This window comes from Vibrio sp. UCD-FRSSP16_30, assembly GCF_001676025.1.
Lineage (GTDB): Bacteria > Pseudomonadota > Gammaproteobacteria > Enterobacterales > Vibrionaceae > Vibrio.
Window position 1 is genome coordinate 1 of the sequence record NZ_LZFW01000018.1, and the last position, 44,185, is coordinate 44,185.

Sequence of the window (44,185 nt, forward strand, 5' to 3'; positions counted from 1 at the left end):
CAAAAGTCTGCGTTATGCTATTTTTTCCATCGATAAAGCAATGTATATGACTGCATAGATCTTCGTGATCGAGTCGCTCATCGCCATGAGTCACTGCTAGCTTAATCGGGTGCTCGGGTAATACACGAGCTAGGAAACCTTTTAACAGTTTGTAGTTGTGTTCAGAGGTGAATGTTTCATTGTTGACTTGCCATTGATTCGGTATTTTAAAAATCACCTCTTGATAGCGCGTGTGCTGACCTGCTCGTTCCGTATCAGTAAGCGCATTGTGAGCGTGGATGTATTTCTTAAGCATATTTAAACGTTGTTTTGCCCGTGTTTTTAAAAACGGCTGTATCACTTCAAGAATACTTTCATCAATTATGTCTTGTTGGGTATAAGTAAGTAGCGACTCTAAGTGTGTCACAAGGCGTAGATTCTGTTGTTTTTGTTCAGAGACTATCGTCTTTTTTATTTTGGCGCGATAGTTGCCAAGTTGAGTTTGTTTTTGTTTTTTATTGATGACGGTGGGGCTAGTAAAGCGCTCGATGAGAGATTCTTTCTGCTCATTGGAAAGGCTTTCTAAAGGTATCATTTTATCATCAATATAAAGGGTATTTTGGTCGAGTAAGTTTTCATTCCACTCAATCGATTTCATCTCATGTTCTTGCAGTCCAGGCAAATGACGCAGAGTATGAGCTAATGAACGCTTTAATGTTGCTTTAGACTTAGCAGTAATGGTGTAGTTCTTTTGCCCAGCAAATATTGGAATTTCTTTTCGCATTATGTGCACCTAAGTGACAAGCGATTAAACTGCTAAGTTTGCCAAGGYTGATATGCATTTTTTCGAAGAAAAAGTGTAATATCAGCATACTTGGTTACGAGAGAGCGTCCTTTTCTACCAAAGTGACATCTTGGCAACTCTCTATAATGGTAAACACTTTTAAGTGATGTTTACTCTCTCGCATCATAGACCTCCATATCTTCARACGACTAGCATTAGAAATCGCTTTGTATCATTTTTGAGTCACGGAGATACCGCAACTCTCATCGGGCGCAAAGCATATTAAATAGACGATACTTTAGTTTACTGAGCCCTTATAAATACATTACGGAGGATTTTCAGAAATCTTTCATTTTTTGTTATCCGCCGTACTGACTACGCTAAACAGCTCGCCCCAATAAACTCGAAATAGAATTTCCTAGTTTTTTAAACCATTGAGGCTTTTGTGTTGAGGCTATATCTAATGTATTTGGCGGTGAAAATTTATGGCTGATTGTGGCCGTAAAACATTGACGAAGCTTGTCTTCTGGTGATATTTCGCTTGTAGGTACCCATTTAGCGTAGTGTCGCTCAATGATCTGTGTCGTACTGTGCCCCAACTCATTGGCTACCCACTTTAGCGATAAGCCGTTTGATATCGCCATAGATGCGAATGTTTTACGACATTGCACAACACCTCGCTTTGCAATGTCATTCTGCTTTAAGAACGGACTAAAAAATGATTGGTCAAAATCTTTTGTGTGCTTATAGTGCTTCCCTGTTTTTTCATTTATGAAAATAGGCGTAAACATACGCTTGATCTTCGTACGATTATCCGCGAGAACCACTTCAATTTCATATGTCTCTAGATCACCAAGGGTCTTAATATAAGCTTGAATCTCAGCGCAAAGTTCTTTGTTGAGCGTCACAACACGTCTAGACATTTCAGTTTTTGGGYATTTGTATTCAAGTAATGGTTTAGACAAGTCAACCAAATAAGTACTCGCTTCAAAATCAAATGACTCAAGGTTAACAACCACACCTTCACACGGACGTAACCCGTTTTGGATCATAAATTTGGTCAACATCTTTCCTCCGATACAATCGGTCTCAGCCAATTCGATTTTTTGAATTTCTGGGAGTGTGAAAGGGACTATTTCTTTAGTCGCTTTTGCCTGAATGACACTTTTAGGGGTGACTGGGTTATTAATCTCATCCATAGGATTAACATTAAAAAGCCCATCAGAGGTTGCTAGCCKAAAAATTTTACGCATAACGGTAAGATAGTTACAGACTGTCTTGTTACTTTTGCCACTTTGTTGCCATAGGGTAATGATAGTTTTGATATCACTGTGTGTGACTTCTTCAAAAATGAATGATGCTAGTGCTTCGTTGATGGTTCTCAAAAAAGACATGTTTGATTTATACGTTGATTCAGCTCCATTTTGCTTATATTCAGCTTCAATAATGTTGGAGTATTTAGTAAGTAGAGTTGTATTCATGATGGCCTTATTATTATTTTTATTGGGTCTCACTTTTTGATTACGGAGGATTTTTGAAAATCTTTCGCATTAATTTCCAACTCTGCATAGAAGTGTTACTGGCTTCACAAAAAAGAAAAGCCCCTTAAAGGGGCTTTGAGCATTAAAGAGGGAGGATGATAAGCCCTTTCATCTGCCTATCTTCAGCAYTTTGAATGGTAAGTTGGTAGCTCACCCCACTTTTTCGTACGTTCAAACATGCCTGATGGCTATCGATACCTTCAATTATGTATCCGTGCTCTGCTAAAGCTTTCATCGCGTACCCCATTGCTTTCTTTGAAAGCTTTTCCTCCGTTTTAGGCTCTGCAATTTCAAGTACCTTGAATATGTCCTGCMGCCAACGTGAAGGGAAAATATCAAGCTGTCTTGGTTCAAGACTCGACTCATTTATTAGGAGCCTTAGTARCTTAACGAGTCGTCTYAGTTCCTGCTCAGACCATCCACAGGCTAAATAATGACTCAGATCTAATTGATGATTACAGGGCTCATCTTGAAGGTAGAGATATAAAGMCCGCACAGCTTCYTGAGTTCGATGTTTCATAACGACACCTCCTGTGGAKAGAGGGAGAATAGAGACACAATACGCAGTCGTTCATTAAGATTCAGGCGCTTACCATAGCGTCCGTAGGTCATGTTGTGATTGGTGTGCCCTACAAGTTCAGCCACTTGCACCTCTTCGATGCTTTGTTGTTTCAGCGTATCAATGAAAGTATGACGTAATCCATATGCYGTGGGTCGAGATCCTGGAAGCATTCCCATAGTGCATTGAATACGTCCAAACTGAGTGCGGTACTGTTTAGACCAATCTTGATTCTTGCCTTTSGCACGAYACTCAAACAACTGAACGGTTTTGCAATCTTTGACATACGCAATAAAGCCCATCTCGATTAAGTCAGGGTGGACGGGGACTTTTCGAATTGCGTGTTTATTTTTAACGTGTTGGTGCTCTCCTGCATCGGTGATGCTGATACAAGGGATAGGCTCGTTATGTCGGRCATCAATAGTTCGTAGTTGGCACGCCTCTGATGGTCTAAGCCCCATATACAATTGAAGAAGTGTTATCCAAAACAAACTCTTTGAGGCATTGTTGAAAGCAGGGTGATGGATCAATGTATGAAGTTCACTCTCTGACCAACGAGAACGTTGATCCGAAGCGTGCTGATTAGATTTGAAAGTATAAAGTAGATTTTGAGTCGGATTGGACGGGATTTTTTCCATCGCAGTTAACCATTTAAAGAATTGCTTAACGGAGGCAAGAAACCCTTTATTTGTTTTAGTACTACGCCCTTCTAAATTTAAACGCTCAATGTATGACATAAATAGAGCGGTATTTAGCGATTGACTTTTTAACTCTAAATAGAATGTAATGAAGTGATGAATGCGTTGTTTTAGTTGATGAATGGACAGTGGAGTAATGTTTTCACTTTCTTTGTAGCTAATGAATTCATCTAACCATTGATTTAAGGGAGGAGCCCCATTGCTTTTTTCTTTTGGGGGCGCTGTTGCCTTGGGTGTTGTAGCCGATAGTGAGCTTGAGTTGAAATCAAGATGATTAGAGAGTGACGACCATGATTCTTCAATGTGCTTTTTAAGCTCAGATTTGAATTGACCAAGATACTCACTACTGAACTCCCTATCTAATGGCATTTTATCTAGGGATTGAACCACAATTGGTGCAGTAGCCAGGTTTCGTCTCAGTGCTGTAGGACGAGATTTAGTACGAAGACTTATCTTAAAGTCGAATGGGAAGCCCAGTTTTACTAGCTTCTTAGGGGTGCAGATTCGGGTGTAATAGACCGAATTGGGATGTTTATAAAGATACAATTGACTCACCTCATTGGATTTGAAGTGACTCCCTAGTTCCTAAACGTAAAAAGCCCCTGATAAATCAGGGGCTTAGATATGGCGGAGAGATAGGGATTTGAACCCTAGAACCGCTATTAACGGTTGCCGGTTTTCAAGACCGGTGCTTTCGACCACTCAGCCATCTCTCCATGGGCGCTATATTATAAAGCTTCAGGTGGCTTGTAAAGCCCTAAGTGGTTCGTTTGATTGGTTTTTAGGCAAAATGACTTATTTTATTGGTATTTGTTCTTTTCTATAGAAAGTCGTTCCGGTTTTATTGTGAAATGGATGTTTTCTATGAGGTTTTTTGTTCGGTCATATAAAAGCTTTAGGTTCATATTCGTTCTGATAAACACAAGATGGTTGAAGCGAAGCTATGATGTTTTTTAAGACAGACAAAAGGGTACTACTCAAACTTAAGTTTTCGGTCATGGCGGTACGACTTGGTTGAGTAGCTACTTTTTAGCGATCTTGATACGTGCTTTTCTATCGAATCCTTTAATCCATCAAAGATCTTAATCTCCGCAGATAGTGTGAGAAAATCAGAGATTAAGTCCCCTAATTCTTCAATGATATCTTTGCGATTCCTGATGTTAAATGTTTTGCTCTCTCCAAGTTTTAACAGGTGATCTCGGTCAGGAAATACTTTGCTGTTGGCCATTTTGAGAGCCATTTTGTTATCAATGGAGTCATAAATGAGTGTATGGGTAATGTCGAATGGGGGAGTAACTCGAATATTCTTCATATTCTTATCGTATTGCAGGGCAAAATTCTTGAGATGCGCATCACCGTTGCCAATTAAGCAATTGAACACAATGTACCGATACATTTTCTCAACTTCGGACATATCATTGGTGTAAAGATGTGTTGCCCTCAATAATGTCTCATAGCTTCCCGTATATTTGGCATCCGGATCATTGGGTTTCTTGAGAAGTGTTGTGAAGTCTTCATACCCTAATTTATTACCGAGTTCATCTGAGTCGAACCGTTCAACAACAAAGGTTTCTAGAGACTCGGAGAGGTAGGTTTTAGGTGGTTCCAGACCGCAAAACTTTGCGGCTTCCATGCAAACGTATTCATTAACTGTGAGTAAGGGAAACTCACTATCGAAGGATTTTACAATTAAATCTTTTTGTTCGAGGGTCCGGTCTATTTTAGCTGGAACGCTTACTTTAGGCTGTACGCCGGCTAATGAATTGCGTAGGTAATATTTTTCTAAGAGCTGAGGGAAAAGTGGTTCTTTGCCCTTGTAGTTCAGGATATCTTGCAGGCCAACTGTTTCGATATTAGGTAATTCAAAATCACCTTTGTAAGACAGCCTCCCAATCCCGTTGTCACCTTGTAGTGCCAGCAGGTACATATCATTAACCTTCGCATACCTTGCTAGTTTTTCTGCAATGAATCGACGGTTAAATCCCTCTGGGAGGTTTTGTGCAAAAATGGGGTGAATTGAACCGGATGAATAACTGTCCAATTCCTTTTTAGTCATGGTCAGTGAGACGTATTGTCCCTCTTGAGTTGGGGTGTATACATGGGTAGAGCCATGTATCAGTAGGCCAAGTTCATCACCTTGTGCTAATACAGACAATTTAGATACTTTTTTGGGTAATTGAATGCTCACTAATCTTAATCCTCTAAGAATAAATCATCTATCTCATTCCAATTGGGCAACGTGTGCTCTTTAGCTACAACATCAAATCGTAAGTCAACGGCATCCAGTAACCTTTCGAAAATATCAAACGAACCAGTGAATCGTCCGTTCTCAATCTCAGATATGGTTGTTTTGTTAATACGAGTTAGCTTAGAGAGTTGAGACTGGGTTAGGTGCCTATCTTTCCGTTGTTGTTTTATCTTTAGTCCTATTTGCTCACGGTTTGCCATAACTTATCCATTCATCTGTTAGCTATATAGCTAACATTGTAGGGTAAAAAGCAAAACATAGCCATATAGCTAACTTTTTATACCAATTACTACAATTGTATAAAAAGTGATGAATAAATTTGAAAGTATAACAGGGGTATTCGTCAGTTTATTAATTCAGTGGATCTGAAGGGCGGGGTTTAATTATGAGTGAAACAGATGGTTATTGCTTAGGAAGAAAAAGAATCTGCTGAGCTCAAGGGTTACGGTTTTGACTAAATCAATATTTAAGCGATTAGATGTAAAAGGCTAGAACGTATTTTTGTTCTAGCCTTTTTGGTCTGATCAGATGTAATGGTTAAGCTAAGCGGTTAGTCGACACTAATAAAGAGCAATACCTTTCGCCGAAGCTCTCTTTTATCAAGATGCTGCAATCAAGGTAGAGACCTACGCAAAACTCTACCTAGTTTTGGTCATAGAAACGTTTAGTTTCTGATAACCCTTGCATAATAATGGATAGCTTTGGTTTTGCTTCACGCTGTCTACGGTAATTTTGGTCATAGACTTTGTAGTTGCCATAGCGATCTAATACGGTCACACCATTGGTAGAGATCAGCGCAAATTCACGAGCATCACCTGCCATTGTCCAGCGACGTTTTTTGGTATCAAATAAGTTTTTACCACTGCTAAAGTCAACTGGGTTTGATGTGACACCTAATAGGTTTTGCATCAAAGTGACGGATAGGTCGAAGTGACTGGTTACATGAGTATATTCATGAGCCGGCTTATTTGGCCAATGAACGACCATTGGAACTTGCAGTTGATAGTTACTGTAATTGCTATTTGCGCCCCAGCTATTGGTTTTGGTTTCGTTAAATTCCCAACCGTGATCAGAGGTGATAACGACAATGGTTTTATCGAGTAGTTGCTGTTGTTTGAGTGTATCGAGTATTTGCTCGATATTACCGTCAACTTTACTACTTGATGTGTTGTAGGCTTTTTTCAGTACCGATTTCGCATTTTTACCGGATATGTCATCAACATGGTCCTCAAAGTATTGCATTTGAGTAAGATGAAGCACGCTAAACCAGTTTTTATTCGCTTCGTTGCTAAGCCACTGCTGCCAGCTTTTAACTGCGCCCCTATCGGATTTGCTGCGAACTTCTATGATGTCATCTTCATGGCCATTAAAGATGATGTCGTCATAGATATTGGCAGAGGCATCGTCGCCACTAAATAGCCCTAAATCGTAGTTACGATATTTTAGTTGCTGAATAAATAGCGGTTCGGTTTCAAAGTGACGAGCACTGGCCGAATAGGTTGCAGGAATACCATAAAATAGGCCAAAGGCTGCGGAATTATCATTTCCAGAGCTAAGATGGTGGCTAAAGTTTTGGTTATCGCTAGCAAACTGAGTCAGCGTTGGCATCGTTTCTGAGTTCATGCTATCGGCACGAAGGTTCTCTGCCATGATGATCAACAAGTTATAGTTTTGGCTTCTGTCATTGTTGATCTTCAGTGTTTCTAGAGGGTAGGTCAGCACATCACTATTGGCATCACCACGCTCTATGCGCTCTTGGTATTCTTCTTTATCAAACCAACCTTGACGCTCTAAGAAGGTCTTAGCAGTCATTGGATAAGAAAGCGGGAAGTTTGCTCTTTGGTTTGTGATTGGATTATAGAAAGTCGCATCTGCCCAAATATAGATCAGATGACTAAAGATAAAGCCGACAAAGAATACCGCCGCAATTGGGCGACCAATGCGTTTGTGAGACAGTTTTCGTTGTTTGCGCCAAACCCACTCAGCTAGAGCAAGTTGCACAAAGAAAATAATAGGAACAAGAACGAATAAGGTTTGCCATTTTGCGTTAATGGCATTTTTATCGTTACTTAACAGCAACTCCCAAACAATAGGGTTAAGGTGCAAATTAAGCTCTTGATAAGCTTGTGTATCCAGTAGTAAAACGGTTAGGCCAATGGTACTTGCTAACACACCAACAATTCTAAACAGTTTAAAGTTTGGAACGATAAAAGTGAGAGGGAATAAGCAAAGTACATATAAACCAAAGACTAAAAAGCCGAAGTGGCCTACCCAAGATGATGCTAGGTACAGTTGACCAAGAAAAGTCTCTGGCCAGGGAGATTCGGCGATGTAACGGGTACCAATCAGCATAGAGATGATGACATTGAAAAAACTGAACCAATGTCCCCAACTAACTAGCCTTGATACTCGTTCTGCGTAGGAGTTGCCGCTATTTACCATGAATAATCGTTCTTGTTATTAAGTGTTAGTCATTAACTGATGCAATTAATGCATCGGCAAAAGTTTTCGCAATGACTTTTCTTTGTCCTTTAGCGACGTTCTGATTAAGAACGTTTGTTGCGATATTGCCAACCAACATCAAGCTGAGTTCTGGAGTAGATTCGTGTCTCTCTAAAACGGTAGCAATTTCAGCTAACATGGTTTCAACTTTTTCGTCACTGTATTTTGATGTAATAGGCATAGTTACTCTGCTAATGATAGTGTAAACGGCTTATGATAACCTACTTAGAATCACAACTGAAATCACAAGAGATAGAAATCTCCTATGAGTTTACAATTATCCAATGTCATTTTGCATCAATTAGTTAAAGATTCCGAACAAGAGTTAGCAATTAACTATCGAGAATCGGCTTTAAATAACGATGCGTCCACTGAAAGTTTAGTCGCGGAATTGCACAGAGTCTTTAATGCCAAGGCAGGTAAAGGGTTTGGGACCTTCTCTGAAGAGAGTGAGTTCAAGCTTTGGTTAGACGAGTCGCTTTCGCAAGATTTAGACTTTTACACTTTCTCACAAAATAGCGCTAAGCGCTTGCTCTCTGAAATCAGTAAATATTCATTTGCTGAGGAAGGTTTTCTGGTACTTGCTCATTATCAGTCTCTGGCAACAGATTACTTATTTATTGCGCTTGTGCCATCTAATGAAAGTTTAAAGGTAACGGAAGGGCTAGAAATTAGTGCGACCGATTACTTAGATATTTCTAAAATGGACATTGCTGCTCGCATCGATTTGTCTACTTACCAAACGGATAGTGAATCAAATCGCTATCTAACGTTTGTTAAAGGACGAGTAGGGCGCAAAGTAGCGGATTTCTTTTTAGACTTTCTTCAAGCAGAAACCGGCCTTGATACTAAGCAGCAAAATTTAGTATTGATGCAAGCGGTCGATGATTTTGTCGCCGATGCTAAGTTTGAAAAAGAAGAAGCCAATACTTATCGCAAACAAGTTGCCGATTACTGTAACGACCAGATAAAAAGTGGCGACGATGTAGAAGTGCGCGAGCTTTCTCAAGAGTTGCCAAAAAGCGATGATGGCACCAGCTTTGTTGAGTTTACTCAAGAGCAAGGCTATCAGCTTGAAGAAAGCTTCCCTGGCGACAAAACTACAGTGCGTAAATTAACTAAGTTTGTCGGTGCTGGTGGCGGCCTCAATATCAGCTTTGATGCGATGTTAATGCAAGAACGAATCTTCTATGATGCGGAAACGGATACCTTAACAATTAAAGGTACTCCGCCTAATCTTCGTGACCAGTTGGTGCGAAAAGGTTAAGTTGCTATTGAATGTATTAAAGACGTAACCCGCAAAGGTTACGTTTTTTTTACACTTAACACATAAAACTCTTGTCATTCGCGTCAACTTTTTTAACTATGACAGAGAACAATAAATTTTGATTAAGCATTAATAATGATTTTTAGATGCTTAATCCTCTCAAATTACATGGAGTGATAGATGATGCGAGTAGGTTTAGTCGGCTGGCGCGGTATGGTTGGCTCAGTTTTAATGCAACGCATGGTAGAAGAACGCGATTTTGATTTGATCGAGCCAGTATTTTACAGCACCTCTCAAGTAGGTATTCCTGCCCCTGTTTATGCAGGTAAAGAAGCAGGTATGTTGCAGGATGCTTTTGATATTGAAAGCTTAAAACAGCTTGATGCGATTGTAACTTGTCAAGGTGGTAGCTACACCGAGAAAGTTTACCCAGCATTAAAACAAGCAGGTTGGAAAGGGTACTGGATTGATGCAGCGTCTACGCTACGCATGGATAAAGACTCTATCATTACTCTTGATCCTGTAAACTTATCGCAAATTCAGCAAGGCATTCATTCTGGTACATCTACTTTTGTTGGCGGTAACTGCACAGTTAGCTTGATGCTTATGGCGCTTGGTGGTCTTTATGAAAAAGGGCTGGTTGAGTGGATGAGTGCAATGACTTATCAGGCAGCATCGGGTGCGGGCGCTAAAAACATGCGTGAACTTATTTCGCAAATGGGTGTTGTGCAGCAGTCTGTTGCGACAGAGCTTGCCGACCCTGCATCATCTATTTTAGATATTGATCGTAAAGTGGCTGAAACGATTCGCTCTGATGCATTCCCGACCGATCAGTTTGGCGCGCCACTGGCAGGCTCTTTGATTCCTTGGATTGATGTCAAACGTGATAACGGCCAAAGCAAAGAAGAGTGGAAAGCCGGCGTAGAAGCGAACAAGATCTTAGGTCTGGATGGCAACCCGATTGCTATTGATGGCACTTGTGTGCGTATTGGCGCGATGCGCTGTCACGCGCAAGCGTTAACCATCAAGCTAAAACAGAATGTCCCTATGGATGAGATTGAAGAGATTATCGGTACACATAATGATTGGGTGAAAGTGATTCCAAACGAGCGTGATATTACCGCTCAAGAACTGACTCCTGCAAAAGTCACTGGCACCATGTCTGTACCAGTAGGACGCTTGCGTAAAATGGCAATGGGCGATGACTTCCTCAATGCCTTTACGGTTGGTGATCAGCTATTGTGGGGCGCAGCAGAGCCGCTACGTCGTACATTAAGAATCATCCTAGAATCAAAGTAATTCATTTAACTTAAAGCGTTGAATGAATAGATCTTAAAAAGCGCCGATTGGCGCTTTTTTTATGTCTGTTGTATAGCAAGTTATTCAGCCCAAGATAAAAGTTTAATCATAATCGCTGGTGGCATTGGTAATTTTTACTACACGCTCTTCATGTGCCGGAAGCTCACTACCACAATGCTTGCAATGAAAAGCATCGGGTTCATGGTCGTTTTTCATGCAATTTGGGCACATTACTAAATTACGATGGTCTTGGTAGACTTTCTTTTGTTGCTTTACCTCTTGGCTGATTTCTGCGGTGATGATTCCGGTAGGCACAGCAAGAATGGAATAACCCAGAAGCATGGTTAAAGAGGCTATGGCGCGACCTAAGGTGGTGACAGGGGAAATATCACCATAGCCTACGGTTGTAATGGTGACTATCGCCCAGTAAATACTGGTTGGAATGCTAGTAAACCCATTTTCTGGGCCTTCAATGATATACAGTAAAGCACCAAAGATGGTGACTAAGATGGCAACCATACTAAAGAATATGAAAATCTTACGGCGAGAGTTCCATAGCGAGCGCATGATGACATTAGAATCTTGGATATATTGCACAAGCTTGAGTATTCGAAAGATTCGCATAATGCGTAACAGACGTACTACGCCTAAAAAGTGGGCGTTCGGAATCAGCAGTGCAAGATAAAACGGCAAGATAGCCACTAAATCAACAAAGCCGTAGAAGCTTTTTGCGTAGGCCCAAGGTTTAGGGGAGCAATAGAGGCGTAGCAGATATTCAATCGTGAATAATGCAGTAAAAAACACCTCTAGATAGTTGAGATGCATTGACCATTTATCACTCACTGACTCAACAGAGCCCATAATTAGAACCAATAGCGAGCTGAGAATCGACAGAATTAAAGCGATATCAAATCCGCGCCCTAAAGGGGTGTCTGTCCTAAATATGATGACATAAAGTTTGTGCTTTAATCTTTGCTCGCTAGGTTGCATATCCGTTCAACTTAAATCAGTAATAACAATAGGATAGCACGTAGTTTTCAATTGATTTGGAAAATGAAAAACAAGATATTAGAAAGCTTAAACAAAAAAAGCACCGTTTAGCTTGATGGCTACGGTGCTTTTTTGTTTGATAAATTTGTATGAAATTGTAACGGCTTAGACCATTAACCCTGGAAATAATGCACCAATTCCACCGGCAATAAATTCGATTCCAAGTGAGCCAAGAACCAAACCCATAATACGAGTAATCACGTTAATTCCGGTTTGCCCTAGAAAACGTACGATGAAGGGAGCAGAACGAAATAATACCCAACAACAAAAAGCGAACACTAAAACAGTAATCGTAACCGCCAGATAATCCATTGGACCGGTATGGTTTGAACCAAATACGATGGTTGAACTGATTGCACCAGGTCCAGCCATTAGAGGCATTGCTAACGGCACAACACCGACTTGTTGCTTACTGACACTCTCTGCTTTTTCTTGCTTATTTTGTTTTTGTTCACCTAGTTGCCCATTCATCATTGAAAACGCAATACTGACCAAAAGTAACCCGCCCGCAATACGAAATGAATCCAAAGAAATACTGAAGGCATCAAGCAGTATCTGACCTGCAAATAAAGACACTATTAATATTACTGCGACGGCAATATTGGCTGTAGAGGCTGTTTTTATGCGTTCTTCAGGCGATAAGTGACTGGTTAAGGTAACAAAAACCGGCATGATACCGACCGGGTTTACGATGGCGAATAAGCCTACAAAGAACTGTAAATAAACAGTGATATCGATACTTTGCATTGAGTGCCTTTAATAAAAAAATAGGTGTAAAAAAATGTGTCGCTACTTTAATCAAGGATAGGGTATTAAGCCAGTAAAAGTTCTAATCTCACACCTGAAATAATCTAAATCTAATGCGCGTTTGCATTAGAAAAACTAATGCAAATGTCAGGTGCGCTTAAACGTCTATTTTGAGCTGGATACCAAGAAGCATTAATGTCTTTTAGATTGCAAATTACGACATTTTTTGGAATGGAATTTAAGATTGTTCTACACGTAACTCTGATTATACTAGGATATGGTGTGTTTTCGAGGCACACTGAGTGTAAAGGTCGTTTTTGATTATTGATATTACTCACATAACAAAACAGATTTTTTGCAGGTTATGTTGAGGTCAATGCTGGCTTTATTTGTCATACAATATGGCATTTGAAATTAGCTGAGCTAATAACTATTTAGTGGTAGTTCTTTCCATCAAAGTGATCTGCGTCAATTTTTTTCACGGAGTGAAATAATATACTCGTTGTGAAAGCTGTTTACTAAGCTATGTTGTTTGAGTAACAAATCTTACTAAAAAGTTTTTAATTTTAAATATCTAGGAGATTATTATGCCTGTAACTAATATGGCTGAACTGGACGCTCTGGTAGCTCGTGTTAAAGCGGCTCAAGAAGAGTTTTCTACTTTTTCTCAAGAAAAAGTAGATGCGATTTTCCGTGCAGCATCATTAGCAGCGAACCAAGCTCGTATTCCATTAGCGCAGCAAGCTGTTGCGGAATCTGGCATGGGTATCGTAGAAGACAAGGTTATCAAAAACCACTTTGCATCTGAGTTTATCTATAACAAGTATAAAGATGAAAAGACCTGTGGCATCTTAGAAGAAGATGACAACCTAGGTACTATGACTATCGCTGAACCTGTTGGTATCATCTGTGGTATCGTTCCAACGACTAACCCTACATCAACAGCAATTTTTAAATCTCTAATCTCACTTAAAACACGTAACGGCATCATCTTTTCGCCACACCCACGCGCTAAAAACTCAACGAATGACGCGGCTAAACTTGTTCTTGACGCAGCAGTAGCAGCTGGCGCACCAAAAGACATCATCGGTTGGATCGACCAACCATCTGTAGAGCTTTCTAACGGTCTGATGAAGCACGACGGTATTGCACTTATCCTTGCAACTGGTGGTCCAGGCATGGTTAAAGCGGCTTACTCTTCAGGTAAACCTGCAATCGGTGTTGGCGCGGGTAACGTTCCAGTTGTTATTGATGAAACAGCAGACATCAAACGTGCTGTTGCTTCTATTCTTATGTCAAAAACATTCGATAACGGTGTGGTATGTGCTTCAGAGCAGGCTGCAATCGTAGTAAGCGAAGTTTATGACGAAGTTAAAGAGCGTTTTGCTTCTCACAAAGCACACGTACTAAGCAAAGCTGATGCGAATAAAGTTCGTAAAGTGCTACTTATTGACGGTAACTTGAACGCTAAGATCGTAGGTCAGCCTGCGCCAGCTATCGCTGAAATGGCGGGTGTTAAAGTTCCTGCTGATACTAAAGTTCTTGTTGGTGAAGGTCTTGGTAAAGTGTCTTATGACGACGAGTTCGCTCATGAGAAACTGTCTCCAACTCTTGGTCTATTCCGCGCTGACAACTTTGAAGATGCGGTTGAGCAAGCTGAAACTATGGTTGAAATTGGCGGTATCGGTCATACATCTGGCCTATACACAGACCAAGATACTAATGCAGACCGTATTCGTTACTTTGGTAACAAACTAAAAACAGCCCGTATTCTTATCAACATTCCATCAACTCACGGTGGTATTGGTGATCTTTACAACTTCAACGTTGCACCTTCTCTAACTCTAGGTTGTGGTTCTTGGGGTGGTAACTCTATCTCTGAGAACGTAGGTCCTAAGCACCTTATCAACAAGAAAACTGTAGCGAAGCGAGCTGAAAATATGTTGTGGCATAAACTACCTAAGTCTATTTACTTCCGTCGTGGTAGCCTTCCAATCGCACTTGGCGACCTAGAAGGTAAAAAACGTGCATTCCTAGTAACTGACCGTTTCCTATTTAACAATGGTTACGCAGATAGCGTAGTGCAAATCCTGAAATCTCAAGGTATTGAAGTTCAAACTTTCTTCGACGTAGAAGCGGATCCAACGCTATCTGTTGTTGAAAAAGGCGCAGCTGCAATGCAAAGCTTCCAACCAGATGTGATTCTTGCTCTTGGTGGTGGTTCACCGATGGATGCAGCGAAAATCATGTGGGTTATGTACGAGCACCCAGAAACTCACTTTGAAGAACTGGCAATGCGCTTTATGGACATCCGTAAACGTATTTACAAGTTCCCTAAAATGGGTGAAAAAGCTGAGCTTGTATGTATTACAACAACCTCTGGTACTGGTTCTGAAGTGACACCATTTGCGGTTGTTACTGATGATGAGACAGGCGCTAAATACCCACTAGCGGATTACGAGCTAACGCCAAACATGGCTATCGTTGATGCGAACTTGGTTATGAACATGCCTAAGTCTCTTACTGCATTTGGTGGTTATGATGCAGTGACTCACGCACTAGAAGCTTATGTTTCTGTTCTTGCGAATGAGTACTCAGATGGTCAAGCACTTCAAGCACTTAAGATGCTTAAAGAATACCTACCATCAAGCTACAAAAATGGCGCAGCAGACCCAATCGCTCGTGAGAAAGTACATAACGCAGCTACTATCGCTGGTATCGCGTTTGCACAGTCTTTCCTTGGTGTTTGTCACTCAATTGCTCACAAAATCGGTGCTGAGTTCCACTTACCACACGGTCTTGCGAACGCATTGATGATTTCAAACGTTGTTCGTTACAATGCAAACGACAACCCAACGAAGCAAACAGCATTCTCTCAATACGACCGTCCGCAAGCACGTCGTCGTTATGCAGAAGTTGCTGACCACCTAGGCCTAAGCCAAGCGGGTGACCGTACTGCGCAGAAGATTGAACGTCTACTGACATGGTTAGAAGAGCTGAAGAAAGAGCTAGATATTCCTCTATCTATCCAAGAAGCAGGTGTTAACGAAGCAGACTTCATTGCAAAACTTGATGAGCTTTCAGTTGAAGCGTTTGATGACCAGTGTACAGGTGCGAACCCTCGTTATCCTCTAATTACTGAGCTTAAAGAAGTACTAACAACGTCTTACTACGGTAAGCCATACGTTGAAGGTGAAACTTTTGAAGGCACTACAGTAATCAAGAAAAAAGCAGACCAAAAGCCTGCTAAAGCGAAGTAATTTAACGCTTGATTAGTGGGTTTAGATAAGCCCACTTTAATAAAAAATCCCAGTGCTATTTAGCGCTGGGATTTTTTGTTATCTGGAATAAAGATAGGGTTAAGCTAACGCTAACCTTTTATCTTTACCACGACATTACCCGTCCATTGAACGAATCATTAGCCACGATATATTCAGTGTTATTAATTAAGTCGTCTCTAACACTGGCAAAACTTTGTTGATCGTCATCTTTAGAGTAGCGGTGAACACTGGGCAAGATCCCAGCCACACGAATATCAAAAGGATTGAGCTCTTTAGCCCAGCTTTTGGTTAAGCCACTGACCATTGAACTGGTGCTTTCCGTACCCAAAATGGAGTGTACGCTTTCATTACTGAGGATATTAACAATAACGCCTTGGCTATGATTCTTTCGCATTTGTTCTGCGCAAGCATGTCCATAGCTAAAAATAGATTGCACAATATCGGAAAGCTTTTCACCAAATTCTTCCGCCGGAGAAGTGCTGACTAAGTTAGGAAGGGCGCAGTTTTCCCAATTGTTGATCAAAATATCAACGCCTTGCTGATAAAAACTTTCAATGAATGAAAACATCTCATCAACGTTATGTTGAGTATCGTCGGTAAGGGAGTAGGGGCAAACATTGAAGCCTGCTTTGATGCATTCACCATAGGTGACTTTTAGTGCGGCTGAATCTTTGTCTGAAATAACGATTTTTGCCCCCAAAGAGGCAAAGTGCAGTGCAAGGGTTTTACCAAGTACTGTTCCTGCGGAGGTAATCAATATCACAGAGTTATTTATAACCATCTTATCCCTACCCAACTTGTTAAGCCTAATTTCATTTAATATTTAAACTGCTACTGACATTAAATATGTGCGTTTTTAATATTTGTAAATTAAATATAGTGAACAAAAATTAAGCAAGTGAGCGGTTTGACTAATGATTAAATACAATTGCACAAACTAGGATGCAGGTCACATTTTACAAGATGATGTAAGGTAAGTTGCTGTTGGTTTTGTCTTGTTGAGCAGGTCGGTGTGGTTTAAAAGTAAGCAGAAAAACGGTGAGAGACAAAAAAGGCTGTCTTAAAGTGACAGCCTTTCAATATCTTAGCGAATAAGGCTAATTATTTAGCTAGGTTCGCAGCAACGAATTCCCAGTTAACAAGAGACCAGAAGCCATTCATGTATTCTGGACGAACGTTACGGTAATCGATGTAGTAAGCGTGTTCCCATAGATCAACAGTTAGAAGTGGAGTAACACCTGCTTCTGTTAGAGGAGTCGCTGCATTTGAAGTGTTAACGATGTCTAGTGAACCGTCAGCTTTTTTAACAAGCCAAGTCCATGAAGAACCGAAGTTGTTAATTGCAGAGTCAGTGAATTTTGCTTTGAATTCTTCAAAAGAACCAAATGCTGCATTGATAGCATCAGTTACTGCGCCTGTAGGCTCGCCACCAGCTTTTGGTGCAAGACAGTGCCAGTAAAAAGTGTGGTTCCAGATTTGAGCTGCGTTGTTGAACACACCACCAGTCGAAGTCTTAACGATCTCTTCTAGTGTTTTGCCTTCAAATTCAGTACCAGGGATAAGACCGTTTAGCTTAACTACGTAAGTGTTGTGGTGTTTACCGTGGTGAAAATCTAGAGTCTCAGCAGAAATATGTGGTTCTAGTGCGTCTTTTGCATAAGGAAGAGCTGGTAATTCAAATGCCATTTGCTCGGTTCTCCGTTTGTTCGGGCGTTAGCCCTAAGCTTCCAGTTAAATATGCAGTAGGTTAAATATTAATCTAACCCTTACATGTGACAGCGCCGCTATAATGCGAACTACTGCTTGAGTTTATTTTAGATTTGGTTTGCATTCTATCAATTTTTTTTATTAATGAAAGGTTAGGTTAGAAAAATCTATTATAACCGAATGGACTAAGAGCAATGAAAGCAACATATAGATGAGCTCACAGAAAAACCATAATCAGTTTATGGTTTTTATTCTAAACTAGTAAGGTAAACTATCGAAATTACATCAAAGAGTACACGGATTCGAGGTCCTAAATGGAAACCCTAGATAAAATTAAACAGCAGATTGAACAAAACACCATTCTTCTATACATGAAAGGCTCACCTAAGCTACCTAGCTGTGGTTTTTCTTCTCAGGCTTCTCAAGCACTGATGGCATGTGGTGAGAAATTTGCATACGTTGATATCTTACAAAACCCTGATATTCGTGCAGAGCTTCCAGCTTATGCGCAATGGCCTACTTTCCCTCAATTATGGGTTGAAGGTGAGCTTGTTGGTGGTTGTGATATCATCATTGAAATGTTCCAAAAAGGTGAGTTGCAGCCTCTTGTTAAAGAAGCCGCAGCACGCTCAGCAAGCGAAGAATAAGGTGTTTGTGCTCTAGGGTTAAAGACTCTAGGGTATAATCTCTAAAACGCAAAAGGCTTCCATTTGGAAGCCTTTTTTAGTACTCAACATTTTGATAACGTTGATTAGATAACGGCAGTTAAAGCACCATAGCCGCAATCCAACCAAAGATAATCAGTGGGATGTTGTAGTGTATAAATGTTGGCACGACGGTTTGCCAGATATGTTCATGTTGACCATCTGCATTTAGACCTGATGTTGGACCTAAAGTAGAGTCTGATGCTGGAGAACCGGCATCCCCTAGAGCTGCCGCAGTACCCACTAGCGCGATAACCGCCATCGGTGAGAAGCCAAATGCTAACGCTAAAGGAACATAGATAGTCGCAATAATTGGAATGGTTGAGAATGACGAACCAATGCCCATTGTCACTAACAGACCAACAACTAACATCAATAGTGCTGCTAGAGGCTTGTTATCACCAATCGAGGTTGATAAAGCTTGTACTAGCGTTTCAACACCACCGGTTGCTTTCATTACCGCCGCAAAGCCTGCCGCCGCAATCATGATAAAACCAATCATTGCCATCATGTGCACGCCACGAGTAAATACATCGTGCGTTTCTTTCCATGCAATCACGCCACCAAAAGTAAAGACCATGAAGCCTGCAAGCGCACCAATAATCATTGAGCCTGTATAAAGCTGCACGGAAAGCGCGGCAATAATACCAAGCACAGCTACCAGAATGTGCTTCTTATTGATGTGAGTTGGTTCAGGGTCAATATGGGTTTGCTCTGTTTCTTTATAAACGCGAGGCTTGCGGTAACTAATGAATATCGCCACTAATAAACCGGTCACCATACCAAGTGCAGGAAGCAACATAGCCATTGGTACATCAGATGCGGTTACAGTAGGTAGACCATTCTCATGCAGGTTTTTTAATAAGATATTATTAAGGAAAATACCGCCAAATCCGATAGGCAGCACCATATAAGGAGTGACCAGACCGAAGGTTAGTACACAAGCAATCATGCGGCGATCAAGGTTGAGTTTTGAGAACACAGCTAGCAAAGGTGGAATAAGAATGGGGATAAAAGCTATGTGGACAGGAATGATGTTTTGCGATGACATGGTAATCAAAACAAGGATCACCAAAACGCCATATTTTAGCGCAGTCGATGCAGAATCATTTTTTTGACCATTAATACGTTTGATAACGCTTTGAGCCAATAAATCTGTAATGCCAGATTTTGATATGGCAACGGCAAAAGTACCTAACATGGCATAGCTAAGTGCAATGGTTGCACCGCCACCTAATCCGCCTTCAAAAGCGGCCACTGTATCGGTAATGCTCATGCCAGCGGTAACACCACCAACAATCGCACTAAAGGTCAGTGCAACAACAACGTTCACACGCATCAATGCCAGTACTAGCATGATACAGACGGATATGATTATGGGATTCATGAATCTTCTCTGTTTATTAGTTTAAGTTTGGTCAACTAATGGCCAGCCGCCGAGGGCTTTCCATTTATTTACTATGCTACAAAAGAGTTCCGCTGTTTTTTCTGTGTCATAGAGTGCGGAGTGAGCCTCTTTGTTGTCAAAATCTATTTGTGCAACTTTACAGGCTTTGGCTAATACTGTCTGACCATAAGCAAGACCACTAAGAGTTGCCGTATCAAACGTTGCAAAAGGATGGAAAGGGACTCGCTTTAATTTAGAACGCTCACTGGCTTGAGAGACAAAGCCATGATCAAATGCCGCATTATGAGCTACGATAATTGCGCGGCTACAGTCAGCTTGTTTTTGCTCTTTGCGAACCAGCTTGTAGATTTCTTTGAGAGCTTCGGATTCTGGAATTGCGCCACGTAGTGGGCTAAATGGATCAGGCAGACCAAGAAAGTCCAGAGCTTCTTTTTCAATGTTAGCGCCTTCAAAAGGCTCAACTTGAAAATGAATAGTGCTTGCGGGGTGTAAGTCACCATGCTCATCCATTGCCAGCGTTACCGCGCAGATCTCCAGTAAGGCATCTGTCGATGAATTAAAACCTGCAGTTTCTACATCAATAACTACAGGGAAATACCCTCTAAATCTTTTTTTAAGCGTCAAAGCTTCGTTTTCTACAGTCATAACAGGCAAAGCGTAAGAATAAGGATGGGCATTATTGCAGATTCACAAGTTTTTCTAAACCTAAACCTGTTTTTGAGGCTATTTGGACAAAAAAGGCGCTAGTGACAAAAGCCACTAGCGCCGAGAATTTTAAATATGATAAAACCAGATTAAGCGTTTAAACCCGCAGAGGCATTGCTGCGTTGAATTAGCTCAATTTTATAGCCATCAGGGTCGGTAACAAAAGCGATATGAGTAGAACCGCCTTTTACTGGGCCAGGTTCACGAGTTACATTGCCGCCAGCGGCTTTGATGGCATCACAGGTTGCGTAGATATCTTCATAACCAATCGCAATGTGACCAAAAGCATCGCCTAAGTCGTATTGTGTTGTGCCCCAGTTGTAGGTTAGTTCAATTACCGCGCCTTGCGATTCATCGCCAAAACCAACAAATGCTAGAGTGTATTGATACTCTTTATTTTCATTTTTACGCAGCAGTTCCATTCCCATTACATTGGTATAGAACTCAATAGATTTATCTAAATCACCCACACGTAACATCGTGTGTAAAACGCGACCTTGAGACATGACACTTCCTTAGTATTTATTTAATTAGCAATGGAATTAATCAATCAACTTATCTTTGTACTCGCACAAATCTTCAATAATGCAACTGCCACAACGTGGCTTACGTGCTATGCAAGTATAACGACCGTGTAAAATAAGCCAGTGATGTACATCCAGTTTAAATTCATTGGGTACAACTTTAAGCAACTTTTGTTCTACGTCATCAACGGTTTTACCCATCGCGAACTTGGTGCGATTTGAAACTCGGTAAATGTGCGTATCAACGGCAATTGTCGGCCAGCCAAAAGCGGTATTGAGTACCACGTTCGCGGTTTTACGGCCTACGCCAGGTAGCGCTTCTAGGGCTTCTCTACTTTCTGGCACTATACCGGCATGTTGCTCAAGTAAGATCTTGCATGTTTTGATGGTGTTTTCAGCTTTTGAATTAAACAGGCCAATGGTTTTGATGTACTGTTTTAGCTCATCGACACCAAGATCAAAGATCCCTTGCGGGGTATTGGCAACCGGAAATAATTTGTCGGTTGCTTTATTGACACTCACATCGGTGGCTTGCGCTGAAAGTAATACCGCAATTAACAGCTCAAAAGGAGAGTTCCAGTTGAGTTCGGTTTGTGGGTGAGGGTTTTCCTCACGTAATTTTTCTAATATGAGCCGACGCTTATCTTTGTTCATTAGGCCTTTTAAAAGTAAATTAGTGGTTGGTAACTCGAACTCGTTCTATTTGTTTTTTCTCTTGCTTAGGTGCACGTTTTGCTTGGTAGTGATCGATACAGTTTTTAGCGGCGATAAGAAAGCCGACGCCAATAAAGGCACCCGGTGGCAACATAGCAAGAAGGAAGTTGCTGTCGACATGATAAACTTGAATTCGTAGTATGCTAGCCCAATCACCGAGCAACAAATCTGCGCCATCAAATAGTGTGCCGTTACCAAGAATTTCACGAAGAGCGCCAAGTACGACAAGCACGGCGGTCATGCCTAAACCCATCCAGAATCCATCAAGTACTGCTAGTAATGGCGTGTTTTTAGAGGCGTAGGCTTCAGCGCGGCCGATGATGATGCAGTTTGTCACAATCAAAGGAATAAAAATACCAAGTGAAAGGTACAAGCCATAGGCATAGGCATTAATCAGCAGTTGGACACAAGTTACCAACGCGGCAATGATCATCACAAAAATAGGCAGACGAATTTCTTGTGGAACATGGTGACGAATCAAAGAGATACTTAGGTTTGAGCTTACCAATACCATCAAGGTCGCAATACCTAAACCCATGGCATTGGTGACAGTCGCGGATACCGCTAACAGAGGGCAAAGACCAAGTAACTGTACTAGGGCAGGGTTGTTGTTCCAAAGGCCATTTTTTAACAGCAGTTGTTTCTCTGACATTATTTCACCTCACATTGTGGTGAGCTACTCAAGATCTGTTGCTGATTTTGAGTAAAGTATAGTCCGGTATTATAAATCGCTTTTACCACCGCTCTTGGGGTAATTGTCGCGCCGGTAAACTGATCAAATTGACCACCATCTTTACGCACTTTCCAACTGTTATGATTATCTGCGGTGATGATTTTGTCAGCAAACGCCAAAATCCAATCAGAGACTCGAAGATCAATCTTGTCACCAAGCCCCGGTGTTTCATGTTGCGATAATACTCGCGCACCTAAAACCTTACCTTGCAAATCAACACCGACAAGCAACTTAATAGCGCCGCTGTATCCGTCAGGGGCAATGGTTTCAATCGCCACTGCGGTAGGCTTGCCATCAATCGTAGCAATATAGGCAGGCATGTTTTCTTGAGAGCCTAGCGCAAGGTTGTTTAGATCTACACAATTCGCATACAGCTCATTGTCATGCAAATTGGTTGGAATAACTTGGTTAAGTTGTCCCTGTAATTGAGAGATTTGTTGCGCCTTAATTTTATCTGCGGTTAACAGATGAGTGATTGAAACAACACCCGTGGTAAGGCAGGCAAACATGGCAAGTACTAAACCGTTTCTTTGTATGGTTTTAAACATGATATTACTTGTGACCGTAGGTTCTAGGTTGGGTGTAGTAATCAATAAGTGGTACACACATATTAGCAATAATTACCGCAAATGCGACGCCATCAGGGAAGCCGCCAAAGGTGCGAATAATGACTACTAGTGAACCAATTAGAGCGCCAAAAATGAGTCTACCTTTTACAGTAGTGGCCGCTGACACCGGATCAGTGGCAATAAAGAATGCCCCTAACATGGTCGCGCCAGAAAATAGCTGAAACAGCGGTGATCCTAAAGACCCAGGCGCTACAATGAACAAAAATAGACTGGTTACAGTCAGGCCTGCTATTACGCCTGCTGGGATATACCACTGAATCACTCTCAGTTTTATCATCACCAAGCCACCAATTAGGAACATGATATTTATCCATTCCCAACCAAAGCCTGCAATACCCGAAAATAATGGGCTATTGCTAATTTCAGTTAACGTTTGACCATTGCCTAGACCCGTTTTAACGGTATCTAGTGGGGTTGCCATGGTGATGCCATCAACGCCGGTACGGATTTGTTGCAATGACATACCATCTAAATTAAAGCCACTAAAGATCAAAGATAATGCATCAGTTGCGCCAATAGGCGTTGATGATATTTGCGCAGGTGTTAGCCAGCTGGTCATCTGCACTGGGAATGAGATCAATAGCACCACGTATGCGACCATTGCAGGGTTAAATAGGTTTTGTCCTACTCCCCCATAAAGGTGTTTAGCCACGACTACGGCAAAAAATAGACCAATGACGGTTATCCACCACGGTGAAAGGGGAGGGATCGCTATCGCAAAAAGCAATGCGGTGACTAATATGCTGTTATCACGCAAAGCGCCAAAAGGCGATCGTCCGCGCAGCAGCATAATGATCGACTCAAGACTCCAAGCGACCAAAATAGCAAAAGCCACTTGAATGATGGTGCCAAGCCCAAAGAAATAGGTTTGTGCCAAAATACCGGGGATCGCACAGATTGCGACCAATAGCATCATAGTCGGTAATGAGCGACGTTTTTGAGTGTGTGGTGAGCTGGCGATAAAAAATGCCACTAGTTATTCTCCTTAGAGTCGCTGCTATCAGCTAGTTGAGCTGCTTTGCGCGCTTTCGCACGAGCAATAGCGGCGGCCACGGCGGCTTTTTTGGGGTCATCAGTTACTGCAGTTGGTTCCGAGCTTGGCGCAGAATCTGCAGTCTCTTCTTGTTTAGCTTTACGTGCTTTAGCGCGAGCAATGGCTGCGGCCACGGCAGCTTTTTTAGGCTCGTCAGTTTCTGCAGTTGGCTCAGAGCTTGGCGCAGAATCTGCAGTCTCTGCTTGTTTAGCTTTACGCGCTTTAGCGCGAGCAATGGCTGCGGCCACGGCAGCTTTTTTAGGGTCGTCAGTTTCTGCAGTTGGCTCAGAACTTGGCGCAGCATCTGCGGTCTCTTCTTGTTTAGCCTTACGTGCTTTAGCGCGAGCAATGGCTGCGGCCACGGCAGCTTTTTTAGGGTCGTCAGTTACTGCTGTTGGCTCAGAGCTTGGCGCAGAATCTGCAGTCTCTTCTTGTTTCGCTTTACGTGCTTTAGCGCGAGCAATGGCTGCGGCCACGGCGGCTTTTTTAGGGTCGTCAGTTTCTGCAGTTGGTTCAGAGCTTGATGCCGAGTCTGCGGTGTTTTCTTGCTTGGCTTTACGTGCTTTAGCACGAGCAATAGCAGCCGCTACCGCTGATTTTTTAGAGTCATTATCAGATTCAGATGTTGCATCATCAGAGCTTGGATTCGCTTGCGCCGCTTTTTTAGCTTTGGCGCGCTCAATCGCCGCTTTTATCGACTCTTCTTTGGAAGGGGCAGCTTGGTTTGTGGCTAGTTGTTGTTTTTTAGCTTTAGCGCGAGCAATAGCGGCCGCTACAGCGTCTTGTTTAGGATCGGCTTGCTCATTGGCAGTGCCAGATAGTTCTGCGCGTTTTAAACGTGCTTCCTCTTTACGTTTTTGACGCAATTCACGCATTTCAGAATTGTCAGGTTCAGCGGCATCTCTTGTTTGAGAATTTGATTCAGCCTCAGCTTGCTTTGCTTTCGCTCTTGCAATGGCCGCCGCAACAGCTGGTTTTGGCCCTTGCGCTTGTTTTTGCTTAACTCGCTCTATTGCCGCTGCAATCGCATCATCACCGCCTTCCGCTTTCATTTGGCTGCGACGCTTATCTGCGGCTTGCTTGTATTTTTGTTCTCGTTCTAATTTATCACGCTCAAGACGTTCGTTACGTTGCTCAAAGCGAACCTTAGCGCGCTCTGCCGCATCTTGTTCGGCATTACGAGTTTTTATCTCAGCTTTCGACTGTCTATAGTACTGCACCAGCGGGATATTACTTGGGCAAACATAAGCGCAAGCGCCACATTCGATGCAATCTTTTAGATTATATTCTTCGCACTTATCGAGGTCTTTATCTTGTGAGTACCACAGCATTTGTTGAGGAAGTAATGATGCAGGACAGACTTCGGCACATTGACCACAACGTATACACGCCATCTCATGATCATCAAACGAAATTTCTCGTTTACCCGGTGCTAACACGCAGTTACTGGTCTTAGTGAGAGGTGCTTGAATTTGTGGCAGAGCAAAGCCCATCATAGGGCCACCGATAATGACCGCTTGTTTCTTAGTCGGTTTAAAGTTGCCTTGCTCTAATAGGTGAGCCACAGGTGTCCCGATTGGAACCCAGAAGTTCTTAGCCGATTTAATGCTTTTACCGGTCAGAGTCACCACACGTTCAATCAAAGGTTCGCCATCAATCACGGCGCGTTTTACCGCAAATGCAGAGCCGACGTTAAACATCGTCATGCCGATGTCAGCAGAATAACCGCTACTAGGGATTTCTTTATTGGTCAGAATTTTTATAAGCTGTTTAGATGCCCCAGAAGGATACCTTGTTGGAATCACTCGGATCACCACATCGTGATCTTTGCCAGCGATATTTAATGCTTCAATCGCTTCGGGCTTATTGTCTTCAATGCCAATAATGGCAAGTTTTGGTTTGAGGATATGCTTAAGAATTTCGATGCCTTGCATGATCTCATCAGCGTATTCACGCATTAAAGTATCATCGGCCGTAATATAAGGCTCACACTCGGCGGCATTGATGATCAAAATATCAACGCGGCCTAGTCCTGATTGAAGCTTTCTCGCAGTTGGGAAGCCTGCGCCGCCCATACCTGAAATACCCGCCTGACGAATGATGTCTAGCAGATGCTCTGGATTACACTCGGTGTAATCTGGCGTACCTTGATGTGAAATCCAGGTATCTTGATGATCCGGTTTTAGCACAATCGACAATTCTGGAATGGCTGATGGGTGACAGCTAGGACGAGGTTCAATGGCGATAATTTCGCCAGAGGTCGCCGCATGTACCGGAAGACTGATACTGGAGTTATATTGAGTTAAAGGCTGTCCCTTGAGCACTTTGTCGCCTACGCGAACAATGATGTCTCCGGTTTTACCTATATGTTGCTTAATCGGTATGATTAATTCATCAGCGATACTCGAGCGCTCAATTTTAGATGATAGCGATTGAGATTTGTTCTCTGGTGGATGAACACCCCCAGGGAAATCCCATAGGTGACCAGAACGGATTTTTTCAATTAAAGAGAGCATGTTCGCTACGAGTTTCCGTTAGTGCTAGATGTAGTATTAAGATTAACTACAGGTATAGAGTTAAGCTGCCATTTCCAAGTATCGGTTGTATCTTGTACTGGGACCATTTCAATGCACTCGGTTGGGCAAGGGGAGACACATAAATCACAACCTGTGCACTGATCGGAAATAATAGTGTGCATTGCCTTTGTACCACCAACAATGGCATCAACAGGGCAAGCTTGAATGCATTTCGTACAACCGATGCACATGTCTTCGTGAATAAAAGCCACTTTTTTCACATTCTCTGATTGCTCTTGAGTCGCATCAGGAACATCCACACCCATAAGATCGGCCAGCTTCTTAATTGTGGCTTCGCCGCCAGGGGCGCATTTATTGATATCGTCGCCGTTGGCAACCGCTTCCGCATAAGGGCGACAGCCGGGATAGCCACATTGACCACATTGGCTTTGTGGCAAAATAGCATCAATTTGTTCAACAATAGGATCTGCTTCTACTTTAAAACGAATTGAGGCAAAGCCTAGTAGCCCACCAAAAAACGCCGCTAAAATAACCAGTGCGACAATTGCAATAATAATGGCTGCCATTATATTTTCACCAAACCAGTAAAGCCCATAAAGGCTAGCGCCATTAAGCCCGCGGTAATCATCGCAATAGAAGCGCCTTTAAATGGAAGAGGGACGTCAGATGCGGCAATGCGCTCACGCATAGAGGCAAATAAAATCAGTACCATAGAAAAGCCAACCGCCGCGCCAAATCCATAAATAATCGATTCTACAAAGCTGTGGTTTTCATTTACGTTGAGTAACGCGACACCTAATACCGCACAGTTGGTGGTAATAAGCGGAATGAAAATACCTAATAAGCGATACAAGGTTGGGCTGGTTTTATGCACGACCATTTCAGTAAATTGCACTACAACTGCAATCACTAAGATGAAACTCATCGTTCTTAGGTATTCAATCCCTAAAGGTTCGAGCAAATACGTTTCGACCAAATAGGCACAAACGGATGCCAAGGTTAATACAAACGTCGTGGCAAGCCCCATCCCAATCGCCGCCTCAAGTTTTTTTGAGACGCCCATAAATGGACATAAGCCTAAGAATTTAACTAGCACAAAGTTATTGACCAGCACGGTACCAATCAACAACAAAATATATTCGGTCATACCAATTTTTTACTCACCTAAGTTGAGCTGAACATTATCCTAATTTGTTGCGTATATAACAACATAACATCTGTAGGGTTTTAGGGTATTTCTAGAAAATATAGTCGTTAATCTCTGTCTATTAATAGCAAGAGTCGATAAAAGTGACGTATAAGACGGTTAGGAGATGAATATTTGACCAGTTTGCTAGTGATTTATGAAGACTAATGTTTCGCTCTACCTAAGCAAAATAAATTTTAAGCATAAAAAAAGCCGTATCCTAAGATACGGCTTCTAAAAATTTGGCTCCCCTTGCAAGACTTGAACTTGCGACATACGGATTAACAGTCCGCCGTTCTACCAACTGAACTAAAGGGGAATTGCTGTAAAGCGAAGCGAATATTACTGATAAGCCCATACAGTGTCAACATTAAATCATAAGAAGTCGTTAAAAAAGTTATCTTTTGCTATTGCAATAAGTATGAGGCCAAGTAGGACAAGGCTTGCCAGTAGTTATCCACTGTTTTTGTGGATAAGTATGTTGATGACTTCGGGGCAACTTTTTTCTATTAACAACCTGGCAACTTTTGATCGTTAAACACAAAAATAGACAACGTCAATTAAGACAAGGTGTTGTACGAGAATAACGTGCTATAAAAGGGCTGAAATAGCCAAAAGAGTACTTGGTTGATATTTAAACATAAATGTAACGAATGGCGGAAATTGGGGAAAAGCTGTGAGTTAAATGATTGTAGCTGAAATGTGGGTTTTTCTGTAGGGTTGGAGAATATAGCAAATGTTAAAATCGAGTGCTAGCACTATTAGTGATAAAATTGATATAACTACCCCTAGAGATATTTCCGGTGAAGGTAACTTATTGTGAGTGAAGAAAAAAGCAGTAAAACATTTGATTTAGTTTCAAGCTATAAGCCCTCTGGAGATCAGCCAACAGCCATCAAACAGTTATTAGAAGGTTTGGAGTGTGGCTTAGCCCATCAAACCCTATTGGGGGTGACAGGCTCAGGTAAGACCTTTTCATTAGCCAATGTCATTGCCACCGCGCAGCGTCCTGCGATTATTCTTGCGCCTAATAAAACCTTAGCCGCGCAGTTATATGGCGAGATGAAGTCTTTCTTCCCCAATAATGCGGTAGAGTATTTCGTCTCTTACTATGACTACTATCAGCCCGAAGCGTATGTCCCTACAACTGATACCTTTATTGAAAAGGATTCGTCGGTAAATGCACATATTGAGCAAATGAGACTTTCTGCGACTAAAGCGCTACTTGAAAGAAAAGACGCCATTATTGTTGCATCGGTATCCGCTATTTATGGTTTGGGCGATCCTGAGTCGTATTTAAAAATGATGCTACACGTAAGACGAGGCGACTTTGTTAATCAAAGAGACATTTTACGCCGTCTAGCAGAGCTGCAATATTCACGTAATGATGTGGCCTTTGAGCGCGGGCAGTTTCGTGTACGTGGTGAAGTGATTGATGTTTATCCTGCCGAATCAGAACATGATGCCGTGCGCATTGAGATGTTTGATGATGAAATAGAGTGCATTAGTATTTTTGATCCTCTCACCGGCTCTGTGACTCAGCGAGATTTACCCAGATTTACCATTTACCCTAAAACGCACTATGTAACGCCGCGAGAGCGAATGTTAGAAGCGATAGAAAAAATCAAAGTTGAGCTGGTGGATCGCAAACAGTATTTGCTAGAGAACAATAAACTGCTTGAAGAGCAGCGCATCAGTCAGCGAACTCAATTTGATATTGAGATGATGAACGAACTGGGTTTTTGCTCTGGCGTCGAAAACTACTCAAGACATCTAAGTGGACGCTCTGAGGGTGAGCCGCCGCCGACCTTATTTGATTATTTGCCAAAAGATGGCTTATTAGTGATTGATGAGTCTCACGTTACAGTGCCACAAATTGGCGCTATGTATAAAGGGGATCGCTCGCGTAAAGAAACCTTAGTCGAATTTGGCTTTCGTTTACCCTCCGCACTTGATAACCGCCCATTAAAATTTGATGAGTTTGAAGCGCTTGCCCCGCAAACCATTTTTGTTTCCGCCACCCCCGGTGATTATGAAAAAGAAAGCTCGGGCAGTGATATTGCTGAGCAAGTCGTGCGCCCGACAGGATTATTAGATCCGATATTAGAGGTGCGCCCTGTCGCGACTCAAGTTGATGATTTACTCTCTGAGATTCGTATTCGAAGTGTTAAAAATGAGCGAGTGTTAGTGACCACCTTAACCAAGCGTATGGCTGAGGATTTAACCGAGTATTTAAGCGAGCATGATGTCAAAGTGCGCTATTTGCATTCTGATATTGATACCGTGGAACGTGTTGAAATTATCCGCGATCTGCGTCTGGGGGAGTTTGATGTGTTAGTGGGCATTAACTTACTTCGAGAAGGTTTAGATATGCCCGAAGTGTCGCTGGTGGCTATTTTAGATGCCGATAAAGAGGGCTTTTTACGCTCAGAACGTTCGTTAATTCAAACCATTGGTCGCGCCGCTCGACATTTAGAAGGTAAAGCCATTTTATATGCTGATCGCATTACCAAGTCGATGGCAAAAGCGATGGGAGAAACCGAACGTCGTCGAGTAAAACAGCAACAATATAATGAAGATAATGGCATCACACCGCAAGCTCTGAAGAAAAGTGTTAAAGACATTATGGAGCTTGGCAGTGTTGCTCAAGCAGGTGGCAATAAGAAGTCGAAGGCTGTACCTTTATCTAAAGTGGCAGAAAATGACGAGCAATATAGAAACTTGTCACCACAAGATCTCGAAAAACTGATATTAAAACTCGAAAATGAAATGTATCAACATGCACAAAATCTTGAGTTTGAAGAAGCCGCGGCGAAGCGAGACCAAATGGAAGAATATCGCCGACAATTTATCGCAAATAGTTAATACCAAGCGTAGTCATTAACTGATCATTCTAGCTTGTTAAAACACTGATAACGGCGTTGAATTTTTTGAATGTAAAATAACTATTTATCAAAAATAGCGCCTTGTTCTCAAGTGTTTTTCCTGCGCTATTTCTGACCACTTAATCACTGTGATTGGTTAAATACCCTTATTCGGTATAGGTTTGACACTCGATGCCCAAAAATAAAATAGAAAATAAACCCTTAAAGCTACTGATGGTAGAAGACACTCTGTCTGTGGCGACTTTGTATAAAACCTATCTTGCAACGTTAGATTTGCAGATACATATCGTCGATACTGGCGAAGCCGCTTTAGAGTATCTTGAGCAACATGCAATTGACTTAATGCTGCTCGATTTACGTCTGCCCGATATGACAGGCATGGACGTGCTGAAAAAAGTGCGCACGCAAGCACCTAAGTTACCGGTGATCTTCATGACCGCTCATGGTTCTATTGAAGTTGCGGTCAAAGCAATGAGAGCGGGAGCGCATGACTTTTTAATTAAGCCCTGTGAAGCCGACCAACTGCGAATTACGGTGTCTAAAGCCATTCACCAAACGCAAAATGCCGGGCAAGATATATTGCATGAAGGCACGCAATATCAAGGTTTTATCGGCTCAAGCCCGAGCATGCAAAAGGTGTATAAAACCATAGATTCTGCGGCATCGAGTAAAGCCAGCATTTTTATCACTGGCGAAAGTGGCACCGGCAAAGAAGTCTGCGCTGAGGCTATTCACTCGGTGAGCCCGCGCAGTACGCAATCCTTTATTGCACTAAACTGTGCGGCTATCCCTAAAGATTTGATTGAAAGTGAATTGTTTGGTCATGTAAAAGGCGCATTTACTGGCGCTGCAACCGACAGAAAAGGGGCGGCAGAGCTGGCTGATGGAGGCACACTGTTTTTAGATGAACTGTGTGAAATGGATCTTGAGTTACAAACCAAGCTATTGCGCTTTATTCAAACGGGCACCTTTCAAAAGGTCGGCTCCTCAAAGTTAAGTCGTGTGGATGTGCGTTTTGTCTGCGCAACCAACAAAGATCCGTGGCAAGAGGTGCGTAAAGGGCGTTTTCGTGAAGATTTGTATTATCGCTTGTACGTCATTCCTTTACATCTACCGCCGCTTCGTGAGCGAGGCGATGATATTGTAGAAATCGCTTATTCGTTGTTGGGCTTTACTTCCCTAGAAGAAAACAAACACTTTGGTAAATTTGAACAGCAGGTATTGCGTCATTTTGTCTCTTATCCGTGGCCGGGTAATGTTCGTCAGCTGCAAAATGTGATTCGTAATATTGTGGTGTTAAATGAAGGGGAAGAGGTGACATTAGAAATGTTACCGTCGCCTTTAGACCGATTTAAAGTGGCCTCTTTTTCTGAAGATACTATTGATAATTTTCTCGACCCTGAACATGTTGAGGATAGCCGAAGTATTGTGCCACTTGCGCAAGTGGAAAGACGCGCGATTGAACGGGCCATTGAGTTATGCGGCGGAAGCATTCCTGCTGCTGCAACAGAGTTGGATGTCAGTGCATCAACACTATATAGAAAATTAGAAAAATGGGAGAAAGGGCGTGGATGAGCTGAATTTACTGCAAAACGATAAGATAGTCAGTTTGAGCGCTCAAGTGGGCGAAGAAGCAATGCCTGCATTACTGGATATCTTTAAACAGGAGCTTCAGCAGTATATTGGGCAAATAGATTGCGCCGATCTGTCTGAACAAAGCCGAGAGACCATTGCGCGAATATGCCATGCGATAAAGGGCAGTGCGCCAAGCTTTGGTGCTATTCTGCTTGCAGAAAAAGCTGCGGAAATGGACTCGCTTTATAAACAAAGTCATCTGCAAGAGTTTGATACACAATGCGCGGGGTTAGTGACATTATTGCAGCGCACTGTGTATAAATTAGACCAATTGCAAGCTCATTTACTTTGAAGATAACTGCTCTAATATAGCAATGCTTAATTTGTCGCGATCATGACGCCACTCTCTATTTAGCGAGGCAAGATCGCGAGTCACAATATTCCAATTCTCTTCCAGTTCAGGGTGCGGTACACCGCCTAATACGGTGTCGATTTTTCGCCCTTGGCAGGCGCGCTCTATCCAACTAAGTTTTTGTTTTAATTCCATTCGGCCAGCAGGGCCGTATTCGGGACTTAAATTCTCAACCACAATTAATTTAGCGTGTTTGTTGCAGTTAATCGCTCGCCCTATTTCTGGCAATAGTAGGGGAGGCATAATACTGGTTAAGAAGCTTCCCGGGCCTAATATGATGGCATCAGCTTGTTTAATGGCATCAATGGCTTCGCTGATCGCGGGGACTTCAGGGTCAAGATCCAAACGCAATAGGTCTTCTTGCATTTCATCAACACTGGTTTCACCTTTTACCCAGTGCCCTTTGGTTGATAACGCTTTTAAATCCGATGGATGCTCAGTCATTGGTAGGATATTGACTTCTACTTTGAGCATTTCTCGAACTAAGTTGATTGCCTGTAAGGGGCGAATCGAAAGGTTATCCATGGCGGTTAAGATAAGATTACCCAGATTGTGACCATCTAATTCACCAAGACCACGAAAACGATACTCAAATATCATCGAACTGACCGAAGGTTCAGTGATTAACTGGTTAATACAGTTGCGAGTATCACCCCAAGCTATTCCGCCTTGGCAATGACGAATTCGCCCTGTTGAGCCGCCGTTATCTGTGGTGGTAACAATGCCAGTCGCATTGCTGCCAAAGTCTTTTAATGCGGCCAGCATACGTCCCAGACCATGCCCACCGCCAATTGCGACCACTTTACTTGATGAATAGGGTTCCATGTGATTATTTCTTATCATTAGAATTACTTATTAAATGTACCTGAAATTAACAGCTAGACCAAATATGACGCCACTGAAGTTGATAGAGTGCTACTTTTAAGGTACTAACCTTGGCAATTGAAAGGACATTCCGTTAGGCTTTGTTATTCGTCTACGGAATATGGTTTATACTGTAGATGTAAAACTCCGAGTCTTCTTCACTAAGTTTGACGCGACACTCTCATAATTTGAGTCTCGTGAATAATATGTGGTTTAGGCCGTGGCATTTTGCCACCAGGGCTGCTCTAGAAATGGCGTTGCCTCCCGTATTTAGGAAAGGTGTTTTGTGACTCAACAATTTGAAGATAACTTTCATCGCAAGTTTTATTATTTGCGACTTTCTGTTACCGATGTCTGTAACTTTAAGTGTAATTACTGCCTGCCTGATGGTTACCGTCCTGAAGCCAGTAAACGCCCCCCATTTATTACTCTACCCGAGATACAGCGTGTAGTGAGAGCCTTTGCGCATTGTGGTACGACAAAAGTTCGTATTACTGGCGGTGAGCCTACTTTACGCAAAGACTTTACCGATATTGTGCACAGCGTGGCGCAAACCCCAGGCATTGATAAAATCGCCACCACCACCAACGGCTATCGTATGGCAAAGCAGGTCTCTGATTGGAAAGAGGCAGGTTTAACCCATATCAACGTCAGCTTAGACAGTTTAGATCCCAAACAATTTTATCAGATCACCGGTCAAAATCGTTTTCATGATGTGATGGCGGGAATCGATCGTGCTTTTGAAGTGGGATATGAACAAGTTAAAGTGAATGTGGTGCTTCTTAAAGACCTCAATAGTCAGCAACTTCCGCAGTTTTTGCAGTGGATTAAAGACAAGCCTATTCAACTTCGTTTTATCGAATTGATGAAAACTGGTGAAATGGACGATTTATTTGATAAACGTCATGTGTCAGGTGTTGCCATTCGTAACCAACTGATTGCCAATGGTTGGTTATTAAAGCTTAGAGAAGCCAATGATGGGCCTGCGCAAGTGTTTATTCACCCTGATTATAAAGGTGAGATTGGCCTCATCATGCCTTATGAGAAAGGTTTCTGCTCTACGTGTAATCGTTTGCGAGTGTCAGCAATGGGTAAGTTGCATTTATGCCTATTTGGTGACGAAGGCTTAGAGCTAAGAGATCTGATGCAAGAGGATAACCAAGAAGACGCGTTAATTGAACGAATTTCACAAGGCTTACAGGTAAAAGAAGTCAGCCATCACCTTGATCAAAATAATCCTGGAGCAACGCCTCATCTTGCCTCCATTGGTGGCTAAGTAAAGTTGACCGTTAAATTAATGGCTATATTAGACAGCTAATTTTTGCCATTCAACATTATCGAATTACATTTTAATTTCAAATTCAGACAGTACATAGGAAATGACATTCATGGGACACGCTCATAACGATTTTACGCCGGCTAGCATTGCCGTATTGACCGTATCAGATACTCGTACGACAGAGACAGACACTAGCGGTGGTTACTTAGTTGACCAAGTTAAAGACGCAGGACATAAATTAGCGGATAAACAAATTGTTATCGATGATGTTTATAAGATTCGTGCGATTGTTTCAAAGTGGATTGCCGATGAAAATGTTGATGCGATCTTAGTCACTGGCGGTACAGGTTTTACTGCTCGTGATTTTACCCCAGAAGCATTATCGCCATTATTTGATAAACAAGTGGAAGGCTTTGGCGAGCTATTTCGCGCAGTTTCTTATGAAGAAATTGGCACCTCGACAATTCAATCTCGCGCTTTAGGTGGTTTTGCTAATCGCACGGTTATCTTAGCGATGCCCGGTTCAACCGGTGCGTGTCGCACAGCGTGGACTCGCATTATTAAAGACCAATTAGATTCTCGCCATAAGCCATGTAACTTTATGCCGCATATTGGGATGTAATGTGAGATGAATGAATTAACTCACATCAATCAAAACGGCGAAGCAAACATGGTGGATGTATCAGCAAAGGTTGATACCGTGCGCGAAGCAAGAGCTGAAGCCATTGTGAGCATGTCTGAGCAGACATTAGCACTTATTGTCAGTGGCGATCACCATAAAGGTGATGTGTTTGCTACAGCGCGTATCGCCGGTATTCAAGCGGCTAAGAAAACGTGGGATTTAATTCCACTTTGTCACCCGTTACTGTTATCAAAGGTTGAAGTTCAACTTACGCCATTAATGGAAACCAATCAGGTCCGTATTGAATCTGTGTGTAAATTAGCAGGTAAGACGGGCGTTGAAATGGAAGCGTTAACGGCGGCCTCGGTTGCAGCCCTAACGATTTACGATATGTGCAAAGCGGTGCAAAAAGACATTGTTATTTCGCAGGTGAGACTATTAGAGAAGAGTGGCGGAAAATCGGGACACTTTGAGGCCAAACTATGATTAAAGTTGTTTTTTTTGCTCAGGTTCGTGAACTCGTGGGTCAAGATGAGTTAACCATTGATAGCGATTTAACCTCTGTTAACGCCATTCGTCAGCAACTCATTGAACGCGGTGATAAATGGGCGCTGGCGCTGGAGTCAGGCAAGCTACTCGCTGCGGTTAACCATACGATGTGCCCGTTAGAGACCGAAGTTAAAACAGGGGACGAAGTCGCCTTCTTTCCTCCGGTCACGGGGGGCTAGCAATATGGATAGAATCTTGGTTCAAGAGCAAGACTTTGATCTTTCTGATGAATACGCTTTGTTAGGTGAATCATCTTCTATCGGCGCTGTAGTTACATTTGTAGGAAAAGTACGAGATTTCAATCTTGGTGATGATGTTATTGGTTTAAATCTGCAACATTATCCCAAGATGACAGAGAAAGCATTGCAGGAAATTTGCACAGATGCGCGTTCTCGTTGGCCTTTAGATAAAGTGACGGTAATTCATCGTATTGGCGATCTCAATATTGCTGATCAAATTGTTTTTGTCGGAGTTTCGAGTGCTCATAGAGACGCTGCATTTGCTGCGTGTGAGTTCATAATGGACTATTTGAAGACCAAAGCACCGTTTTGGAAGAAGGAACGGCTCAATAATTCATCACGTTGGTTGGATTCTCGCCAATCTGATGAAAACTCGGCAAAACGCTGGTAGTCATACCATATGACAAAATGTGATCTACTTCACAGATTCTTATGAAATCAAAAAGCCTCTATTTAATAGGGGCTTTTTTGATCTAAATCATAACACTTCACATGTTTTTACATTTTCTTTGAAATGCTGACTTTTGAATAATGTAACTGTATTGAGATATTAGTGATAATCCTATGTCATTTACGTTCTATTTTTGTTTCTTACAGGCTTTGATTTGGTGATCTGCATCACAAATTAATGCATGCGTTCATTGTGGTTACTTGTTTGTTTGAGTTTTGTGGGTTAGTTCACTGATATTGAATCTGAATGCGGTATTTAACTCTAAAATATTGAGCTAAGTAAGAGTTTAACGATTGCGTTATGACATTTTTATGGCAAAAACTTTCAAGGATTGGTAACTTTGTTTCCAATCTTTATGGTCTCTCCGTCTTTTCGCTGCTTTATGGATACAAAGTAGCTAAGAGTGGTGACTGAGAGTCAGAATAAAGAGTTCATGGATGCAACGATAAAAAATTGGAGTTTATTGCATGTATAAAAATAAGATCACCCAAGCACTAATCCTTGGTGCAGGCCTAGCAGTGGCGAGCACTTCTTTTGCAGCACATGTTCCTGCCGGCACTGAACTTGCACCTGTGCAAGAATTGGTTCGTGGTAATGGTACAGAAGTTGCTTCAATCGACCCTCATAAAACTGAAGGCGTGCCTGAATCTAACGTTATTCGCGATCTTCTTGAAGGTCTAGTAAACCAAGATGCAGATGGCAACACTATTCCAGGTGTCGCGGAGTCTTGGGAAACTAAAGACAACCAAACGTTCGTTTTCCATCTTCGTAAAGATGCTAAATGGTCAAACGGCGACCCTGTAACAGCAGATGACTTCGTATACAGCTTCAAGCGTGCGATCGATCCTAATACCGCTTCTCCTTATGCTTGGTATTTAGAGATGACCACTATGGTTAATGCTGCTGATATCATTGCTGGAAAGAAAGACAAAGATACACTAGGTGTTAAAGCGGTTGATGCAAACACTCTACAAATCACACTTGAGCACGCAGTGCCTTATTTTGTGAAAATGATGGGTCACACAACGGTTAAGCCTGTGCATCGTGCAACGGTTGAGAAGTGGGGCGATCAGTGGACTAAACCTGAACACTTTGTTGGTAACGGCGCATTTGTACTAGACAAGTGGGTAGTGAACGAGCGCATTGAGCTTGTACGTAACGCTAACTACTGGGATAACGAGCACACTGTTTTAAACAAAGTGACTTACCTTCCTATCGAAAACCAAGTTTCAGAAATGAACCGTTTCTTGTCTGGTGAAATTCAGATTACTAACGAGCTGCCAATTGAGCACTTTAAGCGTCTGCAAAAAGAGCACCCAGAATCTGTATCTGTAGTGGGCAACCTATGTTCTTACTACTACGGCTTCAACAACAAGAAAGCACCATTTGATGATGCGCGCGTTCGTAAAGCACTGTCTTACACGATCGACCGTGACGTTATTGCAAAACTGATTCTTGGCCAAGGTCAGAAGCCTGCGTATTTCTTAACACCTGAAATCACAGCTGGCTTTAACCCAGAGCTTCCTGAGTACGGAACATTAAGCCAGAAAGAGCGTATTGCAAAAGCTAAAGAGCTTCTTGCTGAAGCTGGATTTGACAACAGTCATCCTCTTTCATTCACGCTGCTTTACAACACATCTGAAAACCATAAGAAAGTGGCAACTGCCATTCAATCTATGTGGGCGAAAGATCTTGGCGTAAAAGCAACGCTTGAAAACCAAGAGTGGAAAACGTACTTAGATACACGTCGTCAAGGTGATTTCGATGTAACTCGTGCTGGTTGGTGTGGTGATTACAACGAAGCTTCAAGCTTCTTGTCACTAATGCAAACAAACAACAGCTCAAATGATCCGAAATATCATAGCGAAACTTATGATGCGATCATGGAAAAAGCGATGCATGAAACCAGTGATGTAGAGCGTGAAAAGCTTTATGTAGAAGCTGAGCATCAGCTAGCTGAAGACATGCCAATTGCACCAATTTACCAATACGTTAAATCTCGCTTAGTTTCACCAAAAGTAGGCGGCTTCCCAAGCAACAATGCTGAAGACAAGCTGTTCTCCAAAGATATGTACATCATTAAGTAACACCTACTTAAAATAATAATAAAATATGAAAGACCTGCATGTAGTAATACATGCAGCGTCTACTCTTTTTGTCACAGACTGGATGCGTGAGTTTATGCTTAAATTCATTATAAAACGGATATTCGAGGCAATACCGACTATGTTGGTGTTGATCACAGTATCATTCTTCTTAATGCGCTTTGCGCCGGGTAACCCTTTTTCTAGTGAGCGCCCACTTCCGCCGGAAGTAATGGCGAACATTAATGCTAAATACGGCTTAGATAAGCCTGTATTAACGCAGTACACCACGTATTTAACCAATATCGTTCAAGGTGATTTTGGGCCTTCATTTAAATACAAAGATTTCACGGTAAATGAGCTGGTTTCTAACGCTCTGCCTGTATCAGCAAAAGTAGGCTTTCTTGCCTTTATCTTTACTGTTCTGATGGGAGTCACCGTCGGCACCATTGCCGCACTACGGCAAAATAGTGGCCTCGATTACGGAATAATGGCCACCGCCATGCTCGGGGTGGTAATGCCATCCTTCGTGTTGGCACCCGTACTGATTTACTTGTTCTCTATTAATCTTGGTTGGCTACCTGCTGGTGGCTGGAATGACGGTTCATTTAAGTATATGGCACTACCGATTATTGGTATGTCGTTGCTATACGTTGCGACATTTGCCCGTATTACCCGTGGTTCGATGATTGAAACATTAAACAGTAACTTTATCCGCACCGCGCGCGCTAAAGGCCTGAGCTATCGCTACATCATTTTAAAGCACGCACTTAAACCTGCTTTGCTACCGGTTGTTTCTTATATGGGACCTGCATTTGTCGGTATCATTACCGGTTCGGTCGTTATTGAGACAATCTTTGGTCTACCGGGCATTGGTAAGTTGTTTGTGAATGCGGCGTTTAACCGTGATTACTCTCTAGTAATGGGCATTACAATTCTTATTGGATTCCTATTTATCCTATTTAACGCTGTGGTCGATATATTGCTAGCCTTTATCGATCCTAAGATTCGCTTTTAACAAGGACTCACTTAATGTTGATTAAAAAAGAAAACCTTGAAGCGATCGAAAAGATGTCTGAGAACCTAGAGATCGAAGGTCGCTCGCTATGGCAAGATGCTCGCGTGCGCTTTATGCGAAATAAAGCGGCAATGGTGAGCCTGATTATCCTAGTGCTCATTACATTAGCGGTCATCTTCCTGCCAATGTTTGCGCAGTACGCTTACGATGATACCGATTGGTACGCAATGCATGCCGCGCCTTCAATGGAACACATCTTTGGCACAGATAGCCTTGGACGTGATTTATACGTGCGTACCCTAGTGGGTGGACGTATCTCCCTCATGGTTGGTGTGCTAGGCGCTCTAGTAGCAGTACTGATTGGTACGCTATATGGTGCGACATCGGGTTTCATCGGTGGTCGTACTGACCGCATTATGATGCGTATTTTAGAAATTTTATACGCTGTGCCATTCATGTTCCTAGTGATCGTACTGGTAACCTTCTTTGGCCGTAACATTGTCCTTATCTTTGTTGCTATCGGTGCAATTGCTTGGCTTGATATGGCGCGTATTGTACGTGGTCAGACATTGAGTTTGCGCAGTAAAGAGTTCATTGAAGCTGCCCACGTTTGTGGCGTAAGCAAATGGAAAATCATTACTCGCCACATTGTACCGAACGTTCTAGGTATCGTAGCCGTTTACTCAACGCTACTCGTACCAAGCATGATCTTAACTGAATCTTTCCTATCCTTCCTTGGTTTGGGCGTACAAGAGCCTATGACGAGCTGGGGAGCGCTACTGCAAGAAGGTGCGAACACAATGGAAGTTGCCATTTGGCAATTGATGTTCCCTGCCGCATTCATGGTAGTTACTCTGTTCTGCTTTAACTACGTTGGCGATGGCCTGCGTGACGCGCTTGATCCTAAAGACAGATAAGAATAATAAGGAATAGGGTAATGACGAATAAATTATTAGACGTAAAAGACCTGAGAGTAGAGTTTACTACTCAAGACGGCATCGTGACTGCGGTAAACGATTTGAACTTCTCACTACAGCCGGGCGAAACGCTAGGCATCGTGGGCGAGTCAGGTTCAGGTAAGTCACAAACAGTATTTGCCATCATGGGCTTGCTAGCAAAAAACGGCATTATTTCAGGTAGTGCTAAGTTTGAAGGTCGTGAGATCTTAAATTTGCCAGAAAAAGAGCTAAACAAAGTTCGCGCTGAACAAATTGCGATGATCTTCCAAGACCCAATGACGTCACTTAACCCTTATATGAAGGTAAGTGACCAGTTGATGGAAGTGTTAATGCTGCACAAAGGCATGGGCCGCAAACAAGCATTCGAAGAATCAGTACGCATGCTTGAAGCGGTTAAGATCCCAGAAGCTCGTAAGCGTATTACCATGTATCCGCATGAGTTCTCAGGCGGTATGCGCCAGCGTGTGATGATTGCTATGGCCTTGCTATGCCGTCCTAAGCTGTTGATTGCTGATGAGCCGACTACAGCACTGGACGTAACCGTTCAAGCGCAGATTATGGATCTTCTTAACGAGCTTAAATCTGAATTTGATACATCAATCATCATGATCACTCATGATCTTGGTGTAGTAGCAGGATCATGTGACAAAGTGCTGGTTATGTACGCAGGTCGCACCATGGAATATGGTTCAGTGGATGATATTTTCTATCAGCCGAGCCACCCATATGCAGAAGGCTTGTTAAAAGCCATTCCTCGCTTGGATACTGAGGGAGACGTACTACCGACTATCCCAGGTAATCCACCGAACTTGTTAAAACTGCCACCAGGTTGTCCATATCAAGAGCGTTGTCATCGCGTGACCGATCGCTGTATGAGCGAAGCACCGATTTTGACGCCGTTTGGTACTGACCGCCAACGCGCCTGTTTTTCTGATCACGAGGCTTGGAAACGATGAGCACACCTTTGATGAATGATAAAAATGTCATGCTGGATGTGAAAGGGCTAAAAGTTCACTTCCAGATTGCCTCTAAGTCCGCTTGGCCTTGGAGCAAACCGATCCCACTTAAAGCTGTTGATGGCGTAGACGTTCGTTTATACGAAGGTGAAACGCTGGGCGTAGTAGGAGAGTCTGGTTGTGGTAAATCAACGTTTGCTCGCGCAATTGTTGGGCTTGTTGAAGCAACCGAAGGTGAAGTAGTTTGGCTAGGACAAGACCTAACCAAAATGAAAGATGTTCAGCGCCGCGAAACGCGCAAAGACATCCAAATGATCTTCCAAGACCCTTTAGCTTCCCTTAACCCGCGTATGACCGTGGGTGACATCATTGCAGAACCTCTACAGACGTTTTACCCAAGACTGAGTAAAGAAGAAGTAAAACAAGAAGTTAAAATGATGATGGATAAGGTAGGCTTGCTACCGAACGTTATCAACCGTTACCCACATGAATTCTCTGGTGGTCAGTGTCAGCGTATCGGTATTGCGCGCGCTCTGATTTTAAAACCTAAGATGATCATCTGTGATGAGCCAGTATCAGCCCTTGATGTGTCGATTCAAGCTCAGGTAGTCAACCTTCTTAAAGAGCTGCAAAAAGAATTTGGTCTGAGCCTTGTGTTCATTGCCCACGACCTTTCTGTAGTTAAGCACATTTCTGATCGCGTATTGGTGATGTACTTAGGGAATGCGGTTGAACTTGGTGAATCTAAGCAACTTTTTGCTGCGCCAAAACACCCGTACACCAGAGCGTTAATGTCGGCAGTGCCGATCCCTGATCCTAGATTAGAGCGCAACAAGAAAATTGAAATGCTAGAAGGTGACTTACCATCACCAATGAACCCACCATCAGGCTGTGTCTTTAGAACACGTTGCCCAGTTGCAACTGATGAGTGCGCTAAGAAAAAACCTGTACTAGAAGGTAGCGACGAACACGCAGTATCGTGTTTTCATTCCTACTAGTGAGTTTTGGCCTGTGACAGGCTCGGGCGTGTTGTGAAAGCAACACGCCCTTTTTTTGTGTCTAATAATTAAAAGTAACTTACTTCACTTCTTTAACTAGCGGCAGTAGACGATAGCCATCCATTACTTTCTTACTTGGGATGTAATGACGCATGGCAAGGTTAAATTTACCGGTGTCATTACCTTCGGTAGTGGTAATGTTGTTTGGTGCATCAGCGCCACAGCCAAAGCTTAGGGTTAACGTACCATCAGCGTTGTAATCTGCGGTATCGGTAGAGATGTTAGCGTGGTCATTGAACATAAAGCCTGCGCCGTTATAAACCGTCACTGAGGTGAACGCTAGGTTCTTAGGATCTTCAAAGGTTGCTTGGTAACATTTAGAGTTATCCATGTTTTTTGAGATTTCGTAGATGTTATCTTTAAGCTGAGCGCCGCCCCAACCAACCGCCGAGCCTACTTCGTATTTGTTCTGAACAAATAGCTCATCTGACGCATCATCAGGGCTTGTGAACATGCCAGACAATGCATTAGAACCATCACTAGCAATAATATCGAATATTTGGCCTTTTAATGCTTTCTCTGTGGCTTCAAACGCAGCGTGATCGTACGCCGGACCCTTGTAGACATAAGGGTTTGCCGATTTTGCATCAACACGAATCTTGTTGCGAATTTCCCACGCTTCTTCAACTGAGTAGCGAGCATCTAAACGTATAAGAACCTGAACGTGATCGCCAGTATGAGTATTTAACTCATAAGTACCCGCACCATATTGCATTGCCTGAATACGATGATCTTCGGTGATGACTTCCATTGACATATACATGCCTTCTTTGATCTCAGGTAGCGTCACTGTCGCGCCTTTACTGACGTCTACGGTAGAAAATGAATAGTAAGTATCACGGTTCATACGAACCACTTCTTGCTCATCGGTAGGCGTCAAAAAACGTTTGTGATTAAACTTATTTACACCTGCAATATCTTGTTGTTTTAGGAATTGGCGAGCAGTTTCAACGCTTGGATATTGTGCTTGTGAAACCGTTGCACCACCCTTAGCCCACATTTCATTTTCAGTTTTTGCGTCAGCAAAAGCGGCCATAGACATAAGAGAAGTAGAAGCGATACAAGTAGCAAGGATAAGCTTTTTCATATTTCGACCTTTTAATTGCGTATTCCGGTGATTGCGATCAGCTGTTTCGGTTTATTCCGATCACCAGATCCTGCCGTTTTTCTCTCTTCTTATTTTTACTCTAAGTGATCGGATTGCGCCAGTTTTCTCATTGATTCACCTCCCAGTTCTATTCGATGACTATTGTGTACGAGCCGATCCATTAGCGCGTCTGCAACGGTAGCGTTACCGATCATGTTGTACCACTCCTTTACGGGTAATTGGCTGATGACGATTGTGCTGCTGTTTTGATAACGATCTTCAAGCACTTCTAGTAAGTGACCCGCATGCTCT

40 protein-coding genes, 2 tRNA genes, 2 pseudogenes and 1 riboswitch are annotated in these 44,185 nt (G+C 42.4%); of the genes and pseudogenes, 17 read left to right on the forward strand and 27 right to left on the reverse strand.

Annotated features, from left to right (window positions below; all coding sequences use genetic code 11):
* The 9 genes and pseudogenes from A9260_RS09360 to A9260_RS09400 all read right to left on the reverse strand — a co-directional run.
* Window positions 1–763: pseudogene (locus tag A9260_RS09360) on the reverse strand (hypothetical protein); the annotation flags it as partial.
* Between the two features lie 380 nt (window positions 764–1,143).
* Window positions 1,144–2,244, reverse strand: a complete 1,101-nt coding sequence (locus A9260_RS09365) for a tyrosine-type recombinase/integrase (protein WP_068698366.1) — start codon at window positions 2,242–2,244, stop codon at window positions 1,144–1,146.
* A 142-nt stretch (window positions 2,245–2,386) separates the two neighbouring features.
* Entirely contained in the window at window positions 2,387–2,539 is a 153-nt protein-coding gene (locus A9260_RS16930) for a hypothetical protein (protein WP_156684034.1), read from the reverse strand.
* A 281-nt stretch (window positions 2,540–2,820) separates the two neighbouring features.
* A complete protein-coding gene (locus A9260_RS09375) occupies window positions 2,821–4,107 on the reverse strand; it encodes a tyrosine-type recombinase/integrase (RefSeq protein ID WP_068698438.1) in 1,287 nt (428 codons plus the stop codon).
* 79 nt (window positions 4,108–4,186) lie between these two features.
* Window positions 4,187–4,277: transfer RNA gene (locus tag A9260_RS09380), tRNA-Ser, on the reverse strand.
* Between the two features lie 257 nt (window positions 4,278–4,534).
* Window positions 4,535–5,749: a type II toxin-antitoxin system HipA family toxin gene (locus A9260_RS09385; protein WP_156684035.1), complete on the reverse strand. Its 1,215-nt coding sequence runs from the start codon at window positions 5,747–5,749 to the stop codon at window positions 4,535–4,537.
* Window positions 5,750–5,754: 5 nt separating this feature from the next.
* The gene (locus A9260_RS09390) at window positions 5,755–6,009 is read right to left on the reverse strand and encodes a helix-turn-helix domain-containing protein (RefSeq protein WP_068698372.1); all 255 of its coding nucleotides are present in this window, start codon (window positions 6,007–6,009) and stop codon (window positions 5,755–5,757) included.
* Between the two features lie 442 nt (window positions 6,010–6,451).
* Window positions 6,452–8,251 carry a DUF3413 domain-containing protein gene (locus tag A9260_RS09395; RefSeq protein ID WP_068698373.1) on the reverse strand — a complete coding sequence of 600 codons (1,800 nt, stop codon included), beginning with the start codon at window positions 8,249–8,251 and terminating at the stop codon, window positions 6,452–6,454.
* 25 nt (window positions 8,252–8,276) lie between these two features.
* On the reverse strand, window positions 8,277–8,492 hold the full coding sequence (locus A9260_RS09400; protein WP_068698375.1) for a YejL family protein: 216 nt from the start codon (window positions 8,490–8,492) through the stop codon (window positions 8,277–8,279).
* An 84-nt stretch (window positions 8,493–8,576) separates the two neighbouring features.
* Here A9260_RS09400 and yejK point away from each other — a divergent pair, with 84 nt between their 5' ends.
* Window positions 8,577–9,578, forward strand: a complete 1,002-nt coding sequence (gene yejK / locus A9260_RS09405) for a nucleoid-associated protein YejK (RefSeq protein WP_068698377.1) — start codon at window positions 8,577–8,579, stop codon at window positions 9,576–9,578.
* Between the two features lie 183 nt (window positions 9,579–9,761).
* Window positions 9,762–10,877, forward strand: coding sequence for an aspartate-semialdehyde dehydrogenase (asd, locus tag A9260_RS09410; protein WP_068698440.1), 1,116 nt, complete (start codon window positions 9,762–9,764; stop codon window positions 10,875–10,877).
* A 102-nt stretch (window positions 10,878–10,979) separates the two neighbouring features.
* Here the strand turns inward: asd and A9260_RS09415 are convergent, their stop codons facing one another.
* The gene (locus A9260_RS09415) at window positions 10,980–11,867 is read right to left on the reverse strand and encodes an ion transporter (protein ID WP_068698379.1); all 888 of its coding nucleotides are present in this window, start codon (window positions 11,865–11,867) and stop codon (window positions 10,980–10,982) included.
* Window positions 11,868–12,032: 165 nt separating this feature from the next.
* Window positions 12,033–12,674 (reverse strand): YchE family NAAT transporter, encoded by a 642-nt coding sequence (locus A9260_RS09420; protein ID WP_068698381.1) that lies wholly within the window; start codon window positions 12,672–12,674, stop codon window positions 12,033–12,035.
* 587 nt (window positions 12,675–13,261) lie between these two features.
* On the opposite strand from A9260_RS09420, the gene adhE reads away from it, so the two are divergent.
* Window positions 13,262–15,934, forward strand: coding sequence for a bifunctional acetaldehyde-CoA/alcohol dehydrogenase (gene adhE / locus A9260_RS09425; protein WP_068698383.1), 2,673 nt, complete (start codon window positions 13,262–13,264; stop codon window positions 15,932–15,934).
* 124 nt (window positions 15,935–16,058) lie between these two features.
* Here the strand turns inward: adhE and A9260_RS09430 are convergent, their stop codons facing one another.
* Together A9260_RS09430 and sodB are read right to left on the reverse strand one after the other, a co-directional pair.
* The gene (locus A9260_RS09430) at window positions 16,059–16,736 is read right to left on the reverse strand and encodes an SDR family oxidoreductase (RefSeq protein WP_068698385.1); all 678 of its coding nucleotides are present in this window, start codon (window positions 16,734–16,736) and stop codon (window positions 16,059–16,061) included.
* A 320-nt stretch (window positions 16,737–17,056) separates the two neighbouring features.
* Entirely contained in the window at window positions 17,057–17,641 is a 585-nt protein-coding gene (gene sodB / locus A9260_RS09435) for a superoxide dismutase [Fe] (RefSeq protein ID WP_068698387.1), read from the reverse strand.
* Between the two features lie 335 nt (window positions 17,642–17,976).
* On the opposite strand from sodB, the gene A9260_RS09440 reads away from it, so the two are divergent.
* Window positions 17,977–18,309, forward strand: a complete 333-nt coding sequence (locus A9260_RS09440) for a Grx4 family monothiol glutaredoxin (protein WP_068698389.1) — start codon at window positions 17,977–17,979, stop codon at window positions 18,307–18,309.
* A gap of 118 nt (window positions 18,310–18,427) precedes the next feature.
* Here the strand turns inward: A9260_RS09440 and A9260_RS09445 are convergent, their stop codons facing one another.
* The 11 genes from A9260_RS09445 to A9260_RS09495 form a co-directional block, all read right to left on the reverse strand.
* Complete coding sequence (locus A9260_RS09445; RefSeq protein WP_068698391.1) at window positions 18,428–19,753, reverse strand: Na+/H+ antiporter family protein; 1,326 nt, start codon at window positions 19,751–19,753, stop codon at window positions 18,428–18,430.
* A 21-nt stretch (window positions 19,754–19,774) separates the two neighbouring features.
* Entirely contained in the window at window positions 19,775–20,419 is a 645-nt protein-coding gene (gene rnt, locus A9260_RS09450; protein WP_068698393.1) for a ribonuclease T, read from the reverse strand.
* Between the two features lie 149 nt (window positions 20,420–20,568).
* On the reverse strand, window positions 20,569–20,985 hold the full coding sequence (gloA, locus tag A9260_RS09455; RefSeq protein ID WP_068698395.1) for a lactoylglutathione lyase: 417 nt from the start codon (window positions 20,983–20,985) through the stop codon (window positions 20,569–20,571).
* A gap of 36 nt (window positions 20,986–21,021) precedes the next feature.
* Entirely contained in the window at window positions 21,022–21,657 is a 636-nt protein-coding gene (nth, locus tag A9260_RS09460) for an endonuclease III (RefSeq protein ID WP_068698397.1), read from the reverse strand.
* Between the two features lie 19 nt (window positions 21,658–21,676).
* Complete coding sequence (locus A9260_RS09465; RefSeq protein WP_068698399.1) at window positions 21,677–22,369, reverse strand: electron transport complex subunit E; 693 nt, start codon at window positions 22,367–22,369, stop codon at window positions 21,677–21,679.
* The gene (rsxG, locus tag A9260_RS09470; RefSeq protein ID WP_068698401.1) at window positions 22,369–22,998 is read right to left on the reverse strand and encodes an electron transport complex subunit RsxG; all 630 of its coding nucleotides are present in this window, start codon (window positions 22,996–22,998) and stop codon (window positions 22,369–22,371) included. Before rsxG ends, A9260_RS09465 begins: the two co-directional genes overlap by 1 nt.
* A gap of 4 nt (window positions 22,999–23,002) precedes the next feature.
* On the reverse strand, window positions 23,003–24,052 hold the full coding sequence (rsxD, locus tag A9260_RS09475; protein WP_068698403.1) for an electron transport complex subunit RsxD: 1,050 nt from the start codon (window positions 24,050–24,052) through the stop codon (window positions 23,003–23,005).
* Window positions 24,052–26,628: an electron transport complex subunit RsxC gene (gene rsxC / locus A9260_RS09480; RefSeq protein ID WP_068698405.1), complete on the reverse strand. Its 2,577-nt coding sequence runs from the start codon at window positions 26,626–26,628 to the stop codon at window positions 24,052–24,054. The genes rsxD and rsxC overlap by 1 nt, the downstream gene beginning before the upstream one ends.
* A gap of 5 nt (window positions 26,629–26,633) precedes the next feature.
* Entirely contained in the window at window positions 26,634–27,215 is a 582-nt protein-coding gene (rsxB, locus tag A9260_RS09485; protein WP_068698407.1) for an electron transport complex subunit RsxB, read from the reverse strand.
* Complete coding sequence (rsxA, locus tag A9260_RS09490) at window positions 27,215–27,796, reverse strand: electron transport complex subunit RsxA (RefSeq protein WP_068698409.1); 582 nt, start codon at window positions 27,794–27,796, stop codon at window positions 27,215–27,217. The genes rsxB and rsxA overlap by 1 nt, the downstream gene beginning before the upstream one ends.
* Before the next feature lie 282 nt (window positions 27,797–28,078).
* Window positions 28,079–28,154: transfer RNA gene (locus tag A9260_RS09495), tRNA-Asn, on the reverse strand.
* A gap of 500 nt (window positions 28,155–28,654) precedes the next feature.
* Between A9260_RS09495 and uvrB the strand changes: the two genes are divergently transcribed.
* From uvrB to A9260_RS09510, 3 genes are all read left to right on the forward strand, one after another.
* Window positions 28,655–30,700, forward strand: coding sequence for an excinuclease ABC subunit UvrB (uvrB, locus tag A9260_RS09500; protein WP_068698411.1), 2,046 nt, complete (start codon window positions 28,655–28,657; stop codon window positions 30,698–30,700).
* A gap of 191 nt (window positions 30,701–30,891) precedes the next feature.
* Complete coding sequence (gene luxO / locus A9260_RS09505; protein WP_068698413.1) at window positions 30,892–32,295, forward strand: quorum-sensing sigma-54 dependent transcriptional regulator LuxO; 1,404 nt, start codon at window positions 30,892–30,894, stop codon at window positions 32,293–32,295.
* The gene (locus A9260_RS09510; RefSeq protein WP_068698415.1) at window positions 32,288–32,647 is read left to right on the forward strand and encodes an Hpt domain-containing protein; all 360 of its coding nucleotides are present in this window, start codon (window positions 32,288–32,290) and stop codon (window positions 32,645–32,647) included. The genes luxO and A9260_RS09510 overlap by 8 nt, the downstream gene beginning before the upstream one ends.
* On the opposite strand, the gene yvcK is transcribed toward A9260_RS09510, so the two are convergent.
* On the reverse strand, window positions 32,639–33,532 hold the full coding sequence (yvcK, locus tag A9260_RS09515) for a uridine diphosphate-N-acetylglucosamine-binding protein YvcK (RefSeq protein WP_068698417.1): 894 nt from the start codon (window positions 33,530–33,532) through the stop codon (window positions 32,639–32,641). The two genes, A9260_RS09510 and yvcK, sit on opposite strands and share 9 nt — an antisense overlap.
* Before the next feature lie 172 nt (window positions 33,533–33,704).
* Window positions 33,705–33,869: riboswitch (molybdenum cofactor riboswitch) on the forward strand.
* On the opposite strand from yvcK, the gene moaA reads away from it, so the two are divergent.
* From moaA to oppF, 10 genes are all read left to right on the forward strand, one after another.
* Complete coding sequence (moaA, locus tag A9260_RS09520; protein ID WP_068698442.1) at window positions 33,858–34,847, forward strand: GTP 3',8-cyclase MoaA; 990 nt, start codon at window positions 33,858–33,860, stop codon at window positions 34,845–34,847. (Overlaps the previous riboswitch by 12 nt.)
* Before the next feature lie 112 nt (window positions 34,848–34,959).
* Entirely contained in the window at window positions 34,960–35,472 is a 513-nt protein-coding gene (gene moaB, locus A9260_RS09525; protein ID WP_068698420.1) for a molybdenum cofactor biosynthesis protein B, read from the forward strand.
* Between the two features lie 6 nt (window positions 35,473–35,478).
* A complete protein-coding gene (gene moaC / locus A9260_RS09530; RefSeq protein WP_068698422.1) occupies window positions 35,479–35,958 on the forward strand; it encodes a cyclic pyranopterin monophosphate synthase MoaC in 480 nt (159 codons plus the stop codon).
* Entirely contained in the window at window positions 35,955–36,200 is a 246-nt protein-coding gene (moaD, locus tag A9260_RS09535; RefSeq protein ID WP_068698424.1) for a molybdopterin synthase sulfur carrier subunit, read from the forward strand. The genes moaC and moaD overlap by 4 nt, the downstream gene beginning before the upstream one ends.
* Before the next feature lie 4 nt (window positions 36,201–36,204).
* Window positions 36,205–36,651 (forward strand): molybdopterin synthase catalytic subunit MoaE, encoded by a 447-nt coding sequence (gene moaE / locus A9260_RS09540; protein ID WP_068698426.1) that lies wholly within the window; start codon window positions 36,205–36,207, stop codon window positions 36,649–36,651.
* Between the two features lie 527 nt (window positions 36,652–37,178).
* Window positions 37,179–38,798, forward strand: a complete 1,620-nt coding sequence (locus A9260_RS09545) for an ABC transporter substrate-binding protein (RefSeq protein WP_068698428.1) — start codon at window positions 37,179–37,181, stop codon at window positions 38,796–38,798.
* A gap of 94 nt (window positions 38,799–38,892) precedes the next feature.
* Window positions 38,893–39,813 (forward strand): oligopeptide ABC transporter permease OppB, encoded by a 921-nt coding sequence (gene oppB, locus A9260_RS09550; protein ID WP_068698444.1) that lies wholly within the window; start codon window positions 38,893–38,895, stop codon window positions 39,811–39,813.
* A 14-nt stretch (window positions 39,814–39,827) separates the two neighbouring features.
* Window positions 39,828–40,730 (forward strand): oligopeptide ABC transporter permease OppC, encoded by a 903-nt coding sequence (gene oppC, locus A9260_RS09555; RefSeq protein WP_068698430.1) that lies wholly within the window; start codon window positions 39,828–39,830, stop codon window positions 40,728–40,730.
* A 20-nt stretch (window positions 40,731–40,750) separates the two neighbouring features.
* Window positions 40,751–41,728: an ABC transporter ATP-binding protein gene (locus A9260_RS09560; protein WP_068698432.1), complete on the forward strand. Its 978-nt coding sequence runs from the start codon at window positions 40,751–40,753 to the stop codon at window positions 41,726–41,728.
* Window positions 41,725–42,726 carry a murein tripeptide/oligopeptide ABC transporter ATP binding protein OppF gene (gene oppF, locus A9260_RS09565; RefSeq protein ID WP_068698434.1) on the forward strand — a complete coding sequence of 334 codons (1,002 nt, stop codon included), beginning with the start codon at window positions 41,725–41,727 and terminating at the stop codon, window positions 42,724–42,726. Before A9260_RS09560 ends, oppF begins: the two co-directional genes overlap by 4 nt.
* Before the next feature lie 79 nt (window positions 42,727–42,805).
* Here the strand turns inward: oppF and A9260_RS09570 are convergent, their stop codons facing one another.
* A complete protein-coding gene (locus A9260_RS09570) occupies window positions 42,806–43,873 on the reverse strand; it encodes a DUF1254 domain-containing protein (RefSeq protein ID WP_068698436.1) in 1,068 nt (355 codons plus the stop codon).
* 95 nt (window positions 43,874–43,968) lie between these two features.
* Window positions 43,969–44,185, reverse strand: a pseudogene (gene istB, locus A9260_RS16700) (IS21-like element ISVch3 family helper ATPase IstB); the annotation flags it as partial.

Bases quoted from the DNA above. Each gene is read 5' to 3' on its own strand.
- A9260_RS09390 (WP_068698372.1), bottom strand. From the start codon at position 6,009: ATGGCAAACCGTGAGCAAATAGGACTAAAGATAAAACAACAACGGAAA.
- A9260_RS09395 (WP_068698373.1), bottom strand. From the start codon at position 8,251: ATGGTAAATAGCGGCAACTCCTACGCAGAACGAGTATCAAGGCTAGTT.
- A9260_RS09400 (WP_068698375.1), bottom strand. From the start codon at position 8,492: ATGCCTATTACATCAAAATACAGTGACGAAAAAGTTGAAACCATGTTA.
- yejK (WP_068698377.1), top strand. From the start codon at position 8,577: ATGAGTTTACAATTATCCAATGTCATTTTGCATCAATTAGTTAAAGAT.
- asd (WP_068698440.1), top strand. From the start codon at position 9,762: ATGCGAGTAGGTTTAGTCGGCTGGCGCGGTATGGTTGGCTCAGTTTTA.
- A9260_RS09415 (WP_068698379.1), bottom strand. From the start codon at position 11,867: ATGCAACCTAGCGAGCAAAGATTAAAGCACAAACTTTATGTCATCATA.
- A9260_RS09420 (WP_068698381.1), bottom strand. From the start codon at position 12,674: ATGCAAAGTATCGATATCACTGTTTATTTACAGTTCTTTGTAGGCTTA.
- adhE (WP_068698383.1), top strand. From the start codon at position 13,262: ATGCCTGTAACTAATATGGCTGAACTGGACGCTCTGGTAGCTCGTGTT.
- A9260_RS09430 (WP_068698385.1), bottom strand. From the start codon at position 16,736: ATGGTTATAAATAACTCTGTGATATTGATTACCTCCGCAGGAACAGTA.
- sodB (WP_068698387.1), bottom strand. From the start codon at position 17,641: ATGGCATTTGAATTACCAGCTCTTCCTTATGCAAAAGACGCACTAGAA.
- A9260_RS09440 (WP_068698389.1), top strand. From the start codon at position 17,977: ATGGAAACCCTAGATAAAATTAAACAGCAGATTGAACAAAACACCATT.
- A9260_RS09445 (WP_068698391.1), bottom strand. From the start codon at position 19,753: ATGAATCCCATAATCATATCCGTCTGTATCATGCTAGTACTGGCATTG.
- rnt (WP_068698393.1), bottom strand. From the start codon at position 20,419: ATGACTGTAGAAAACGAAGCTTTGACGCTTAAAAAAAGATTTAGAGGG.
- gloA (WP_068698395.1), bottom strand. From the start codon at position 20,985: ATGTCTCAAGGTCGCGTTTTACACACGATGTTACGTGTGGGTGATTTA.
- nth (WP_068698397.1), bottom strand. From the start codon at position 21,657: ATGAACAAAGATAAGCGTCGGCTCATATTAGAAAAATTACGTGAGGAA.
- A9260_RS09465 (WP_068698399.1), bottom strand. From the start codon at position 22,369: ATGTCAGAGAAACAACTGCTGTTAAAAAATGGCCTTTGGAACAACAAC.
- rsxG (WP_068698401.1), bottom strand. From the start codon at position 22,998: ATGTTTAAAACCATACAAAGAAACGGTTTAGTACTTGCCATGTTTGCC.
- rsxC (WP_068698405.1), bottom strand. From the start codon at position 26,628: ATGCTCTCTTTAATTGAAAAAATCCGTTCTGGTCACCTATGGGATTTC.
- rsxB (WP_068698407.1), bottom strand. From the start codon at position 27,215: ATGGCAGCCATTATTATTGCAATTGTCGCACTGGTTATTTTAGCGGCG.
- rsxA (WP_068698409.1), bottom strand. From the start codon at position 27,796: ATGACCGAATATATTTTGTTGTTGATTGGTACCGTGCTGGTCAATAAC.
- luxO (WP_068698413.1), top strand. From the start codon at position 30,892: ATGCCCAAAAATAAAATAGAAAATAAACCCTTAAAGCTACTGATGGTA.
- yvcK (WP_068698417.1), bottom strand. From the start codon at position 33,532: ATGGAACCCTATTCATCAAGTAAAGTGGTCGCAATTGGCGGTGGGCAT.
- moaB (WP_068698420.1), top strand. From the start codon at position 34,960: ATGGGACACGCTCATAACGATTTTACGCCGGCTAGCATTGCCGTATTG.
- moaC (WP_068698422.1), top strand. From the start codon at position 35,479: ATGAATGAATTAACTCACATCAATCAAAACGGCGAAGCAAACATGGTG.
- moaD (WP_068698424.1), top strand. From the start codon at position 35,955: ATGATTAAAGTTGTTTTTTTTGCTCAGGTTCGTGAACTCGTGGGTCAA.
- moaE (WP_068698426.1), top strand. From the start codon at position 36,205: ATGGATAGAATCTTGGTTCAAGAGCAAGACTTTGATCTTTCTGATGAA.
- A9260_RS09545 (WP_068698428.1), top strand. From the start codon at position 37,179: ATGTATAAAAATAAGATCACCCAAGCACTAATCCTTGGTGCAGGCCTA.
- oppB (WP_068698444.1), top strand. From the start codon at position 38,893: ATGCTTAAATTCATTATAAAACGGATATTCGAGGCAATACCGACTATG.
- oppC (WP_068698430.1), top strand. From the start codon at position 39,828: ATGTTGATTAAAAAAGAAAACCTTGAAGCGATCGAAAAGATGTCTGAG.
- A9260_RS09560 (WP_068698432.1), top strand. From the start codon at position 40,751: ATGACGAATAAATTATTAGACGTAAAAGACCTGAGAGTAGAGTTTACT.
- oppF (WP_068698434.1), top strand. From the start codon at position 41,725: ATGAGCACACCTTTGATGAATGATAAAAATGTCATGCTGGATGTGAAA.
- A9260_RS09570 (WP_068698436.1), bottom strand. From the start codon at position 43,873: ATGAAAAAGCTTATCCTTGCTACTTGTATCGCTTCTACTTCTCTTATG.